The organism is Mesorhizobium sp. NPDC059025 (assembly GCF_042739655.1).
Lineage (GTDB): Bacteria > Pseudomonadota > Alphaproteobacteria > Rhizobiales > Rhizobiaceae > Mesorhizobium.
The window spans coordinates 57,672-113,847 of record NZ_JBHYIM010000002.1 but is presented as its reverse complement, the minus strand read 5'-3'; the positions used below and the strand labels follow the sequence as shown (position 1 = coordinate 113,847).

The 56,176-nt window shown below is 61.6% G+C and carries 53 protein-coding genes (2 of these 53 only partly in view); 24 read left to right on the top strand and 29 right to left on the bottom strand.

The features are described 5' to 3' along the window. The 9 genes from radC to ACFWYE_RS04600 all read right to left on the bottom strand — a co-directional run. Window positions 1–111 carry the 5' portion of a DNA repair protein RadC gene (gene radC / locus ACFWYE_RS04640; protein WP_379071958.1) on the bottom strand. The gene continues 642 nt to the left of window position 1, outside the view, so 111 of the gene's 753 nt are visible here — the first part of the coding sequence; it begins with the start codon at window positions 109–111; its stop codon lies beyond the left edge, outside the window. Window positions 112–273: 162 nt separating this feature from the next. Next, window positions 274–1,422: a porin gene (locus ACFWYE_RS04635; RefSeq protein WP_379071955.1), complete on the bottom strand. Its 1,149-nt coding sequence runs from the start codon at window positions 1,420–1,422 to the stop codon at window positions 274–276. A 106-nt stretch (window positions 1,423–1,528) separates the two neighbouring features. Continuing rightward, window positions 1,529–2,527: an ABC transporter ATP-binding protein gene (locus tag ACFWYE_RS04630; RefSeq protein WP_379071952.1), complete on the bottom strand. Its 999-nt coding sequence runs from the start codon at window positions 2,525–2,527 to the stop codon at window positions 1,529–1,531. Further along, window positions 2,499–3,473: an ABC transporter ATP-binding protein gene (locus ACFWYE_RS04625; protein WP_379071949.1), complete on the bottom strand. Its 975-nt coding sequence runs from the start codon at window positions 3,471–3,473 to the stop codon at window positions 2,499–2,501. Before ACFWYE_RS04625 ends, ACFWYE_RS04630 begins: the two co-directional genes overlap by 29 nt. Further along, window positions 3,470–4,402, bottom strand: coding sequence for an ABC transporter permease (locus ACFWYE_RS04620; RefSeq protein ID WP_379109888.1), 933 nt, complete (start codon window positions 4,400–4,402; stop codon window positions 3,470–3,472). The genes ACFWYE_RS04625 and ACFWYE_RS04620 overlap by 4 nt, the downstream gene beginning before the upstream one ends. After that, entirely contained in the window at window positions 4,395–5,384 is a 990-nt protein-coding gene (locus ACFWYE_RS04615) for an ABC transporter permease (RefSeq protein ID WP_379109886.1), read from the bottom strand. The genes ACFWYE_RS04620 and ACFWYE_RS04615 overlap by 8 nt, the downstream gene beginning before the upstream one ends. Before the next feature lie 10 nt (window positions 5,385–5,394). Continuing rightward, window positions 5,395–6,993 (bottom strand): ABC transporter substrate-binding protein, encoded by a 1,599-nt coding sequence (locus ACFWYE_RS04610; protein ID WP_379109884.1) that lies wholly within the window; start codon window positions 6,991–6,993, stop codon window positions 5,395–5,397. A 136-nt stretch (window positions 6,994–7,129) separates the two neighbouring features. Next, the gene (locus ACFWYE_RS04605; protein ID WP_379109882.1) at window positions 7,130–9,175 is read right to left on the bottom strand and encodes a prolyl oligopeptidase family serine peptidase; all 2,046 of its coding nucleotides are present in this window, start codon (window positions 9,173–9,175) and stop codon (window positions 7,130–7,132) included. A gap of 74 nt (window positions 9,176–9,249) precedes the next feature. After that, complete coding sequence (locus ACFWYE_RS04600; RefSeq protein WP_379110615.1) at window positions 9,250–10,437, bottom strand: M20 family metallopeptidase; 1,188 nt, start codon at window positions 10,435–10,437, stop codon at window positions 9,250–9,252. A 389-nt stretch (window positions 10,438–10,826) separates the two neighbouring features. On the opposite strand from ACFWYE_RS04600, the gene leuC reads away from it, so the two are divergent. The 3 genes from leuC to ACFWYE_RS04585 are packed head-to-tail and all read left to right on the top strand — an operon-like array spanning window position 10,827 to window position 13,773. Further along, window positions 10,827–12,245, top strand: a complete 1,419-nt coding sequence (leuC, locus tag ACFWYE_RS04595) for a 3-isopropylmalate dehydratase large subunit (protein WP_379109880.1) — start codon at window positions 10,827–10,829, stop codon at window positions 12,243–12,245. Between the two features lie 2 nt (window positions 12,246–12,247). Next, window positions 12,248–12,859, top strand: coding sequence for a 3-isopropylmalate dehydratase small subunit (gene leuD, locus ACFWYE_RS04590; protein ID WP_379109879.1), 612 nt, complete (start codon window positions 12,248–12,250; stop codon window positions 12,857–12,859). Continuing rightward, window positions 12,841–13,773 carry an alpha/beta fold hydrolase gene (locus tag ACFWYE_RS04585; RefSeq protein WP_379109878.1) on the top strand — a complete coding sequence of 311 codons (933 nt, stop codon included), beginning with the start codon at window positions 12,841–12,843 and terminating at the stop codon, window positions 13,771–13,773. The genes leuD and ACFWYE_RS04585 overlap by 19 nt, the downstream gene beginning before the upstream one ends. On the opposite strand, the gene ACFWYE_RS04580 is transcribed toward ACFWYE_RS04585, so the two are convergent. Beyond that, complete coding sequence (locus ACFWYE_RS04580; protein WP_379109876.1) at window positions 13,716–14,657, bottom strand: LysR family transcriptional regulator; 942 nt, start codon at window positions 14,655–14,657, stop codon at window positions 13,716–13,718. The genes ACFWYE_RS04585 and ACFWYE_RS04580 overlap by 58 nt on opposite strands. Window positions 14,658–14,789: 132 nt before the next feature. Then, window positions 14,790–15,620, bottom strand: a complete 831-nt coding sequence (map, locus tag ACFWYE_RS04575; RefSeq protein ID WP_379071922.1) for a type I methionyl aminopeptidase — start codon at window positions 15,618–15,620, stop codon at window positions 14,790–14,792. Window positions 15,621–15,778: 158 nt separating this feature from the next. Here map and ACFWYE_RS04570 point away from each other — a divergent pair, with 158 nt between their 5' ends. Both ACFWYE_RS04570 and ACFWYE_RS04565 read left to right on the top strand, forming a co-directional pair. Then, window positions 15,779–17,293 (top strand): ArnT family glycosyltransferase, encoded by a 1,515-nt coding sequence (locus ACFWYE_RS04570; protein ID WP_379109874.1) that lies wholly within the window; start codon window positions 15,779–15,781, stop codon window positions 17,291–17,293. Window positions 17,294–17,521: 228 nt separating this feature from the next. Beyond that, complete coding sequence (locus ACFWYE_RS04565) at window positions 17,522–17,785, top strand: DUF982 domain-containing protein (RefSeq protein ID WP_379110613.1); 264 nt, start codon at window positions 17,522–17,524, stop codon at window positions 17,783–17,785. A gap of 24 nt (window positions 17,786–17,809) precedes the next feature. Here the strand turns inward: ACFWYE_RS04565 and ACFWYE_RS04560 are convergent, their stop codons facing one another. Further along, window positions 17,810–19,258 carry an aromatic amino acid lyase gene (locus ACFWYE_RS04560; RefSeq protein WP_379109872.1) on the bottom strand — a complete coding sequence of 483 codons (1,449 nt, stop codon included), beginning with the start codon at window positions 19,256–19,258 and terminating at the stop codon, window positions 17,810–17,812. 33 nt (window positions 19,259–19,291) lie between these two features. Between ACFWYE_RS04560 and ACFWYE_RS04555 the strand changes: the two genes are divergently transcribed. From ACFWYE_RS04555 to recJ, 4 genes are all read left to right on the top strand, one after another. Beyond that, entirely contained in the window at window positions 19,292–19,465 is a 174-nt protein-coding gene (locus tag ACFWYE_RS04555) for a hypothetical protein (RefSeq protein ID WP_379071914.1), read from the top strand. 8 nt (window positions 19,466–19,473) lie between these two features. Beyond that, a complete protein-coding gene (locus tag ACFWYE_RS04550) occupies window positions 19,474–20,412 on the top strand; it encodes a Dyp-type peroxidase (RefSeq protein WP_379109870.1) in 939 nt (312 codons plus the stop codon). A 253-nt stretch (window positions 20,413–20,665) separates the two neighbouring features. Continuing rightward, window positions 20,666–21,649 (top strand): class II fructose-bisphosphatase, encoded by a 984-nt coding sequence (glpX, locus tag ACFWYE_RS04545; protein ID WP_144377426.1) that lies wholly within the window; start codon window positions 20,666–20,668, stop codon window positions 21,647–21,649. Between the two features lie 62 nt (window positions 21,650–21,711). After that, the gene (recJ, locus tag ACFWYE_RS04540) at window positions 21,712–23,496 is read left to right on the top strand and encodes a single-stranded-DNA-specific exonuclease RecJ (protein ID WP_379109868.1); all 1,785 of its coding nucleotides are present in this window, start codon (window positions 21,712–21,714) and stop codon (window positions 23,494–23,496) included. A 20-nt stretch (window positions 23,497–23,516) separates the two neighbouring features. Here recJ and ACFWYE_RS04535 read toward each other — a convergent pair whose 3' ends face one another. The 3 genes from ACFWYE_RS04535 to folE form a co-directional block, all read right to left on the bottom strand. Next, complete coding sequence (locus ACFWYE_RS04535; protein WP_379071906.1) at window positions 23,517–24,488, bottom strand: patatin-like phospholipase family protein; 972 nt, start codon at window positions 24,486–24,488, stop codon at window positions 23,517–23,519. Window positions 24,489–24,573: 85 nt separating this feature from the next. Next, window positions 24,574–25,032, bottom strand: coding sequence for a phosphoribosyl-AMP cyclohydrolase (gene hisI, locus ACFWYE_RS04530; protein ID WP_379071903.1), 459 nt, complete (start codon window positions 25,030–25,032; stop codon window positions 24,574–24,576). A gap of 36 nt (window positions 25,033–25,068) precedes the next feature. Further along, a complete protein-coding gene (gene folE / locus ACFWYE_RS04525) occupies window positions 25,069–25,707 on the bottom strand; it encodes a GTP cyclohydrolase I FolE (RefSeq protein WP_129415534.1) in 639 nt (212 codons plus the stop codon). A 242-nt stretch (window positions 25,708–25,949) separates the two neighbouring features. Here folE and ACFWYE_RS04520 point away from each other — a divergent pair, with 242 nt between their 5' ends. Next, window positions 25,950–26,396: an iron-sulfur cluster assembly scaffold protein gene (locus tag ACFWYE_RS04520; RefSeq protein WP_379071898.1), complete on the top strand. Its 447-nt coding sequence runs from the start codon at window positions 25,950–25,952 to the stop codon at window positions 26,394–26,396. 105 nt (window positions 26,397–26,501) lie between these two features. Here ACFWYE_RS04520 and ACFWYE_RS04515 read toward each other — a convergent pair whose 3' ends face one another. Together ACFWYE_RS04515 and ACFWYE_RS04510 are read right to left on the bottom strand one after the other, a co-directional pair. Beyond that, entirely contained in the window at window positions 26,502–27,614 is a 1,113-nt protein-coding gene (locus tag ACFWYE_RS04515) for a glycosyltransferase family 4 protein (protein ID WP_379110611.1), read from the bottom strand. 28 nt (window positions 27,615–27,642) lie between these two features. Further along, a complete protein-coding gene (locus ACFWYE_RS04510; RefSeq protein WP_129415531.1) occupies window positions 27,643–28,206 on the bottom strand; it encodes a polysaccharide biosynthesis/export family protein in 564 nt (187 codons plus the stop codon). A 272-nt stretch (window positions 28,207–28,478) separates the two neighbouring features. Here ACFWYE_RS04510 and ACFWYE_RS04505 point away from each other — a divergent pair, with 272 nt between their 5' ends. Then, complete coding sequence (locus tag ACFWYE_RS04505; protein WP_379071896.1) at window positions 28,479–30,770, top strand: GumC family protein; 2,292 nt, start codon at window positions 28,479–28,481, stop codon at window positions 30,768–30,770. Between the two features lie 207 nt (window positions 30,771–30,977). Here ACFWYE_RS04505 and ACFWYE_RS04500 read toward each other — a convergent pair whose 3' ends face one another. Together ACFWYE_RS04500 and ACFWYE_RS04495 are read right to left on the bottom strand one after the other, a co-directional pair. Then, the gene (locus tag ACFWYE_RS04500; protein ID WP_379109866.1) at window positions 30,978–32,204 is read right to left on the bottom strand and encodes a GNAT family N-acetyltransferase; all 1,227 of its coding nucleotides are present in this window, start codon (window positions 32,202–32,204) and stop codon (window positions 30,978–30,980) included. Between the two features lie 104 nt (window positions 32,205–32,308). Further along, the gene (locus ACFWYE_RS04495; RefSeq protein WP_326895139.1) at window positions 32,309–32,524 is read right to left on the bottom strand and encodes a DUF2842 domain-containing protein; all 216 of its coding nucleotides are present in this window, start codon (window positions 32,522–32,524) and stop codon (window positions 32,309–32,311) included. 151 nt (window positions 32,525–32,675) lie between these two features. Here ACFWYE_RS04495 and ACFWYE_RS04490 point away from each other — a divergent pair, with 151 nt between their 5' ends. Beyond that, a complete protein-coding gene (locus tag ACFWYE_RS04490; RefSeq protein ID WP_379109865.1) occupies window positions 32,676–33,770 on the top strand; it encodes a COX15/CtaA family protein in 1,095 nt (364 codons plus the stop codon). 29 nt (window positions 33,771–33,799) lie between these two features. Here ACFWYE_RS04490 and ACFWYE_RS04485 read toward each other — a convergent pair whose 3' ends face one another. From ACFWYE_RS04485 to speB, 3 genes are all read right to left on the bottom strand, one after another. Next, window positions 33,800–34,636 (bottom strand): aminoglycoside phosphotransferase family protein, encoded by an 837-nt coding sequence (locus ACFWYE_RS04485; protein WP_379109863.1) that lies wholly within the window; start codon window positions 34,634–34,636, stop codon window positions 33,800–33,802. Window positions 34,637–34,703: 67 nt separating this feature from the next. Further along, a complete protein-coding gene (argC, locus tag ACFWYE_RS04480) occupies window positions 34,704–35,636 on the bottom strand; it encodes an N-acetyl-gamma-glutamyl-phosphate reductase (protein ID WP_379071885.1) in 933 nt (310 codons plus the stop codon). Window positions 35,637–35,670: 34 nt separating this feature from the next. Next, the gene (speB, locus tag ACFWYE_RS04475) at window positions 35,671–36,660 is read right to left on the bottom strand and encodes an agmatinase (protein ID WP_379071882.1); all 990 of its coding nucleotides are present in this window, start codon (window positions 36,658–36,660) and stop codon (window positions 35,671–35,673) included. Window positions 36,661–36,992: 332 nt separating this feature from the next. On the opposite strand from speB, the gene ACFWYE_RS04470 reads away from it, so the two are divergent. Continuing rightward, entirely contained in the window at window positions 36,993–37,442 is a 450-nt protein-coding gene (locus ACFWYE_RS04470) for a universal stress protein (RefSeq protein WP_379071879.1), read from the top strand. Window positions 37,443–37,537: 95 nt separating this feature from the next. After that, window positions 37,538–37,795 (top strand): DUF1344 domain-containing protein, encoded by a 258-nt coding sequence (locus ACFWYE_RS04465; RefSeq protein WP_379071876.1) that lies wholly within the window; start codon window positions 37,538–37,540, stop codon window positions 37,793–37,795. A gap of 245 nt (window positions 37,796–38,040) precedes the next feature. Here the strand turns inward: ACFWYE_RS04465 and ACFWYE_RS04460 are convergent, their stop codons facing one another. Further along, a complete protein-coding gene (locus ACFWYE_RS04460; protein ID WP_379109861.1) occupies window positions 38,041–38,529 on the bottom strand; it encodes a phasin family protein in 489 nt (162 codons plus the stop codon). A 298-nt stretch (window positions 38,530–38,827) separates the two neighbouring features. Between ACFWYE_RS04460 and ACFWYE_RS04455 the strand changes: the two genes are divergently transcribed. The 5 genes from ACFWYE_RS04455 to ACFWYE_RS04435 all read left to right on the top strand — a co-directional run bounded on the left by ACFWYE_RS04455 (window position 38,828) and on the right by ACFWYE_RS04435 (window position 44,012). Beyond that, a complete protein-coding gene (locus ACFWYE_RS04455) occupies window positions 38,828–40,126 on the top strand; it encodes a DUF445 domain-containing protein (protein ID WP_379109859.1) in 1,299 nt (432 codons plus the stop codon). Window positions 40,127–40,189: 63 nt separating this feature from the next. Then, the gene (locus ACFWYE_RS04450; RefSeq protein ID WP_379071868.1) at window positions 40,190–40,618 is read left to right on the top strand and encodes a phasin family protein; all 429 of its coding nucleotides are present in this window, start codon (window positions 40,190–40,192) and stop codon (window positions 40,616–40,618) included. Then, window positions 40,619–40,990, top strand: a complete 372-nt coding sequence (locus ACFWYE_RS04445) for a VOC family protein (RefSeq protein ID WP_379109857.1) — start codon at window positions 40,619–40,621, stop codon at window positions 40,988–40,990. A gap of 54 nt (window positions 40,991–41,044) precedes the next feature. After that, window positions 41,045–42,307: an alpha-hydroxy-acid oxidizing protein gene (locus tag ACFWYE_RS04440; protein WP_379109855.1), complete on the top strand. Its 1,263-nt coding sequence runs from the start codon at window positions 41,045–41,047 to the stop codon at window positions 42,305–42,307. A gap of 199 nt (window positions 42,308–42,506) precedes the next feature. Next, window positions 42,507–44,012, top strand: coding sequence for a helicase HerA domain-containing protein (locus ACFWYE_RS04435; RefSeq protein ID WP_379109853.1), 1,506 nt, complete (start codon window positions 42,507–42,509; stop codon window positions 44,010–44,012). Window positions 44,013–44,045: 33 nt separating this feature from the next. On the opposite strand, the gene ACFWYE_RS04430 is transcribed toward ACFWYE_RS04435, so the two are convergent. Both ACFWYE_RS04430 and ACFWYE_RS04425 read right to left on the bottom strand, forming a co-directional pair. Continuing rightward, on the bottom strand, window positions 44,046–44,822 hold the full coding sequence (locus tag ACFWYE_RS04430) for an esterase/lipase family protein (protein ID WP_379109852.1): 777 nt from the start codon (window positions 44,820–44,822) through the stop codon (window positions 44,046–44,048). A 100-nt stretch (window positions 44,823–44,922) separates the two neighbouring features. Continuing rightward, window positions 44,923–46,434: a wax ester/triacylglycerol synthase family O-acyltransferase gene (locus ACFWYE_RS04425; RefSeq protein ID WP_379109850.1), complete on the bottom strand. Its 1,512-nt coding sequence runs from the start codon at window positions 46,432–46,434 to the stop codon at window positions 44,923–44,925. Between the two features lie 182 nt (window positions 46,435–46,616). On the opposite strand from ACFWYE_RS04425, the gene ACFWYE_RS04420 reads away from it, so the two are divergent. The 4 genes from ACFWYE_RS04420 to phaZ all read left to right on the top strand — a co-directional run bounded on the left by ACFWYE_RS04420 (window position 46,617) and on the right by phaZ (window position 51,505). Then, window positions 46,617–48,314, top strand: coding sequence for a long-chain-fatty-acid--CoA ligase (locus ACFWYE_RS04420; protein ID WP_379109848.1), 1,698 nt, complete (start codon window positions 46,617–46,619; stop codon window positions 48,312–48,314). A gap of 67 nt (window positions 48,315–48,381) precedes the next feature. Further along, complete coding sequence (locus ACFWYE_RS04415; RefSeq protein WP_379071850.1) at window positions 48,382–48,867, top strand: MaoC family dehydratase; 486 nt, start codon at window positions 48,382–48,384, stop codon at window positions 48,865–48,867. 3 nt (window positions 48,868–48,870) lie between these two features. Continuing rightward, on the top strand, window positions 48,871–50,625 hold the full coding sequence (locus ACFWYE_RS04410; RefSeq protein ID WP_379109846.1) for an alpha/beta fold hydrolase: 1,755 nt from the start codon (window positions 48,871–48,873) through the stop codon (window positions 50,623–50,625). Between the two features lie 49 nt (window positions 50,626–50,674). Beyond that, window positions 50,675–51,505 (top strand): poly(3-hydroxyalkanoate) depolymerase, encoded by an 831-nt coding sequence (gene phaZ / locus ACFWYE_RS04405; protein WP_379109844.1) that lies wholly within the window; start codon window positions 50,675–50,677, stop codon window positions 51,503–51,505. 15 nt (window positions 51,506–51,520) lie between these two features. Here phaZ and ACFWYE_RS04400 read toward each other — a convergent pair whose 3' ends face one another. The 3 genes from ACFWYE_RS04400 to ACFWYE_RS04390 are packed head-to-tail and all read right to left on the bottom strand — an operon-like array spanning window position 51,521 to window position 53,953. Beyond that, window positions 51,521–52,561, bottom strand: coding sequence for a zinc-dependent alcohol dehydrogenase family protein (locus ACFWYE_RS04400; protein ID WP_379071842.1), 1,041 nt, complete (start codon window positions 52,559–52,561; stop codon window positions 51,521–51,523). A gap of 46 nt (window positions 52,562–52,607) precedes the next feature. Then, entirely contained in the window at window positions 52,608–53,261 is a 654-nt protein-coding gene (maiA, locus tag ACFWYE_RS04395; protein WP_379109842.1) for a maleylacetoacetate isomerase, read from the bottom strand. Then, the gene (locus ACFWYE_RS04390) at window positions 53,258–53,953 is read right to left on the bottom strand and encodes a fumarylacetoacetate hydrolase family protein (RefSeq protein WP_379109840.1); all 696 of its coding nucleotides are present in this window, start codon (window positions 53,951–53,953) and stop codon (window positions 53,258–53,260) included. Before ACFWYE_RS04390 ends, maiA begins: the two co-directional genes overlap by 4 nt. Window positions 53,954–54,154: 201 nt before the next feature. Here ACFWYE_RS04390 and ACFWYE_RS04385 point away from each other — a divergent pair, with 201 nt between their 5' ends. After that, on the top strand, window positions 54,155–54,868 hold the full coding sequence (locus ACFWYE_RS04385; RefSeq protein ID WP_379071834.1) for a response regulator: 714 nt from the start codon (window positions 54,155–54,157) through the stop codon (window positions 54,866–54,868). A 71-nt stretch (window positions 54,869–54,939) separates the two neighbouring features. Here ACFWYE_RS04385 and ACFWYE_RS04380 read toward each other — a convergent pair whose 3' ends face one another. After that, window positions 54,940–56,176 carry the 3' portion of a hybrid sensor histidine kinase/response regulator gene (locus tag ACFWYE_RS04380; RefSeq protein WP_379071832.1) on the bottom strand. Its footprint extends 98 nt past the window's final position, so only the last 1,237 of its 1,335 coding nucleotides appear in the window; its start codon lies beyond the right edge, outside the window; its stop codon occupies window positions 54,940–54,942.

The window sequence follows — 56,176 nt, the reverse complement described above, 5'->3', positions numbered from 1 at the left end:
CCTTTCGCGGTGACCGAGATAGTGCGGCTGGTCCTCAGCGGTTTTCCGCTTCTCGAGCGGCGGGATTGGCTGTTCAGCCAGGAATTGACGCGCGCCGTCCCCCTTGCTCATCGAGCCCCCGCTTCGAGCCTGTCTGCCTTTTCGTCAGTGTAGAGGGAGTTCTTCGGCTGGTACAGGGACACCGTTGCAGACACCTGTCTGGCCGCGGCGGGGTTCACTCTGCCGGAAAGCAGAACCCGCCGTTGCTGACGGGTTCTGGAAGTGGTGACGGCACTAGAAGTCGCGCTGGAAGCGGAGCAGACCGCCAAGGTTGTTCTTCTTGTTCGCGTTGGTCCAGCTGCCGGTGTAGTCGGCAGTGCCGAAATTGCCTTCGTTGATATAGTCGACTTCGGCAGTAACGGTGAAACCCTGAACCAGCTGGTGAGCAACGTTGACGGCGACGCCGAGGTTCTCGGCGTCATCGTAGGAGAGCTGGGCGTTGAACGAGGTCTTCTCGTTGAACTTGTAGGTGCCGCCACCCCAGAATGCCCAGTTGCCGCCCCACAATTTGTAGAAGTTGCGGTCGATATGATCATTTGTGCCGTAACCGGCCATGATGAACAGGTCGATCTGGTCGGTCGCTTTCAGGTCGAGGCGAACCTTGCCGGCCCACTCCTCGAAATTGCTGTTATAGGCAACGACGCCGGTGATACCACCCCAGCCTTGGGCGTATTTCAGGCCGCCGACGACATGGGGCACATAGCTGTCGATGGTGTTGTCGGCACTGGTCCAGGTGTCGCCGGCGCGTTTCCATTTCGAAAACTTGCCCGCACCCTGCTCCAGCGAGACGATCGCCGAGAAGCCATTGCCGGCATCGAAGGTGTAGCTGATCAGGTTGGTATCGAGGGCGCTGTAAGGAACCAGCGTGTCATTGATGACGTTGCCGGCATAATCGATGAAGCTGGCGAAAGCCGTTTCACCCTTGCCGATACGCAGGCCACCGAGCTGAACCCAGGCGAAGGTCAGTGCGTAGCCATTGCTTGTCGAGTTCGAACCGTAGTCCTGAGGGTTGCCGAAGTCGAAGCGGGTCGAGGTGTAGGTTTTCAGGGTGCCAAGTTCAGTCTCCTGGCCGGTCCAGGTCCTGATGGCGAAGCGGGCGAGTTTCCACCAGGTGCCTTGCTCCTTGTTGTCGAGCCGGTCATTGGCACGGGCGCCGTTGTAGGCGCCGACGTCTCCCATGCCGATATCATAGCGGATGTAGCCGCCGACCCGCAGGCAGGTCTCTGTGCCTGGGATGTAGAAGTAGCCGGCGCCGTAGACGTCGCAGATCTTGACGTATTCAGCGGGTTCCGGCTCGGCGACGACGACAGCGTCGGCGGCGCGCGTAGCGGAAACTGCGAGCAGAGCCGCAGCTGAGCCGAGCAAAAGGCTCTTGATGTTCATTGTCTCCTCCAATGAAAAGTTCAGAAAAATGGGCGCGTTTTTTGCCGGGGACAGCGTTCCCAGCGCTGGCCCCCTTCCTGAAAAAGATGCGCGACGCGCTGCTTCTTCAGATTTCTCCCGCGCGATGGCAGGCAATCAGTGTGTTGGATGCGGATGGCCGTAATGCCGGCATGACTGTCCGACATGGGTCCCGGGCATGCGGACACCGGCCGGCATAGGCGCAGCCGCCCTCCGAAGTGGAACCTCCGGCCGGTATGGATGCTTCGTGACGCTTGCCCGATCCGGGGATCGCGGCCACCAGTGTGCGGGTGTAGGGATGGCCCGGCGCATTGAACAGCTCGCGGGTCGCTGCAATCTCCACCAGTCGGCCGTGGTAGAGAACGCCGACGCGGTCGCACAGATAAGCGACGACCGAAAGGTCATGCGAGATGAACAGCATCGACAGCCGGCGGCGCGCCTTGATGTCCTGCAGCAGCGTCAGAATCTGAGCTTGCACGGAGACATCGAGAGCGGACACTGGCTCATCCGCTACCAGCAGATCGGGTTCCAGCGCGATGGCGCGGGCGATGCCGATGCGTTGGCGCTGACCACCAGAGAACTGGTGGGGATGGCGGTCGGCTACAGCCGGGTCCAGCCCGACCGCCTGCAACAGACCCGCCACCCGGTCGCGCAGTTCGGCCGCTGGCAGGTCGAGATGCGTGCGCAGGGGTTCGGCGACGATGTCGGCGATGCGCCAGCGCGGATCCAGTGATGCATAGGGGCTCTGGAACACCATCTGCACCCGCTTCCGGGCACGCCGGAATTCGTTGCCGGACAGGGCAAGCCAGTCCTTGCCGTCGAACTGGATGCTGCCGGCCGTCGGCCGGATCAACCTGGCGATCATGCGGCCGATCGTGGATTTGCCGCTGCCGCTTTCGCCGACGAGGCCAAAGGTCTCCTGAGGCCCGATGGCGAAGCTGACATTATCGACGGCACGCATCACGCCCGCATGACCGAACCAGCGGCCGGGCAGGGCATAGTGCTTCTCAAGTCCCTCGATGGAGAGAAGAGCGGCGGCTGCCGCGGTTCGGGCCTGGTCAGGCGGCGAGGGGACAGGCGACAGCATGGCGCGGCTCCTCCCGGATTGGGGACAAGGTGGGAATGGCGTCGCGGCAGGTGGCGACAGCTTTGTGGCAACGCGGATGGAACGGGCAGCCAGCCGGCGGACGCGCCAGGTCGGGCACCGTGCCCGGGATTGGCCTGACCACCTGGTCTGGCGCACCAAAAGCAGGGCGCGAAGCGATCAGCCCGGCGGTGTAGGGATGTCGTGGCCGGGCCAGTACCTCGCCGGCCGGACCGCTCTCGACCACTCGCCCCGCATACATCACGGCGACGTCGTCACAGGTCTCGGCGATGACGCCGAGGTCATGGCTGACGAGGATCACGGCGGTGCCGTGCTCGGACTGCAGATCGCGGAGGAGGTCCAGGATCTGCGCCTGGACAGTGACGTCCAGTGCCGTTGTCGGTTCGTCGGCGACAATGAGGGCCGGTTCCAGCGCGAGAGCACAGGCAATGACCACACGCTGGCGCATGCCTCCTGACAATTCGTGCGGATAAGCCCGGCGTCGTCTGTCCGCGTCGACGATGCCGACACGTTCGAGAAGCGCCGTGACGCGGGCCTGTACCTCGCGCCGCCGCATCTGCGGCCGATGCCACCGGAACAACTCGGCGATCTGGTCGCCGACGGTAAGAACTGGATTGAGCGTCGAGGTGGGATCCTGGAAGATCATCGACATCCGGTTGCCGCGCAGGTTTCGCATGTCGCGCTCGGGCAGGCCGATCAGGCTTTTGTCCTCGAAGCGGATGTCGCCGCCGGCGATACGGCCCGGTGACTGGATCAATCCCATCAGCGCCTGGCCGACAGTCGACTTGCCACAGCCGCTTTCGCCGACCAGACCCAGGATGCGGTTGCGGTCGAGCGCCAGCGATACGCCGGCGACCGCCTGGACCGGTCCTCGCGGCGAGGCGTATTCGACGCGCAGGTTCTGGATTTGCAGCAGGGGCGCGCTCATCGCTCTGTCCTCGGGTCGATGAAGTCGCGCAGGAAGTCGCCGAACAGGTTGATGCCCACAGAAGTCATCAGGATCACCAGACCAGGGCCCAGCACCATCCAAGGCGCGTCGTAGAGGAAGTCGCGGCCTTCGCTGATCATCTTCCCCCAGGAAGGGGTTGGCGGTTGTACGCCGAGGCCAAGGAAACTGAGGGCTGCCTCGGCGATGATCACCAGCGCAACCTCAAGCGTGGCCAGGACCAGAACCGACGGGATCACGTTCGGCACGACGTGGCCCAGCACGATGCGCCAGCCCGGCACACCGATCGACCGCGCCGCTTCCACGAACTCCATCTGCTCGATGCGCAACGCCTCGCCCCGCACCACGCGAGCGTAGTTGACCCACAGGGCGATCGACAGCGCCAGCACCATGGTCCAGAAGCCGGGGCCCAGGATCGCCATGATCATCAGGGCGAGAAGCAGGAAGGGAAAGGCGAGCAGGAAGTCGGCCAGTCGCATGATGATGTTGTCGACGATGCCGCCGGCATAACCGGCCACGGCACCGAGGAGGGAACCGATCGTGGCGGCCAGCGTGACGACGACGACCGCGACAGCCATCGAGGTGCGGGCGCCGACAAGGATCCGGCTGAAGATGTCCCGACCCAGATTGTCGCCTCCCAGAATATGCTCCCAACTGCCGCCCGTCGCCCAGGCCGGCGGCAGGAAACGCCATCCCAGGACCTGCTGGGCAGGGTCATGCGGCGCGAGGACAGGGGCAGCGGTGGCGCAGGCCAGGATCAGGCCGACCAGCAGCAGCCCGGCAAGCCCTTTCGGGCTGCGGCGGAGCGCCTTGAAGAACCGTCCCCGGGAGACATCGGGTGCGGACTCGGCCGACGACCCGATTCCAATGGCTTGAGACCCCACGACTTGAGGCAGTGTGCTGTCAGCCATGGCGCATCCGTGGGTCTATGACATGGTAGAGAAGGTCGACGATCAGGTTCATTGCCACGAACAGCACCGCCGTGATCAGCACGGTAGCCTGCACCAGGGGATAGTCGCGGGTGGTGATGGCCTGTACCGACAGCCGGCCGATGCCTGGCCAGGCGAACACTGTTTCGGCCACGATGGCACCGGACAGCAGGTTGCCCAACTGCAGGCCGATCATCGTGATGACCGGGATGATGGCATTGCGCAACGCATGCCGCAGCACCACTGTGCGCGGTGGCACACCCTTGGCGCGGGCGAACTGGACATAGTCCTGGCGGATCGTCTCGATCATCGCCGAGCGGATCAGCCGGGCATTCACTGCCATCAGGCCGAACGCCAACGAGACCGAGGGCAGGAGGAAATAACGTGCCTTCTGCCACAGGAGGTCGAAGCGACCCTCAACGATCGCCTTTGGTAGCGCGGCGATCACCGATCCCTTGTAGCCCGAGGCCGGCAGCCAACCGAGCTGCACCGAAAACAGGAGGATCAGCAGGACTCCAAGCAGGAAGGAAGGGGTGGAGACACCGAGAACGGCGACGACGGTGCCGGCTGTATCGACCGCGCTGTCCCGGCGAAGCGCGGTCACCACGCCGATGGGGATCGCGACCAGCAGCGCCAGCACCATCGACCACAGCGTCAGTTCGGCCGTGGCCGGCAGGCGCTCCAGGATCAGTTGTGCGGTCGGCACGCGCTGGCGCAGCGAGATGCCCAGGTCACCCTGCAATGCGTTGCCAAGATAGGAAACATATTGATCCATCATCGACCGGTCGAGACCGAGTTGGCTTCGCAGCCGCGCCTTGTCGACCTCGGTCATGCCGGGGTTACCTGCCGCCATGACGTCGACCGGGTCGCCCGGCACCAGCTTGGTCATTGCCGACACCACAAACGCGATGCCTGCAATGATGATCAAGGCGTAGCCGACCCGCTTGATGATGAGAGGCAGCACCGTCCGTTCCTCAGCTCTCGATCCAGGCGGTGCTGATCGAGATGTCGCCGTCGCTGCGCAAGGCTGCGTCCTTAACTGCGGACGACAGGGCGGCAAAATTCAATGGTTCGAACAGCGGTGCCCAATAGGCCTGGCGCATGATCAGCGCCTGCGCATCGTCGAGGAGAGCCTGGCGCCCGGCCGGCTCGAACGCCACCCGTTGCGCCTCGAGCAGTTTGTCCAGCGCCGGGTCCTTGTGGAAGCTGCGGTTGTAGGACCCTTGGCTGTGCAGCGCGGCATAGAGGATATCGGCGTCATTGTATTCGTATGCCATGAAGAAGATGTGGTGCTCGCCCTTGCTCGACAGCGAGGCCCATTCGGCGACCGGAAGTGATTGAATCTCGAGCTCGATGCCGATGTCGCGCAGTTCGGTCTGCACGATCTCGGCCGTCCGACGGACCGGCGGCATGTCGGAGGTGATCATGCGCAGCTTCAGCCCTGCCTGCTGGCCGGCTTCGACCAGCAGCGCCTTGGCCTTGGCCGGATCGTAGGCACAGTCGAGTGTCTCGACCGCCTTTGAGTAACCCGGAATGGTCGTGGGCAGCGGGCCATGCGCGATCTGGCCGTTGCCGTCGAGAGCGAAGGCCAGCACCTTTTCGCGATCGATTGCGTGGCAGACGGCCTGGCGTACACGAATGTCGTCGAACGGCGCTTTGCTCATGTTGAAGACGAGGGCACGCAATCCCTGCCTCGCCCGCGACAGAAGCTGGATCTCGCCATTCTGGCGCAGCCGGCGGACAGCATCGACGGGCACCGCCTGACCGGTGGCCAGCACATCGATCTCACCCGTCTCAAGGGCCGCGATCCGGGTCGAATCCTCTGGGAAGTACAGGAATTGCACTTCATCCGGCGCCGCCACCGGACCGCATTTGTAGTCGTCGAACCGCACCAGCTTGATCCCGGTATCGGGTGCCCAGCCTGCGAAGCGGAAAGGCCCGCAGCCGACCGGGTTGCGGCCGAACTGGTCGCCTTGGGCTTCGATCGATTTGCGCGGCAGGATCGCGGTCGAGGGGCTCGAGAGACCGATCCACAGCGGTACGAAAGGTTCCTTGAACCGGTAGGCGACCGTCAGGCGGTCTATCACCTCTGCCTTGTCGAACGGACCAAGCAGATAGGCCGATGGCGATGCCGTGGCCGGGTCCATGATCCGTTGCGTGGTCCAGACGCAGGCTTCGGCATCGACGGGGCTGCCGTCGTGGAACGTCACGCCGTCGCGCAGGTGGAACACGATGGTCTTGTTGTTATCCGTTACGTCCCACCGTTCGGCCAGCCCGGGCACGACATTGCCGTCGGTGTCGAGACGTGCCAGCGGCTCGTAGATCCAGTTGTTGGTCTGGTCCGAGACGGCGACGAGCGTCTTTTGCGGATCCAGGCTGTCGGGCTCCTGGTCGCGGCCGATGCGCAGCGTTCCGCCACGCCCCTCGGCGAAAGCTTCACGGCCCGGCAGAACCATTGCCGTGGCCAGCGCGGCAAAGCCGCCGAGAACCGCTCTGCGGCTCAGTGCGGTCTGTCGTGCACGGGCATAGGTCAGCTCCAGGAATTCCTGCGGATCCATATGATCGAGTGACATGGCTTTTTCCCCTTTTTTCTACGGCCTTGTTTGAACCGATCCCCGCAGCGTAGCCGCGGACCTGGCTGGCCTGATTGTTAAACGCGACAATCAAAGGGAGCAGCTTCCTCTTGCTGCTCCCCGATTGAGGTGGTGATCATGCCGACTTGGCCAGGGTCACCTGTTCGTAGCGCTCGAACCAGTCTCCGATGCGCTCTGCGAAATCGAGATATTGGCTGGGATGGCGCTCGAGCCCGTGATTGTTGTCGGGGTAACTGACCAGAGCCGCCTCGACACCGCACATCTTCAAAGCAGTGAAATACATCTCCGATTGCGTGATGGGCGTGCGCCAGTCGCGCTCCCCGCACAGGACGATCGTCGGTGTCCGGACATTGCCGACCAGGGCCAGCGGCGAATGGCGCCAGTACACTTCCTGCTTGCCGGCATCCCAGGGTGGCCCCGAGCGCCAGCGATAGGCGAAGTAATCCGGCCGGTCCTGCAGCAGCGTCTGGCTGATCCACTCGACGACTCCGTAGACGACAGCGGCTGCAGCGAAGCGATGGGTGTGACCGATGAGCCAGGCCGTCAGCACGCCACCCGCGGATTCCCCAGCCACATAGACGCGTCGGGGGTCAATGCCTCCGCGCTTGACCACAAGGTCGACGGCATCGGCGATCATCAGATCATCGGCCCCGGGGAAGTCGTGCTCCAGATGATCGGTGAAGGTCTCACCGTAGCCGAGCGAACCGCGAGGGTTCATCATGAGCACGGCGTAGCCGCGTGCGGCCCATAGCTGCGGTATGGTCGCGAAATGTGGCCCCCAGCTCAGATAGGGTCCGCCATGGAGCCACAGGATCAGCGGCAGCGGCTTGTCGGCAGGAGCGTCGGCCGGCCGAACAAGCCAGGCCTGCATGGGCTGCCTGGTAGCGAGCCACATCGGCTCGATCGGTGCGACGGTTATGTCCGACATCCAGTCGGCTTCACGTGTCATCTCCTGGCAGCCGGTGCCGTCTGGGGAGAGAACTGCGACTTCGTCGGTCCGTGTCGAACTGCCGCGCAATATCGCGATTTCGCCCCCGCGCGAGACCGAAACGAATTTGCTCCACAGCACATATCCGGACGCCGCCGAGCCTCCCACCTCGCGCGACAGGACGGTCCATTGCCCTTCGAGGTTGACCTTTTGCAGGGATCCGGTCCCTTCGTGCGGCACTAGGGCCAGCAGTCCCGAACTATCGGGCAGCCACAGCAGTTCCTGATGGACTTCAAGTCCGTCGGGATGGTTCAAGGTGCGGAGATTGTCGCCCGATCGGCTCATGACGTGGACGACATTCGTACGGAAGCTCTTCTGCGGGCCACGGGAACCCACGAACGCAATCCACTCGCCGTCGGGTGAAACGGAAGCGTGAGCAATCGTTCCGCCGAAACGGGTCAGGCGGGTGACGGCCCCATCTGCGATCGAAAAGCTGTATACATCCGCCGCCACGGCATGGGCCGGGTCCACGGGTCCGGATGGTGTCGGGTCGCGCAGCATCGACATCACAAGGGTGCGGCTGTCAGCAGACCAGGAGATGTGTCCGGCGAGCTTCAGTTTTGTAACCAGCGCCAGCGGGCCGCCGTGTTCGAATGGATCGAAGGTCAACTGCCGGATCGTGGCGGTAGCGACATCGAGCAGGAAGATCTGGTGATGCCCTTCGGGCAGCAGTTCGGCATCGACGCCTTCTATCCGTCGCAGCAGCTTTTCCGTGTATTGACCCGGCCGCGCCCAATGTTCCGTACGAAGCGCATGCCAGGCCGGTGCCGTTTGGCTGTTCGCCTGGTCAGGCCGTACCAGCTGCGCTCGCATGACAAAGGCGATTGTTCGACCGTCGGGAGACCAGGCCAGGCCCTCGGGTGTCGACGGCAGGCTGGCGATTGCCGTGGTTTCACCCGTTGCCACGGACCAGAGGCGGATTGCATTCGCGTCGTCGCCGGCGTTCACAAATGCGAGACGGTCCGATTCCGGCGACCAGCGTGGCTGGAATCCATCGCCCAGATCCTGCACATTGCCGGACTTGCGGTCGATGACCTGTACAGCCGAAGACCAGGCGTCGCGGATGACGTCCGGCCAGTCGCGCACATAGGCGACATAACGCCCATCTGGCGAAATCTGCGGGTCTGACGGCAGACGCAGCCGGAAATAGTCCTGTGGCTCAAGAACCGACACGTGAGAGATCCTCCATTGGATTGGCTGGTGCGCTCGCGAAGGGAGTTTTGCTGAACCGCTGCACGAATGTGCAGTCATCCATCCCGGGAACGGGCACCAAGGCCGAGGCGCCGATGGGCAATTCCTGCGAACATGCCCGCGGCGACCGGTAGAATGTCGTCGTTGAAATCGTAGAGGGGGTGGTGGAGATAGGCGCTGTCTTCGCCATTGCCGACGAAGAAGAAGCAGCCGGGAACCTTCTCCAGGTAGAAGGCGAAGTCTTCGGCCCCCATTGTGGGAAGCTGATGGACATATCCGGCATTGTCGGGCCCGACGACATCGACGGCGACAGCCACGGTGAACTCGGTTTCGGCATCGTCGTTGACGACGGGTGGAATGCGCAGGATGCGCGTCAGTTCTGCCTCGGCGCCGTGGGCGTGGCAGACGCTCGTGATCAGGCGGTTGAGTTCGCGATCTATCATTGCCCCGGTTTCGGGACTGGCATCGCGCGTGTTGATCGTCATCGATGCGCGGCCGGGGATGATGTTGTGGGCGTTGCCCCCATGGAACTGCGTGACGCTGACCACTCCCGATTCCAGTGGAGAGAGACGTCTCGAAACCACGCTTTGCATGGAATGGATCAGGCTTGCGCCCACGAATATCGGGTCGACCGCCAGGTCAGGTCGGGACGAGTGGCCGCCATTGCCGATGATGGTGACCTCGTAGACCGAAGTGCCGCCCATGGCCGGGCCCGCCTTGGCGAAAACCCGGCCTTGCCGATAGCCCGGGCGGTTGTGAAAGCCGTAAATGGCGTCGACCCCGGCGAGTGCGCCTTCCTCGATCATGCGGGCAGCGCCTGTGCCGCCTTCCTCTGCAGGCTGGAACAGCAGCTTGATGCGCCCGCCCAGTTGTTCGCTTTCCGAGGCAAGCTTCGCAGCGGCCAGCAGCAGCGAAGCCGTATGTCCGTCATGGCCACACGCATGCATCTTGCCCGGGACGGTTGACGCGTAGCTCAGACCTGTCTCTTCCTGGATTGGCAGGGCGTCCATGTCGGCACGAAAACAGAGGGTAGGACCTGGCCGTCCGGTATCAAGCGCGCCGATGACGCCGGTGCCCGCGATACCCTGCCTCGTTTCATACCCATGCCTGACGAGGAAACTGGCGACGAGGTCGGACGTTTCCCTTTCCTCGAATTTCAACTCGGGTCTGCTGTGCAGGTGACGACGTATGGAAGTTGCTTCTTCCACGGCCGATGACTGGAATGAGGTCAAAGGTGCCCGCATCATTTCCCGTAACGCCGGCTGTATCCGGTCGCATTCTGATCGGCCTGGATGATACGGCCATCAAAGAAGCCCATATGCATGCTTGCCTCCCCGTTTGTTCGCTGCTTCGCCTCACAAGATCTTGCTTGATAGGCGAGAGTTTCCCCCAGCGTTGTTCGCGTCTCGGCTTTTTTGATCCGGCTGGATGCCGCCGATAGACTGTCGACAACGATGACACGTTTTTCTTCTGCTCGTTGGCCGACTGCACATCGGCTGACCGGCAAAGCCACCCTAGTAATTCGGTACGCTCGACGGCCAGCAGGATTTGCCGATCAATCGATGCAAGTTTTGCATGGGACCACCCGCGTTCGCCGACGCTAACCTTTGCTGCAACAGGCCGGAGGTTGAGGGTGCATAGGGCTCGAACGCTTTACGACAAACTCGTTGATCGTCACACGGTGAGGGGGCTCGACGAGCAGGGTCGGCAGGTCGTTCTCTATGTCGATCGCACCGTGCTGAACGAATACACTTCGCCGCAAGCATTCACCGCCCTTCGCCTGGCCAAGCGTTCTGTCTGGCGGCCAGGCGCGGCTCTCGGCGTTGTGGACCACGTCAATCCGACCGTCGTCGGCCGTATCACCATGCCGGGAGATGCGGCGAAACAGACCGCATATTTCGCCGAGAACTGCCGTGATTTCGGCATCGAGATTTTCGACATGAAGCATGCCATGCAAGGCATCGAGCATGTGGTGATGCCTGAGATCGGCCTGGTATTGCCGGGCATGGTGATTGCGGCAGGCGACAGCCACACCACCACCTACGGCGCGTTTGGCGCCCTCGGCTTCGGAATAGGAACATCCGATATCGAGCACTACCTGGCAACGCAGACGCTGATCTACAAGCGGCTGGCATCGATGCGTGTCACGCTGGAGGGGCATCTGCCGCCGGGCGTGCGTTCCAAGGATGTCGTGATGGCGTTGATCGAGAAGATCGGCGCTTCGGGCGCGACGGGCTATGCGATCGAATTTCAGGGAGCCGGCATCCGTGCGCTTAGCATCGAGGCGCGCATGACATTGTGCAACATGGCTGTCGAGTGCGGTGCACGCGGCGCACTGATCGCGCCTGACGAAAAGGTCATGGACTATCTCTCGCAAACGCCCCGGGCGCCGAAAGGCGAGCTTTGGCGACTGGCGGCTGAAAGCTGGGCATCCTTGCAGACGGATCAGGATGCGGCCTTTGACAGGGAAGTCGTTCTGGCCGCTGGCGAAATCGCACCGATGGTGACCTGGGGGACGAGCCCGGATCAAGCGGTCAAGATCACAGAGTGCGTACCCGATCCCTGTCTGCAACCAGACCCTGTCCGCCGCCAGGCGATCGAGCGTGCTTTGGTTTACATGGATCTCAGACCCGGTCAGCCCGTGGCTTCGATCGAAATCCAGGCGGCATTCATCGGCTCCTGCACCAACGCGCGCATCGAGGATCTGCGCGACGCGGCGCGAATTCTTGAAGGGCGGCAAATCGCGCCGGGTGTGAGGGCGATCGTTGTTCCGGGGTCCATGTCGGTAAGGCGCCAGGCAGAAGCCGAGGGCCTCGACCGCATTTTTACCTCGGCTGGTTTTGAATGGCGGCAATCGGGCTGTTCGATGTGTCTGGCGATGAACGACGACGTTCTCGCCCGTGCGGAGCGGTGTGCTTCCAGCACCAATCGAAATTTCGAAGATCGTCAGGGCGCCGGGGGACGTACGCATCTGATGAGTCCGGCAATGGTTGCGGCATCGGCCGTGGCTGGTCGCCTGGCGGATGTTCGTCAAATCGCGGGTGAACGCTAGAGATGGAAGCCTTCGTCAGAGTGAAGGGTGTTGCGGTACCGCTCGCGGCCAGCAACATCGATACCGATGTCATCATGCCCAAGCAGTTCCTGAAAGGAATAGATCGCAGCGGCCTCGACCGCGGACTTTTCTATCATCTTCGTTTCGACGAGCAGGGCAGGCCTCGCCCGGAATTCATCCTCAACCGACCGCAATGGCAGGATGCCGCCTTTCTGATCGCCGGGGCCAATTTTGGCTGCGGGTCCAGTCGGGAGCATGCTGTCTGGGGGCTTATGCAATACGGTATCCGCGCCATCATCGCGGAGAGCTTCGCTGGCATTTTCTTCGACAATTGCGCCCGCAACGGCCTGCTTGCAATCGAACTCGGTGAGCCTGACGTCCGGCGTTTGCAGGACCTAGCCGGTTTGCCCGGGGGCAATGTGCTCACCATCGATCTGGACAGCCAGACCGTCTGCGGCCGGGACCTGGAGATCGGTTTCGAGATCGAGGCAATACGCAAGAACGCCTTGCTCAAGGGGCTTGATGCCGTTGGCCAGACGCTTGAGTTGAGCGATGAGATCAGCGCCTTCGAACGCAGGCATCTGCGGGAAAATCCATGGTTGAACGCGAACTGACTGCTGAAAAACCGCTGGTGTCGATCGGACCGTCGGCATTCCTCGAAGGCTTCGATCTGTTCGATTTCAACGCTGCGGCGGAAACGAGGCTGCGTTTTGCAATCGCGGGCGAGGGAGCGCCGCTCCTGCTTCTTCACGGGCATCCGCAGACGCATGTGACCTGGCGAAAGGTCGCTCCTGTACTTGCCCGCCACTTTACGGTGATCGCGGCCGACCTGCGTGGATATGGCGACAGCGGCAAGCCATCGGGCGGAGATGACCATGTCAACTACTCCAAGCGGGCGATGGCCAGGGATCAGGTCGAGCTGATGCGGGCCCTGGGGTTCGACCGCTTTGTCGTGGCGGGACATGATCGGGGTGGACGTGTCGCCCACCGCATGGCGCTCGATCATCCCGATGCAGTCACCAGGCTTGCCGTGCTGGACATCGCGCCGACCGCGACGATGTATGCGCGCACCAACCGGGAATTCGCCACCCGGTACTTCTGGTGGTTCTTGCTAATCCAGCCTTACCCGTTGCCGGAGCGACTGATCGCTGCCGATCTGGAGTATTTTCTGCAGGCACATCTTGGCCGGCAAAACGGCTCTGCGCATGCAACCGAGCCCGAGGTCATGGCGGAATACCTGCGCTGCTATCGCGACCCGATGACACAGCATGCCGTTTGCGAAGATTACCGGGCGGCGGCCGGTATAGATCTTGTCCATGACGCCGCGGACGACGACAAGCGCATCGCCGTACCTTTGCTTGCCATGTGGGGCGCGCGCGGGACCGTCGGCACGCTTTATGACGTCGAACAGACCTGGCGGGAGAAGGCGCTGGACGTCAGGGGCAGGGCGCTGGACTGCGGCCACAATCTTCAGGAAGAATGCCCTGCTCTGGTGACGGAAGAGCTGTTGTCGTTCTTTGCAGCCTGATCCCGGTCGCGCAGCAAGCGCTGCCAGAAGCGTTCCGCTGTCTGGGTCTGCCGCGCCCTGGAGCGAAAAAGATGAATGTCGATCGAGACCTCGTCCTCCAGCAGCCCGATCTTCACCAACCGTCCTGACGCGATATCCTCGGCCACCAGGCTGAGAGGCGACCATGCCAGCCCGCGCCCGTCGCGTGCCATCGCCACCAGCATGGTGGCAAGATGCGATGAAAAGACGGGTTCCGGCGGCAGGCTCCTGCCGCTCTGTTCCCACGCGGCATTCAGGATGCGGCCCATGCCGGATTCCGCGGAATAAGCGAGATAGGGCCCATTCTCCATGAGCTCGTCCGATGCCAGGGATGGTGCGGCAACGGGTACGAGGATGTCCGTGCCAAGCGGTACGGACCGAAATCGATCCCCTGTCAGTCTGTTGAATGCAGCGGTGTGATGATGGCACAGGAGAAACTGGCTTCGTCCCTCGATCATGAGCTGTTCACAGCGCACCATTGAGTCCGCGATCAGCTGCACGGAAGCCATCAATGGTTCGTCACTTTCAAGCCTGCGCAGCCACGGTGGGAAGAAGGTCAACGACAGGGCGTGTGTCGATGCAAAGACCAGCGTTTCCGTCGCTGCCTGGGCGGCGCTCATCGCATCACGGCGCGCTGTCTCGAGTTGCCGAAGGATCTCCTCGGCGAATGGCTTGAGCCGCTCTCCGGCGTTGGTTAGCTCGATCGAATGCGAACTTCTGTCGAAAAGCGGCGTGCCGACCCATTCCTCCAGGCATTTGATCCTCCTGCTGAAGGCCGGTTGGCTGATGGCCCGCCGCTCGGCGGCGCGCGAAAATCCGCCCTCGCGGATCACCGCAAGAAAATCCAGGAGCCAGACTGTATCCATGCTTGATTCCCCAAGCAGCGAGGCGGGCTGTCAGGCCAGCGACCGGCGCATGCTTTCCCCGTGCCTGTCATAGACCGCTGCCCTTGAACGTGTCTCCGGCGCGGGAGCAGAGGCACCTTCACCCGGATCTGGTTACAGGGGCGGAAGGCCCGGCCGGTCGAGCCCCTTCGGCGACAGCGTGAAGATCTCGCAGCCGGTTTCGGTCACGCCGATCGTGTGTTCATACTGCGCTGAAAGCGAACGGTCCCGGGTTACCGCGGTCCAGCCGTCGGAAAGAACCTTCACATGCGGCCGGCCGAGATTGATCATCGGTTCCACCGTGAAGATCATGCCGGGACGCATTTCCACGCCTTCATTGGCATGGCCGTAGTGGAGGATGTTCGGAGCGTCATGAAACAAGCGGCCGACGCCATGACCGCAGAAGTCCCGCACGACCGAGCAGCGTTCACCCTCGGCATAAACCTGGATGGCCTGGCCGATGGCGCCGGTGCGCACGCCGGGACGGATGACGGCAAGGCCGCGCATCAGGCATTCATGCGTCACTTCCATCAGCCGTTCGGCCGCGCGCTTGACGGCACCAACCGGATACATACGGCTGGAATCGCCGTGCCATCCGTCGAGGATGTAGGTAACGTCTATGTTGACGATATCGCCGTCGCGCAACGGCTTGTCGTCGGGAATGCCATGGCAGACAACGTGGTTGATCGAGGTGCAGGACGATTTCGTATAGCCGCGGTAGTTGAGCGTGGCCGGCAGCGCGCCGTGGTCCATGCCGAATTCGAAGACAAAACGGTCTATCGTATTCGTGGTAACGCCGGGTTTTACGATGTCGACCAGTTCATCCAGGCATTGCGCAGTCAGCCGGCAAGCCTTGCGCATGCCGGCGAAGCTTTCCTCATTGTAGAGCCTGATCTGGCCGGTGTTGCGCAGCGGGGCCGTTTCGGCGTCTAGATAGGTAACCATGGATATCCGGAAGCAGTTTGTTTCGGGCAGGTTATCATGTGACACCGATGGTGTCGTTCTTCAACCTTTGCGTTGCATTGGGCGCGAGACAGGTGGCGTTTGACCATGCTAGATGCCGATTGCTGGGGGAGATAGGCATCTAGACGGGACGGTATTCCGTGTCGGGTATCCTCAGGCAACTGCTCGGCTGGCCGGGCTGGCGCGCATCTCCCGCGCAATGGCAGATCAACATGCTGGAAGGATGGGCCAGATATTGGCCCCTTTTCGTTCTCGGCGTGGGGCTGCTGTTCTATTTTCCGTATCTGGGGCTGCGTCCGCTGCGTTTCGAGGAAGGCCGGCGCGCGCTGCAGGTTCTGGAAATGCTGGATGGCGGCGCCTGGTGGCATCTCAAATTCATTGGCACGCCCTACATCAACAAGCCGCCTTTCACGCCCTGGCTGATGGCAGCGGTGACAGAGTTGCGCGGCGTGTTGGACGAGGTCTCCGTCCGCCTGCCGGGCGTGATCGCTGCATTGGCCGGCGCGCTTTCGGCCAGTGCCGCCGCCCTTGTTCTTGCCCCACGCGATCGCACTGTGGCGGCTCTCGCGGCCGGATTGGCCTTCCTCTGCTCGGTGCAGATCCTGCTGAAGGCGCGCATCGGCGAGACGGACGTCACCGCAACGGCTCTTTGTGGCATGGCGCTGGCACTCTGGCTGCATGGCCGCGCACGTCGGCGTTTCGGGCTTGCGCTCTGGCTTGGTATCACGGCTCTCCTTGCCTGCGCGGCGATGACCAAGGGGCCGATTCCCATCATGTTTTCGGCGCTGCCGATGATCGTCCTGCCCCTGCTCGAACGGAAGCCGCGCGATGCCGTTGCTGCCGTTGTTGTCATCGTGCTTGCGCATCTGCCGATGTTGGCGTGGGTCTGGTCGAACCGTCTTGACGCGGGCGCCGCGCATTGGGTCAACGAAATGCGGCTCGGTGGCGAGATCGGTGGCGACAACCAATTGAGCCGCCTGCTGCATCTCAGCGATCTGCCCTTAGCTGTCCTCTATCAGTTGCCGTTCCTGCCAGCAGCGGTTGCCTTGGCTGTGGCACGCGTTGACTTGCCGCGCGAGCGGCGCTGGATCGTCGATGCGCTGCTTCTTGCCGCCGTGCCGATGAGCGTGCTCACGACCATTCTGCCGATCGGGCGGACTCGCTATTCCATGCCGGCCACATGGCCGCTCGCCGTCATGGCCGGGCTGTGGATATCGATGAACTGGCGCCGGCTCTATTTCTCCCATTTCATCATCGGTGCCGGTTTGACCATCGCCGTCGTCGTGCAGCTTGTTCAGATTGTCGTCACCGATGGGCGAACGAGCGGACAGCGCCAACTGCGCGCGGACGTCGAGGCATTTTCTGTTGTGATGAAAAGCCTGCCGCCGGGGCCAATGCCGGTGGTCTGGGATCGCGATCACATGAACGAGAACATTCTGGTCTACGGTCACCGCAAGATGTTTGAGCTGCGCCGCGATGAGCTCGATTGTCAGGTGGCAAGCGACTACCTGGTCGCCGGCGCTTCGGATATCGCGGTGATGGAAGCCTCGCCGAATTGGGTCAAGGTTGAGCCGTTGTCGGATTGGGGTGCGCTCTACAGGCGGGTTCAGGAAACGCCAACGCGAGACTGCAGGCCGCGCTTCGCCCCCGCCTGATCGGTGCTGCAACCCTGGCGTTTGCTTCGTCGGCGTGGATTGTAACCGTAGGCGGCGCCGTGCGGACGGTTGTGTTGCAGATATGCAACCGGTGGTCGCGCTCTCGCCACAATTCACCATAAAAGGCCTTGGCAAGGAACTTCCGCCCAGAAAAGACGTTCACGCCCCGGGTGGAGGCAGTCGAGAGGCATTGTCATGCGCGAATTGCAGTTTGCCGTACCCGTTCGCATTGTTCCCACTCCAGACCAGCCGGTCGAGGAGATCTATGGCGTGGAACAGGCCATGGACTTCCTGTCCGAGTGGCCAACGGGCAAGCAGGGCAAGCTGTATCAGACAGCCTTCAATGCCTGTTTTGGCGCCAGCGTCGGCATCACGACCTCGGAGGAGGCATGTCGTGCGTTCGCGGCTTTCTGCCGTGCCAGCGGCATTATCGCCAAGGACATGATGCGGCCGCGCAAGCGCGGTGATGAAATGGAAATGCTGCCGATTTGATCGTCCGGAACGCTGAGCCCGCACCTAGGGCTTGAACGTTTCCGCGGTAAAGTGCCGTGCAAGCTGCCCCAGCTCTGGTCCAAGGATCCTGTCCTGCTGCACCGGCGGCACGAAAGAGCGCACCTCATCCATGAACTGTGCAAGCCGAGGCGGCGCGTTGCGCCTGGTGGCATGAAACGCCTGCGAGGCAACGACTGAAAGGCTCGCCAGGCAGGCATCGAGATACCGGCCAGCTTTCTCTTCCTTTGCCCAGGCGATGAAGGCCGTCGTTGCCACGTCATCCTGACCTGAGCCGGCCGACTCCGTGCCGGGTATGAAGGTCGTCTGCGCCGCCAGTTTCGCCTGTTCGAGATATCCCGTTGAAGCCATCGGCACATAACCGAGAGCCCCATGTCCATCGCTGTCGCTCGGATGCCGATCGACCATGAGCAGATTGGGTAGGTGCGATACCGTACCGTTCAGCAGCTTGGATCCATGGCGATCGCACAGCAGGCAAAGATCCGCCCAGATCGCCGCCAGGTCGTCGAGAGCGGGTGCTGCCATGGCATTGTGATAGCCGCCGGTACTGATGCAGCGGCCGTAGACATGTTTGTCGTCCGGCGGGACGAAGACGGGATTGTCGGAGGCCGAACGCAGCGAAATTGTCGCCGCGCGTTCGGCTGCGGAAAGGGCGCGGTGTGCCTGACCGAGAACCCGCGGCACGATACGGAAACTGACGGGTGCCTGGTAGTTGCGCCGCTCGTTTGTTCCGCCTTCGAGGAGATTGCGCAGGCCACTCAAAGCCGCGGCTTCGTGCTCGTCGCCCCAGAGGCTCTCAAGCACTGCGTCATAGTGCTCGAGCGGTGCCCGGAATGCCTCGATCGAAAGAGCGAAGACCTGTTCGGCCCGTTGCAATCGTCGCCTCGCGGCGATCGCGCTGTCGGCAACGAGTGCCGCCGCGCATGGCGAGCCGTTGATCAGCGAGCCACGTTCCTTGACTTCGAGATCGAGGCGCGATGTCAGTTCGGCGAACAGAGGGTAGAGGGCGAGGATTTCTCCGGCCCCGCCTTGGCCGGAAGAGGCAACCGTTGGCATTGGCCGGCCGTCGAGCATATCCGCCACCGCAAGCGCTATCCGGGGAGTGGTTGCCGCATGGCCCTCCAGGAAGTTGGCCAGCCGTGCAAACACCATGGCGCGCACGACACGCTCAGGGAAGGGGTCGCCAAAGGAGGTCGCGGCGGCGAAGGCCTTTATTCGGGCATGACGCTCGCGTTCGTCTCTCGAGAGACGCGTATGGGCAAGCTCGCCCATTGCCGTCGTCACGCCGTAGATGACGAGTGATGGATCTTTGTCGATAAGGTTGAGGAATGCGGTTCGGCAGCGGGCGATTTCGGAAAGGGCGGCGTCGCTGAGCGTTACCGGCTCGTTCTGCCAGGCGACACGCAATACGGTCTCGAGGTTGATATCCTGTCTGGTTGTAACGACGACTGTCATCGGAGCGTCCCCAATATGCTCAGGAGACACGAAGTGCTGCTGTTGCGCTTCGGTGGTCAAGGCCCCCGAGGAGGCATCCCGATGGGCCAGTTCCGATCAGCAGGCGGCATCGGAAATTCGGAAAACACCGCAATCATGGGTATCGAAACTTGTAGATCGACCTTCGCCGTTGCATCGTATCGGTTGCTGACGCTCGATGATGGTTGATGGACAAAATGGTCTCAAGTCTTCCCTCCCCAGTCTCACAATCGGTTGCCAGCAGGCTTACGCGCGCCGCCATTTTCCTGGTGGTGACGATCAATCCCGGGCCGGAGGCAGAGGAAACGGTTCGCGACCTTTGTGCGGATCTGTCGAGCTTGCTGCGCGGTGTCGGTTTCCGTGATCTCGAAGGGCAGCTCTCCTGTGTCATGGGGTTTGGTTCGCAGGCCTGGGACAGGCTGTTTGGTGTGCCAAGGCCAAGGGATCTGCATCCATTCCGTGAAATTCATGGCGTACACCGCGCGGTTTCAACTCCTGGCGACATACTTTTTCATCTGCGTGCTGCGAGCATGGATCTGTGCTTCGAGCTGGCCACGCACATCATGTCGCGGTTGAGCGGCGCCGTCGCCACCGTGGACGAAGTGCACGGCTTCAAGTTTTTCGACGATCGCGACCTGATCGGCTTCGTCGACGGCACTGAGAATCCAGTCGACCAGGCGGCTGTGGATGCCACCATCGTCGGCGAGGAAGATGCGCCTTTCGCCGGCGGCAGCTATGTGATCGTCCAGAAGTACCTGCATGACGTCGAGCGGTGGAACAAGGTTCCTGTCGAAGAGCAGGAGAACATCATCGGGCGCCACAAGCTCTCCGACATCGAGCAGCGCGACTCAGAAAAGAAACCCTATGCCCACAATGTCCTGACCTCGATCGAGGAAGACGGAAAGCAACTGCAGATCCTGCGTGACAACATGCCCTTCGGCGAGATCGGCAAGGGTGAGTTCGGCACCTATTTCATCGGTTACGCCCGCTCCCCGCATCGCATCGAGAAAATGCTCGAGAACATGTTCGTCGGCAATCCGCCAGGCACCTATGACCATCTGCTCGACTTCAGCCGTGCGGTCACGGGTTGCCTGTTCTTCGTGCCGACGGCAGACTTCCTGGATGACGTCGCGTGAAGGCCGGAGACATCGCGTCTTGCACGGCCCATCAGGTTGGATGATTGGCAAGGTTGCCATGGCGAACACTGCAACCTGATCAAGGACAAATAAGGCGCGCCGCCGCAGCAGAAAATGCCGGTATCTCTTTCAATCGATTGATATTGTTTCTTGGTCGGGAAAGCTTCTCTCCAGGTCTTGCTGTTGTCATGAGGCTTTGACACAAGAAGCGCGCCTGCGCCTTTGGCGCGTTGCAAATGAGGATTTCCACTTCATGAATGCTGTTTCGAACACGATCGCCGGTCTCGACCGAATTCTCACCATGGAACTGGTGCGCGTCACCGAGCGTGCCGCCGTTGCCGCAGCAAGGCTGCGCGGGCGCGGCGATGAGAAGGCGGCCGATCAGGTCGCGGTCGATGCCATGCGGTCTGAGTTGAACCGCCTCAACATCAAGGGCACCGTGGTGATCGGTGAGGGCGAACGCGATGAAGCGCCGATGCTCTACATCGGTGAAGAGGTGGGTACCGGCAAGGGACCGGCGGTGGATATCGCACTGGACCCGCTGGAAGGCACCACGATCTGCGCCAAGAACCTGCCGAATGCGCTGGCCGTCATCGCGATCGCCGAAAAGGGCAGCCTGCTGTTCGCTCCGGATGTCTACATGGACAAGATCGCCATCGGTCCCGGCTATCCGGAAGGCACCATCGACATCGACGCTTCCCCGGCCGACAACATTGCCAGCCTTGCCAAGGCGAAAGGTGTGCCGGTGAACGAGGTCACGGCTTGCATTCTCGACCGTCCGCGCCACGCCAAGCTGATCGAGGCGGTGCGCGCAACCGGTGCGGCCATCCGCCTGATCGGCGACGGCGATGTCGCCGGCGTCATCCACACCACCGATCCGGAAGAGACCGGTATCGACATCTATATCGGCTCGGGTGGTGCGCCTGAAGGTGTTCTTGCCGCTGCAGCCTTGCGCTGCACCGGCGGCCAGATGCAGGGCCGCCTGATCCTCGACACACCTGAGAAGGTGGCGCGCGCCGCCAAGATGGGCATCTCGGATCCGAACAAGGTCTATCGCGTCGACGAGATGGCGCGCGGCGATGTATTGTTCGCGGCTACAGGCGTCACCGACGGCAATATGCTCGCCGGCGTGAAGTTCGGCCGCAACTACATCACCACCGACACGATCGTGCTGCGTTCCTCTTCGCGTACGGTACGTGAGATCAAGGCTCGCCATCAGGACCTCGATAAGTTTTGATTTTTGTCGGTTTCACCGTATTGAGCCGTCATGTGGCTCAATACGGTGAATGGTAGCCCCGCATGACCGGTGAAAAGCGGTTCTTCCTCGACGTCCGGCGATCGGCTACCGGACTTGCATGGGTGCATCGGCTGTCCGAACGGCAGGACATGACCGCTCTGGCCATCGCCCAGGGCCATGGCGTGCCGGACATCGTTGCGCGCGTGCTGGCAGGGCGGGGCGTAACCGCCGTCGGCACCGAGCGTTTCCTGGATCCCACCATTCGCGATCTCTTGCCGGACCCCGCATCGCTGACTGACATGGACAAGGCGGCGGTGCGCCTTGCCGAGGCGGTCATCCGTGGCGAAAGGGTGGCCATCTTCGGTGACTATGACGTCGACGGTGCGGCCTCTTCGGCATTGCTCAAGCTCTTCCTGGCGCATTTCTCGGTGCCGTCGGAGATCTACATTCCGGATCGCATCTTCGAGGGCTACGGTCCCAACCCCGACGCAATGCGCGAGCTGGTCGGACGAGGAGCGAGCCTCATCGTCACCGTCGATTGCGGCACCAACAGCGCGGCTTCCATCGACGCCGCCAAGGAGGCCGGGGCCGATGTCGTGGTGCTGGACCATCATCAGGTTGGCGGCGCGCTGCCAGCAGCCACCGCCATCGTCAATCCCAACCGCGAGGATGATCTTTCCGGCCAGGGGCACCTGTGTGCGGCCGGCGTGGTTTTTCTGACATTGGTGCAGACTGCCAAGCTGCTGCGGGAACGAGTGCCTGATGCGCCGAAGCCCGATCTGCTCGGCATGCTCGATCTCGTCGCCCTGGCAACGGTCTGTGATGTCGTTCCCCTCGTCGGCGTCAACCGCGCCTTCGTTGTCAAAGGCTTGCAGGTCATACGCCAGCAAAGGAATGTCGGTCTGGCGGAACTGGCGCGTGTTTCGCGCATCGGCGAACCGGTGAACACCTTCCATCTCGCCTTCCTGATCGGCCCGCGTATCAATGCCGGTGGTCGTATTGGCGATGCTGCTCTGGGCAGCCGTCTTCTGGCGACGGATGATCCCGTGGAAGCTCGTACCATCGCTGAAACCCTCGACCGGCTGAATCAGGAGCGCCAGACCATGGAGCAGGAGATGCTTGCCCAGGCGCGCGCCGAGGCTGATGCCGAATTGGTTGGCGGGGAGGGCCCTGCGGTGATCGTCACGGCTTCCGATAGCTGGCATCCTGGCATTGTCGGGCTGATCGCATCGCGGCTGAAGGAGCATGCACGGCGACCATCCTTTGCCATCGCCTTCAATGCCAACGGTACCGGCACCGGTTCGGGTCGGTCGGTTGTCGGTTTCGACCTCGGCAGGCTGGTGCGTGAGGCCGCGGAGGCAGGTCTGATCGTCAAGGGCGGAGGTCATGCCATGGCGGCGGGCATCACCGTCGAACGCGAAAAGCTTGGTGCCTTGCGCGCCTTCTTCGAGGACCGCGCGGCCGCTGACGTGTTCCGCCTGCGCGACGAGGAAACCCTTCTGGTCGACGGCGCGCTGGCGGCGGAAGGAGCCACGCTTACGTTGCTGGACACGCTGGAAAAGGCAGGGCCATATGGTACGGGCCATGTGCCGCCGCTGTTCGTGCTGCCGCGCCATCGGCTGGCCGATGCGCGGGCTGTCGGCACCAACCACATCCGTGTGGACCTGACCTCCGAAAGCGGAGGACGCATCCAGGCGATGGCCTTCCGCGCAGTAGACACCACTTTGGGTGAATTCCTGTTCAAGAACAGGGGCAAGACCCTGCATGTCGCGGGGTCCGTTTCGGGCAACTACTGGAATGGCAATCGCAGCGTGCAGTTCCGCATCACCGATGCGGCAATAGCCTGATCCTTGCTTCGAAGAGCCGGCTAAGCGAGGACGGCCTGCAGTCGTTTCAACTCGTCGATGTGTGCCATCGTAGCTTCATAGCCAAGGCGGATCGCCTCATCGGCACGATGGAATTCGGCCAGGCCGATATGACCGAGCTTCGGCTGCAGTGACAGATCTGGCGGATCGCCGGCCATGCGGGCACGCGAAATGCGATCCTGGATGATGTTGAAGGCCTCCACCATCATGCCGGTAATGCCTAGCCGCGTTCCCTGCTCGGTGGCATTGGGGTCGAAGCGCGCTGGCCTTTTAGCGTCCTTCTGTATGACGAGTTCACCGGCATTGTGCTTGATGACTGCGGCGCGACCGAAGAGATCGTAGTGGAGGTTGACCGCCACCACCATAGGCTGCTCGTAGGCGCGGCACACGGAAACCGGAACCGGATTCACCAGCGCGCCGTCGGCCAGGATACGGCCGTTGCAGTTGACCGGTTCGAAGACCCCCGGCAGCGCATAGGACGCCCGCATCGCCGTGACCATCGACCCCTGGTTGATCCAGATTTCGTGGCCCGTCCGGACCTCTGTCGCGACGGCAACGAACGGCTTTGGTAGTCCTTCGATGCGGATCCCATCAAGATGCTCGCGCAGTCGCGCGTCCAGCTTCATGCCGCCGAACAGGCCATTGCCGCGCAGATTGATGTCGAGCAGGCCAAAGATGCGGCGCCGGGTCAGACCGCGCGCGAATTCTTCCAGTTCATCCAGCTTGCCGGCAAGATAGCAGCCGCCAACCAGCGCGCCGATCGAAGTTCCAGCGATCATGGAGATTTCGAGGCCGACCTCGTCGAGTGCCCGCAATACTCCGATATGAGCCCAGCCACGCGCTACGCCACCACCGAGGGCCAACGCTATGCCGCACTTGCTGGGATGCTTATGCGCCGGTGCTCCGTCGGACGCCGACGGGTCATTCGCTTCGCGAGCGATCCCCCTGCCACGCAATGACGCCCATTCGAGCATCACAGTCTCCCTTAACCCACGACCATCTTATACAACGGCCGTATCGAAATCGTGAATCGGGCAAAGTTGCGTCCCGGAGGGAGAATCAACGAGGCTTCCGATAGGTCTCATGCGCATCGAACAGCGGCACGCTACCGTCGCTGGCGAGTGTCCCCTTGCCATCGACAAGCGCTACTGTCCGATAGAAGCAAGAACGCCGGCCCGTATGACAGGTTGCATCGTGGCCTGTCACATTTACGCGAAGCCATATCGCGTCCTGGTCGCAATCTGTCCTGATCTCGGCGACTTGCTGGAAATTACCTGACGTTTCGCCCTTTTTCCAAAGTGCGTTGCGCGAGCGCGACCAGTAATGGGCAATCCCGGTTTCCAGCGTCAGGGCGAGCGCCTGTGCGTTCATATGCGCTACCATCAGGAGCATGCCGTCGCTGGCATCGGTAACGACCGCGGTAACCAGGCCGTTGGCGTCGAAGCGCGGGGTAAAAGCCTCGCCTTCCTCCAGTTGAAGCTTGTCGCTGGACGGTTCGGGAAATTGCAAAGCGGTCATCGCCGGATCCTGGAAGTCTGGAGCCGGCGAAGCGGATCAAATTCCGCTGCCGGCGCGCACCATGGTAACAAACCGGATCTGTTCCTCGGGATTGTCCCGGAAAGTGCCGGTAAATGTGGAAGTCAGGGTTGTCGACCCCTGCTTGCGGATGCCGCGCATGGCCATGCACATATGCTCGGCCTCGACCATCACCGCAACGCCACGCGGATTTAGCACGTCCTGGATGACACCGGCAATCTGCGCGGTCAGCGCTTCCTGGGTCTGCAGGCGGTGCGCGAAGATATCGACGACGCGGGCGATTTTCGAAAGCCCGACGACCTTGCCATCCGGCAGATAGCCGACATGTGCCTTGCCGATGATCGGCACCATGTGGTGCTCGCAATGCGAATGGAACTTGATGTCGCGCACGATGACGAGGTCGTCATAGCCCGCGACTTCCTCGAAGGTGCGTCCGAGTTCTTCGGCCGGGCACATGTCATAGCCGCCGAACATCTCGCGATAGGCCTTGGCTACGCGCTTGGGCGTGTCGACCAGCCCTTCACGGTCCGGATTGTCCCCGGTCCAGCGCAAAAGCGTGCGGACCGCCGCCTCGACTTCCTCCTGGCTGGGCCGGTCGGTGACCGGCTTATCCATATAGGCCGACTGCGGCATGATCTTCTTGATGGCGGCATCCATGAAAGGCATCTCCCGTAGTTCCCTTCATAGAGGGAACGAGTTGAACGGACCACTGCCTTTTGCGGTAGCGGAAACCCCACCCGGTTTCCCGCCCGAAAGCGGCGTGAAAAAAGGCCGGTTGAAGCGACTGCCCATCGCCTTGTCGTCACCGGACCCACGGCATTATATATGGTCGTGCTGAGCGAATGAAAGATACGCCAGCAGTATTCGATGATCGTGCCAGCATGGCGGGCTGAAACATTATGATCGACGACGTCTACAACGCGAAAATTCTTGGCTTTGCCGGAAATATCGGCCGTATCGGCCGTTTGGAGCATCCCGACGCGACGGCCAAGGCCCACTCCAAGCTGTGCGGCTCGACCGTGGTGGTCGATATTGCCATGCAGGACGGTATCGTTACCGATTTCGCGCATGACGTGAAGGCGTGCGCCCTTGGCCAGGCGTCCTCCTCCATCATGGCTGCCAACGTTGTCGGCGCGACCGCACAGGAGTTGCGCGCAGTGCGCGAGGCGATGTGGAAGATGCTGAAGGAAAATGGCGCACCGCCTGAAGGCCGTTTTGCCGATCTGAAGTATCTGGAGCCGGTGCGCGACTACAAGGCGCGTCACGCTTCCACGATGCTGACCTTCGACGCGGTCGTCGATGCGATTGGCCAGATCGAAGAGAAAAGCGCCGAAGCCGCCGCCTGATCCGGAGTATTTCCGTTTTCACGGGAACGCTGAAGCTGATTGTTTTGACGCAATCCCTGACGCAAAACCGCTACGCGCTTGTTCTGAGATTGCTCTTTGGGAGAGCTAGCCAGCCAAGGCCGCGAAATACGCTTTTTCGATTTCTGCTGCCATGACGTCGGCGCCGAATCGTGACTTCAGCACACTGGTTTGTGGCATTGCCTGGCGGTAGGCATCCAGATCCGTCAGTGCCTGGTCCATTTTCTCGCCGATTTCGATGGCATCCGGCTGCACGAGGGCAGGAGAACCTGGGCCGAAGATTTCCGGTATGCCGCCGACCGCGCTGGCGATCATCGGCTTTCCTGCCGCGAGTGTTTCGAGCACGATGTATGGCATCGCTTCGGCGCGCGAAGGCACCACGACGACATGAGCCAATGCGAAAGCCCTACGAGCCGGCATCGGTGGGAAAAAGCGAATGCGGTTGTCCAGGCCAAGCCGCTTCACCTGGGCATGATAGCGCGGCAGATCATCGCCGTCGCCGACCATCACGGCGCTGATGGGACGTTCGGTGCGAATCTCTGCCTGGGCGAGAGCGTCGATGAAGATGTCCGGGCCCTTCAAGTCACGCATCATGCCGATATAGAGAAGATCGGCGGCGTCCGTATTCGCGGCGACAGGCTCGAACTCGCCATCACGCAAGCCGTTGTATACCAGCACGTTCGGTACACGCGGTTCCCCGACCTTGCGCCGGTAAGCCTGCCTCTCATAGTCGGAAACGAACAGCAGGTAGTCGGTGAAGAAAGCCATCGTCCGCTCGATTGCGAAGAACAGCTTTCCTGTCGCCGTGCGCTCGTCATAGTGCAGGCTGCCGCCATGCGGCGAATAGAGGCGGGCCACGCGAGACCTTGAAACCCGCAACAGTGAGCCGAACAGGCGCGCGTAGGCACCGCCCTTGGCGCCATGGCCATGGAGCACATCCGGCTGCAATTCCTTGATGATCTTGAAGGTTCGCCAGGCTGAAGCGGCGTCCCCCGGACCGATGTGCCGTTGCATGGGAGTGCGATGCACGCCAAGCGCCAGCGTATCTTTCATGTCTTCAAACAGTGCTTCCTCGAAAGCTCCCCCGGTTGTCGAATCGCAGACGATGCCTACCTGGTGACCGGCAGCGGCCTGCGCATCGGCTAGATCGCGCACATGGCGGAAAATACCGCCGACCGGTGAGCGGAAGCAGTGAACGATACGGAGCGAAGAGGGGGATGCCACGTGATCAGAACAGGCGTTCGCGAACGTAGACAGTGTCACCTGGAAGCAACGGGTCGGATGTTACGACCTGCCCAGTCATCACCTTTCCGTTGATGTCGCGTGTAACATCGACATCCGATTGATTGGCGCGAGCCGAGAAGCCACCGGCAATGGCGACGGCTTTCTGCACGGTCAACCCGGGCACATAGGAATATTGGCCGGGAGCGCCCACTTCACCCATGACGAAGATCGGACGGTAGCGGTCGATCTCGACAGAGACATCGGGATCGCGCAGGTAGCCCTGCCGCAGCTTGACGGCGAGGGCCTTCTCGAGCTGCTGGGCCGTGCTGCCGCGTGCCGGCACCGGGCCAACGAGCGGGAAGGAAATAAAGCCAGACTGGTCGACATTATAGGTATTGGTCAGGCCGTCCTGCTCGAACACGGTTACCCGCACGCGATCACCGGCGCCGAGTCGATAGGGCTGTGTAAGCGCATCATGGAAAGCCGGCGGTGTCGGCCGGTAACTGGTGCAGCCCGCGAGCAGCGATACTGCAAGCAATGCGCGAAGGAGCGGGGCGGATTTTCTCATCACCAGATACATGCCTTCGACTGGTCGCCGGATGATCGGCAGACGTTCAGGATCGAGTCTCGTTATCGGTCTGTTAGGGTTAATGGCCGGTAAAATTTGGTGCCGCGAAATATGAGCAGATGCTGATTTTATGGTTTGGCGCGCTGTCGATTGCCTCTGTAACGACCGGCGGCATGGGATTCCGTTGTTCCCTTATTTGAGGCGCAGCTTTTTAACGGCTAAGTTACCATGCTTGTTTACCATGCCCGCAACCCAAGGCGGGAGCAGAATGCATGTCGAGCGTACAATCAAGCGCTGCAGATGTTGATGTTGACCTGAGGCAGCTCTTCGCGAGTCTTGGCCGAAACTGGCTGCGTATACTTCTGGGCTCTCTGGTCGTGGCCGGCCTTGCATTCGCCATCACGTCATTCGTTACGCCGCTCTATAAGTCCGAGACGCGACTGGAAATCGCGGACCGCGAGTCGCCTTATACTCGCCCCAACGCAGGCGCCGAGGCGAATCGTGAAAATCTGGACGAGGGAGCAATTGCCAGCCAGGTGGTGCTGATCTCTTCGACCGACGTTCTCCGGAAAGTGGCGGAAAAGCTGGATCTGGCGAAGCGGGCAGAGTTCGATGAGACGGTGAACATGTCTGCGGTCACCCAGTTTCTCATCCTGGTCGGCTTGAAAAGCGACCCGAATGAGATACCGGCGGAAGAGCGCGTGCTTAAGAAGATGCGCGAAAAACTCAATGTCTATCGCGTTGAGGGGACACGCGTCATCAGCATCGAATTTTCATCGCGGGATGCCAAGCTGGCAGTCGCTGTGCCCGATGAGATCGCGAACTTCTATATTGAGATGCTTCGGGGAACAAAGAAAGAATCGGGTATCGAAGCGACCGGTTACCTGGCGCCGGCTATCGAAAGGCTTTCCCAGCAGGTGAAGGAGGCTGAAGCCAAGGTTGCGGCCTATCGCGCGCAATCGGATCTGCTTCTCGGTCAGAACAATGCCGTGCTCGCCACCCAGCAACTTTCAGAAATGTCGAGCGAACTGTCACGTGTGCGCGCCAATCGTGCTTCCGCCGAAGCGACCGCCCAAGCCGTTCGCAAGGCGTTGCAGAGCAGCGGATCGCTGGATACCTTTCCGGAAGTGCAGGCATCTCCGGCAATCCAGCGTCTGCGTGATCGGGAAGGGCAGATCAAGAGCGACATCGCCGATCTCTCGACGACTCTCCTTGAAGGGCATCCACGCATCCGCTCACTGCGGTCGCAGCTTACCGACATAGATCGCCAGCTTCGCACGGAAGCGCAAAATGTGCTGGCGAGCCTCGTGACACAGGCGCAGACCGCGCAGGAACGCGAGAATCAGCTTGTCACCGACCTGAACCGCTTGAAGGCTGAAGCCGCCCGTGCCGGAGAAGAACAGGTTGAACTCAATGCCCTGGAGCTTGATGCCGCAACGAAACGCCAGACGCTTCAAGACAATTTGACCCGATTCCAGGAGGCTGACGCCAGGCAGGATCGCGGCTATCTCCCAGTAGTCGCGAATATCGTCTCGAAAGCGGCGATACCGACAGAGCCCTATTTCCCCAAGGTTATTCCGATCGTCAGTGCGGCGTTCGTCGCCTCGTTGCTGGTGATGTCGATTTTCACTTTGCTGAGCGAGCTGTTCTCAGGTCGTGCCATGCGACCGGCGCAGGGGCCGCACCCTGAACCTGTGAGACAGGTGCCGATGCCCGTGATGGTGGAGCCGACGCCGGTGGTGCAGGCCGATACGCTGCCCGATCCACAGGAGATTCGTTATCCTGCGGCAGAAGCCCCTGCGGCGGCGACGCGGCAACAGGGCGATGAGCGCGCTGCCGCGGTACGCAAGGCTGCAGCGCTGATTGAGAACATTTCAACAGGCCACTCTCCTGTGCCTGTGGACGAGCCATCGCCTGTGGAAGAGCCCGTGCCCGCACAAGAGCCTGTGCTGGAACAGTCCGCTCTGGGCCTTGGTGAGATCGATATCGAAAAGGCCGCCGAAAGGCTGATCACCAGCGGGGCGGCCCGCGCGCTCTTCATCTCGCCTGAGGGGGATGAGGCGGCGGCGAGCTCCATCATGGTCGCTCGCGAGGTCGCCGATGCAGGCTTGCGCGTGCTGTTGCTGGATCTTACCGCTTCCGGAGCCGCATCACGCCCGATGCTTGATGGAACCAATCAGGCTGGAATCACCAATCTGCTGGCTTCCGAAGCTCAGTTCAGCGATGTCATCCACGCCGATCACTATTCGGACTGCCATGTGATTCCGGCAGGCACCGCCGATCCGGTACGCGCGATGCGGGCAGCAGACCGTCTGCCGATCATCATGCAGTCGCTGACCACGGCCTACGACCTTGTGGTGGTGGAATGTGGACCGGCAGACGCCGATGGCATCCGTCGGCTCGTCGGTGAGGCGACGGAAGTATTCGTCAGCGCGCTGGAGCCGAGCGAGGCTGTCGCCGATGCAGCCGTCAAGCTGATCGAGGGTGGTTACCCGGACCTGGTTCTGGTGACGCCGGCGAGCCATGGCAGACCTGGCGCTCCGCTCGGTCGATCTGCCGCCTAGGAGCATTTTGTAGCCAAGTGGAATCACTTGGCGTTACAAAAATGCGACGAAAACAAAACTTAGAGCGTTTCCGCGTTTCCGTGAAAAACGGAACCGCTCTAGGAGTAATTCCACCAAACTTGCGCGCCCGTTCTAAGTCCGCGATGAGGTGAAACCAAAGCGCTGGAGTGTTTTCGCGAATAGCGGAAATCTCCAGGCTGACGTTTGTCAGTCGTCGTCAGTCCGTGAAGGTTGTTCCTGGCCCTGTGCCCTGCGTCGCAGGGCTTTGGTGATCTTCCAGATCATTGGACTGTTCTTGACGAAGGCCTTGGCCCGCGCGCCCTGGTGCAGCGCGCTGGCCAGCGCACGGCCTTTTGTCGTGAGCGGGACAAGCGCGTCGCTCTGCCTGATCTCGACATCGCACCACTGACGCTTGTACGGCTCATCCCCGACGGAAAAATCGTAAAGAAGATTGCCCTGCTGGCATGCTTCCTGAATGTTGTCGAAAAACAGGAAATCGCCGGGGCTGGCAAAAGAAAGCTCGTCCTCCAGGATCGCACCGAACTCGCAGACCAGTCGCTTTGGTGAACGGCTCGTGCCGGTCACAGCGCGTAGCTTGCCAGCGACTTCGAGACCATGCAGGACGAAGGTGGTGTTCTGGCTGTCGAGAGCGCCTGCGAACAGTGCCTGGAAAAAGCCGCGCACCCGTTCATCGCCAAAGACATTGACGATGCCCATCTTGCGGAAACGCTGTTCCTTCATGGCGAAGAAGGCGTCGAGCAAGCGTCTTGCTTCTTCTCTCGTCCCTGCTTCGATCCTGGAGAAACCTCCAGCAGCCTCGAATTTGCGCGCCTGCGAGCGGTGCTTCTTGCGTTTGCGTTTGCCACTGGCACGCTCCAGCACACTGTCGAAACCGCCGTCGAGGTCGACCGCCAGGGCGAGGTTTGGGCTGGGGAAGGACGGAAGCCCTGCCAATGGATTGTTGACGCCGTTGAGGTCGGGCTGAAGCCGCTGCAATGCGACGAGATCGATATCGGGGCGTGCCGACCGGATGGCTGCAAACAGGGCTGGCAGGTGCGATGATACGAAGTCTCTTTCAGAAATATCGGAAATTGCCGGGAAATTTCCGTTGGCGTGGCGCCCGCCAAGGAAGCGAGCTATGCGGAATGGTCCGGTGCGTTCGATTTCCAGCGCGAGTGCAAACACCGTATGACCATCAACCTTCAGCGCGGCGATGATGGCGTCGGGGCGCAGATGTTCGATCCAGTGGCGTACCCAGAGCGGGTCCTGCGGCGGCGCATGAAGGGCGGTTCGGGCGAATTCGGCATAACCGGCGAGCGCTTCATCGGTGGCTGCCTGCACGGAAGACACAAACCGCGCACTTGGCGGTGCCCGGTAAGGCACGGCCGTTGACGCGAAAGCCCTGTTTTCCCCCGACGCCGTCGCGTCCACCATGCCTGCATCGTCCTGTTGGTGCCATGCAGTGAACCTGCATCAGGCGGACACGTCATGGTGCAGCATATTAGACTAAAAAGATAAATGAATCTTGGTCTTGCTTGCTAGTTCTTCGGGCGAGGCTCGAGGATCAGCCACTTGATGATGCCCATGGCCGGCAGGATCCAGAGCAGGCCACTGAGCGCGAAGAAGACGAGATGGGCGAGCGGACCGGATTGCGACAGCTGCGCGACGGCGACAATGGTCGCGACAATCGCGTAGACGACGACAAGCGCCACCAGGAGCACAGTTCCGATCAGCTTCTTCAGACGCATGGGCATGGCTGCAATCCTTTGTGACGTTCGGATTATGCCGAATGGCAGACGTGTGCAACCGGCCAATGCTGGCGCGACGGCGTGCCGCGCCGCGTCGCCTTGCCAGTTTTGGTGCTATGGTTCACTTGAGACCGCAAGACCAATACTCGGACCAGCCATGGCAGCCACGACCGAAATTGCCGCACCCGTTGCCGAACAGAATCGCGAACTGCGCAATCGTGCACTGGTTCGCGGCTGGTTGTATGTCGTGCTGCTGGTGTTGTTTGCCATCGTCATGGTGGGTGGTGCCACCCGCATGACGGGCTCGGGCCTCTCGATCACCGAATGGAAGCCGATCCACGGTGTCGTTCCGCCGCTCAACCAGGCCGAATGGCAGGAAGAGTTCGAGAAGTATCAGCAGATCCCGCAGTACCAGCAGATCAACAAGGATATGACCCTGGATGAGTTCAAGGGCATCTTCTGGTGGGAATGGGCGCATCGGTTGCTGGCGCGCGGTGTCGGCTTCCTGGTTGCCGTTCCGCTCGTCTTCTTCTGGGCGACGCGTCGACTTGAAGGCCATCTGAAACCGCGTCTGGTCGGCCTCCTGGCACTCGGTGGATTGCAGGGGGCCATCGGATGGTGGATGGTTGCTTCCGGTCTGAGCGAGCGCGTTTCGGTCAGTCAGTACCGGCTGGCGACGCATCTGACGCTGGCCTGCATCATCATCACGGCGGTCGCGTACATAGCGCGTGGCCTGGCCTCGTACAGCGAGCCGCCAGCTGCGCGCGGCACCCAGCGGTTCGCCGGCATCATGGTGTTGCTGGTCCTCATCCAGATCTACCTCGGCGCATTGGTCGCCGGCCTGCATGCGGGCCTTACCTACAACACATGGCCATTGATGGATGGCGCCATCGTTCCTGGCGACCTGTTCATCCTCGATCCGGCTTGGCTCAATTTCTTCGAAAACCCGAAGACGGTGCAGTTCGTGCACCGCATGTTTGCCTACACAGTCCTGATGGTCGCCTTGTGGCATGCACTTTCGACAGCGCGCGCCGCGCCCGGCAGCACCCATTCACGGCGGGCCTGGGTTCTCTTCTGGCTTGTCGTTGTCCAGGCCGCCATCGGTATCGCCACGCTGCTGTTGCAGGCGCCGATCGACGTGGCATTGACCCACCAGGCTTTCGCGATGATCGTGCTGGTTTTCGCAACCGCTCACTGGCGCGCCACCAAGGGCGCCTACCGGCTCGAAACCGAGGTGGTCGTCAGAGGCTGACGACCGGTAGGGGCCTCTCGGCCGGATATCTAGAAGCTGCCGTCGCGCACCGAGCGTACGGCCTCGACGATAGACAACTCACGTGCCTCGTCGACTTCGTTCTTGTCCTGGTTGTGCCATGAAGCCGACAGGCAGCCATAGGCGATGGCATGATCGAGTAAACGGCGCGGATCCTGACCCATCGAGCGCGAGAAGATCGTTGCCATCGTCGCGATACGCTCCGTATCGGTGCACAACCGGTCCAGCGGGTTGAAGAACATGTTGGCAGCGTCGAAGCCCGGGTCGCCCAATATGCCCTTCGCATCGATCGCCAGCCAGCCGCGTGGCGACTGGATGATGTTGTCGTGATGAATGTCGCCGTGCAAAGGGCGCACATCCAACGGATCGGAGAGCAGGCGCTCGGCGATTTCGGCAGCATCGACATAAGAGCTTTCGAGACCGGTGTTCCTGTCCGCCTTCGCCTTGTCGAAGAGGCTGACGAAACGATCGCGAAGCGGTTGCAGGTCGCTTGGCACGGGGTGTCGCGACGGCGAGTGCAGCCGTGCCATCACCTCGGCGGAGATTTCGGTGGCGGCCGTATCGCTCGCGTCGTCCAGGACGGCACGCAGGTGACGTTCACCGGCATATTCGATCAACATCATCTTGTCTTCGCTGTCGAACAGGCGGACGAGGCCTTCACCGCGCCGCCAGGACAGCAGATGAACACCGCGCCATTCGTCTTCGACATCGTCGAAATCCTTCAACGCCTTGACGATTGCCGGCGTGCCATCGGCCTGGCGCACCTTCCAGATGCGGCTGGAGAAGGTCTCGGCAATAAGAACGGGCTCGCTGACGTTCCAGCGCGCCGGCATGGCAGGCGGGTGCATGATTTGCTTCCAGTTGTTGGAAAGCGGAGCCGCGCCATCGCGCGACCCCGCTTTGATATCGGATGGATCAGCCGTTGAGGCCGAGCATCAGGTCGAGGTTCTGGACCGCCGCTCCCGATGCGCCCTTGCCAAGATTGTCGTAGACGGCAACAAGCAGCGCCTGCGCCCGCGCATCGTTGGCAAAGACATAGACCTTCATGCGGTTGGTGTCGTTGTACTGCTCCGGATTGAGCTCCGGCACACGATCGATGGCCTCGTAAGGTGCCACCTCCACCACGCCGCCCTGGATGCCGGCGAAATGGTCCGCGATTGCCGCGTGCAGTTCGGCACCCGTCGGAATATGGTCGAGCTGGGCCAGCTGCAACGGCACCACCGTAATCATGCCCTGTGCGAAATTGCCGACTGCCGGCTGCATCAAGGCGTCGTGCTTGAGCTTCGCATAAGCCTTCAGTTCCGGCAGGTGCTTGTGCTTCAGGGAGAGCGCATAGGGCGTGAATTCCGAAGCGTTCTCGCCTTTGGCTTCATAGTCCTCGATCATGGTGCGGCCGCCGCCGGAATAACCGGAGATGCCGTTGAATGTCACCGGATAGTCAGCCGGAAGCAGGCCAGCTTCGACGAGCGGGCGCAGTGTCGCGATAGGGCCTTGCGGCCAGCAACCGGGATTGGCGACGCGCTTCGCACCTGCGATGCGCTTCATCTGCTCCTTGTCCATTTCAGGGAAACCGTACTCCCAGCCGGCTGCGACGCGATAGGCGGTGGAGGCGTCGATGACGCGGGTGGTGTCGTTCTTGATCAGCGACACGCTTTCCCTTGCCGCATCGTCCGGCAGGCACAGGATGGCGACATCGGCAGCGTTGAGGAACTCGGCACGGGCAGCGGTCTCCTTGCGGCGCTCTGCCGGCACGGAGATGATCTCGAGATCGCCGCGGTCCGCCAGCCGGGCCCTGATCTGCAGGCCGGTGGTGCCGTGTTCGCCGTCGATGAAGATTTTCGGTTTCATTGCCTTGTCTGGTCCGATCTTTCTGGCCGGGACGTCAGATGTCCTGACCGGTATGGGTCTGGTTGGTGTTTTCTTCGGCTCTCGCCTTTCGTTCCGCCAGCAGGCCAAGATAATGCATGGCGATGGTCGAGCCGGCGATGGCCGTTATATCGGCATGATCGTAGGCCGGCGCAACCTCCACGACATCGGCGCCGACCAGGTCGATCTGGCTGAGCAGCCGAAGCGTTGACAGTATCTTGGACGAGCTTGGACCCCCTGAAACAGGTGTACCGGTTCCGGGCGCAAAGGCAGGATCAAGGCAGTCGATGTCGAAAGTGAGGTAGGTCTTGCGGCCACCCGTGCGCTCGACAATGGCGTAAGCGATATCGGCGGCGCGCATCTCCTCGACTTCGTAGCCGTGCAGGATCTTGATGCCGAAGGTGTCCGGCGCGTGCGTGCGGATGCCGATCTGGATCGAACGATCTGGATCGATCAGGCCTTCCTTGACGGCGCGGCCGACGAACGAGCCATGGTCGATACGCTTGCCGTCATCCGGCCATGTGTCCTGATGTGCGTCGAATTGCACGAAGGCCAGCGGGCCGTGGACGGCGGCATGAGCCTTGAGCAGGGGGTAGGTGACGAAATGATCGCCGCCGAGCGAAAGCAGGAATGCACCGCTTTTCAGGATCTTGGCGGCTTCGCGTTCGATGATGCCAGGGGTCTTCTGATGGTTGCCGGTGTCCAGCAAGCAGTCGCCATAGTCGACCACGGCGAGGTGGTCGAAGAACTCCCGCGAGAACGGATATTGTGGATCATTGTCGAAGATGGCCGATGCACGCCGTATCGCCTGCGGGCCGAAACGCGCGCCGGGGCGGTTGGTGACGGCGGCATCGAACGGAATACCCCACACCACGGCATCCACACCCTTCACATCCTTGGTGTACTTGCGGCGCATGAACGACAAGGCACCGGCATAGGTCGGCTCATAAGAATGGCCGGTTTTGCCGCGGGCGGTAAAAGCGTGGTCGATGTTCTTGTTCGCCATCACATGTTCCTACGGTTGTTCGGGCAGCGACACATAACGGACCGTCAAGAGCTTTGCCAGTCACGAGACAGGAACGCTTGCGGCGCTTGCCATGCCGCCGCCCAGGAGCGGCTCGAGGCCAGACAAGTCCCACGCCTCGATTCGGCCAAGGGCTTGCGCGCCTGTCGGACGCTTCGATCACGGTTTCATTGCACGAACACGACAGGCGGTAACTACGCCCAATGGCGTGGATGCTCTCCTGGCCCATCCTGCCTTCGCGGCTGTCCGGTTGATCTTGGTCAACGCAAGCCCATTTTCTTTATGGGAGGTTTTACTGACCAATGGAGATTGCGATGTACAAGCATATTCTTGTTCCGACTGACGGTTCCGACCTGGCCGGCAAGGGGGTCAAGCAGGGGCTCGCTCTCGCCAAGGCCTTGGGTGCCAAGGTGACAGTAGTGACAGCGACGGAGCCGTTCCCGGTGTCCGGCTTTGCGCTCGGTGCCGGCTGGGTTCCATCCGGTGCGGACATGCAGGAGTTCAACGCCTCCCAGAAGGAGGATGCCGAGAAAATCCTGGCTGCCGTCAAGGCGGAAGCAACGAAGGCGGGGGTCGATGCCGATCTCGTCCATGTGCCTGACCAGCGTGCCGCCGATGCAATTTTGGAAGCAGCTAAGGCGCACAAGGCCGATCTTATCGTGATCGCATCGCACGGCCGGCGCGGCGTCGAGCGCGTGCTGCTCGGCAGCCAGACCGCCGAAGTGCTGGCGCACTCATCCATTCCAGTTCTCGTGGTGAAATAGGCCTCGGCCACCTTACCAATCCGTATGGTGGCGGCAATGTGCCCGTGAGATCGGGCCTTCAGGATGGCGGTGCCTCAACAAAAGGAGTTGCCCCCATGAGGAAGTACATTGCCGCTACCGCCATCGTGCTCGCATTTGCCGGCGTGAATGGCGCGGTCGCCAAGGACCTCAAGGCCACCGTGAAGAAGGTCGACGCGGTGACGAGCTCGGTGACGCTCGACAACGGTCAGACGGTCAAGCTGCCGGCAGGTGTCAAGGCTGCCAGCCTGAAGGCAGGCGACAAGGTGCTGGTCACCTATTCGACGGACGCCGCAGGCAAGACTACGGTGCAGAGCGTCAAGCCGTCGAAATAAGCAGCAGGGCGTCTACTTTCGGCGCCTCAAGCTGAAATTGTTATGGCAATTGCCGTGAACTGGCCGGGTCGATGACCCGGCCTTTTTGCTGGCCATAAATCCGAAAACCAAAAAGGCCCGCCGAAAAGCGGGCCTTGTTACGCGAACATCTTACTCGACACGCACTCGTACAGAAAATCAGAACCGTTTATGCGGGATCTCCGCGCGGATGGTTTTCAGTGCAGGCCGGTATGTTCGGCCTGGTGTCAGGCAGCCTTCTTGTCGAAGGTGTAGAGCTTGCCGATTTCGGCCTGAACGGTCTTGGCGCCTTCGACGACGGTGGTCTTGGCGGTCTCGGCGGCACCACGGACACGTTCGATGTTGGCCGAAGCGTTTTCACGCACGAAATCTGCCTGGATCTGGACTGCCTCGTTGAAGGACTGCGCACCAGCAATCTTCTCAACGGTGGTCAGGGTGTGCTGGACATTGGCCAGCGCCGCATCGAGCAGGCCGCGCGAGAAATTGGCATAGCCGGCAACGAAGGAAGCGGCGAACTTCTCGACACCGTCGGTCAACTTGGCAGCGCCACCGTGAACGGTCTCGGCGCGTTCCTTGGCGGTCGAGGCGCCACGCTTAACGAAATCGCGGGCGGCAGCAGGAACTTCAAGCTTCGACTGAACGCCATCGAAAACGTTCTTGATCGAGGAAAAATAGTTGGAAGCAGGCGCGGTGGTCTTTGCGGTCTTGGTGGTCATGGCGATTCTCCATCCTCATAAAGGAGCTATGGTTGCGCTCCGTTCAGGATCGACCCGGAGCATGGCGAGCATATAGGAGTGATATTTGTGCAATGCAACATAGATTTTTGTTGCGATGCAATAAATTCGCTAACCTATTGTCGTAAAAGCGTTTAAATTATCGCTGGCTAAGCGTTGCGGAGCCGATGCTGCGGCAGTTTGGCTCGGCCTGCGGTCGACGCGCCGCGGCAATCGGCATGCGTATTCCGAGTTTCCGATGTTAAGCTGATGTTTCCGGACACGCAGGAGCGGACCGTAGATGCCACAGCACGATGCCACCGCCAGAGGGTTCCTGGGCGCCGACAAGGATGCCGAGGCAAAGCTGGCCGCGCTACGGCGTACGAAATTTGTCGCGGCTGCAGCGCTTGCACTCTGCGTGGTGGTATTCGCCGTCTCGAAATCCTTCGAGGCGAGCTATCCTTGGCTGGCGTTCATTGCTGCTTTCGCCGAGGCTGCCACCATAGGCGGTCTGGCTGACTGGTATGCGGTGGTGGCACTGTTCAAGCGGCCGCTCGGCTTGCCGATCCCGCACACCGCGATCATTCCGGAGAACCAGACCCGTATCGCCGACAATCTCGGTCGTTTCATCGAGGTCAATTTCCTGGCGCCGGGCCCGGTTCGGGAAAAGCTGAACGAGGTCGACTTTGCCTCCCTGGTCGCCGATTGGCTGGCTGACGAAGAGCGTGCAGCCGGCCTGTCGCGATTTGTCGTGCGTCTGGTGCCGCAGACGCTCGGCGCCATCGAACAATCCGGCCTGCGTGGCTTTGTCACCCAACGCATGCTGGAACAGATGGAAAAAGTTCAGGTGGCTCCATTGGCGGCGGAACTGCTGGAGGCCTTCACCGAGGATCGTCGCCATCAGAAGCTGTTCGACGAATTCACCCGGGTCATCGGCCGCTTCCTCAATGACGAGCAGGCGCTGACCACCATGCGCGAGAAGATCCGCGAGGAATTGCCTTCGGTCTTCAATCTGTTTCGCGCCGATGCCTATCTTCTGAAGAAGATCGTGGCTTCTGCCGGATCGCTGCTGGAGGAGGTGAGGGCTGATCCCGATCACCCCATGCGCGAGGAGTTCGATCGTTTCGTCGTGAAGTTCATCGAACGGCTGCGGCAGTCGAAGGAATATGCCCGTCGTGCTGAACGACTGAAACGTGGTTTCCTGGCACGGCCCGAAATCCGCGAGCTGGCGCATGACATGTGGGACAGCCTGCGTCGTTTCATCGAGCAGGATGCCGCCGCCGAGAATTCGATGATCCGGCAACATCTGACCGGCATGTTCATCGAGGTAGGCCGGCATCTTGCGGGGGATCCGCAGATCAGAGCCGACATGAACCAGGGATTTGTCGTCGCCTTGGCCTCTTTCGTTGAAAGCCAGAAGAGCGGGGTTTCCAAATTCATCGCCGATCAGGTCAAGCGCTGGGATCTCGGGCAATTGACCCGCCTGATCGAGATGAACATCGGCCGCGACCTGCAATATATCCGTTTCAACGGCATGATCATCGGCGGTCTGGCCGGCTTGGTGCTTTACACAATGGAGCGGCTGTTTCTCGTCAATTGACGGTTGTGTTCCCTGGTCTATTCTCGCTCTTGCGGCAATGGCGCCAGCGAGGAGAAGACGACCATGGCAAAACAGCCCGAACCCGAATCCTTCATGGATATGTTCAGCAAGCTTGGCCGCGACCTGAAGATGCCGCAGGTGGATGTCGACGCCATCCTCAGCCACCATCGCAAGAATCTTGAAGCGCTGGAAAAGTCGGCAAGAGCAACGGCAACGGGTGCGTCATCGATCATGGCCAGACAGCGGGAAATCTTGCAGGACTCGCTGCGTGAAATCACCGAATTCGGCCAGAACTACCGTGCGCCCGGCAACCCGCAGGAGTTGATTGCCAAGCAGGCCGATTTCGCGCGCAAGTCCTTCGAGGCCGCGGTGAAGAACGCCGGCGAAGTGGCTGATATCGTCAAGAAGTCGGGCACGGAATCGGTCGATATCCTGCGGGCACGCATCAAGGATGCGATGGACGAAATCCGGCAGAGCTACGAGAAGAAATAGGTGGCCGCCGTCCGGTATTTTGTCGATGACGTTGATGCTTCGGTCTCCTTTTATACGAAGCACCTGGGGTTCGCCTTGCGACAGCAGTTCGGTCCCAACATGGCGATCCTTGATCGCGGCGATCTCACGCTGTGGCTGGCTGGACGCCAGGCTTCCGCTTCTCGGCCGATGCCGGACGGGATCGTTCCCGAGCCAGGTGGCTGGAACAGGTTCGTCCTCGAGGTGACGAATCTGCCTGCCTTTGTAAAAACCTTGCAGGACGACGGCGTGTCGTTTCGCAATACCATGGTTGAAGGTCCGGGCGGCCGGCAGATCCTGTGCCAGGACCCTTCGGGAAACGTGGTCGAATTGTTCGAAGCGGCAGGAAACTGATCTGCGGGGCGTTGTCGGCGCCCCAGCCCGCGAGAGAGTTGGTCGGAGAGAGGAATGACCGAAATACAGGCCGTCAATGCGCCCGGCCGCCTGCGCCAGATGCAGATTTATGTCACCGGCGCCGGCGGCAAGCGACCGACCGTCCCGGTCGCGCCGGATCAGCTGGAACAGGCGGCGATCCGCAAGATGACGCCGGAGGCGGCTGCCTACATTGTCGGTGGCGCTGGCAGCGAGGCGACGATGCGCGCCAACCGTAGCGCCTTCGAGCGTCATCGGATCGTGCCGCGGGTGTTGCGGGATGTTTCCCGGCGCGACCTTTCCGTCACATTGCTTGGCCGCCGCCACGTCGTACCGATCCTGCTCGATCCGGTCGGTGTGCTGGAGATGGTGCATCCCGAGGCCGATCTTGCTGTTGCCCGTGCTGCAGCTGCGGAAAATCTTGCCTACGTCTTCTCCAACCAGGCATCCGTTCCAATGGAACAATGCGCTGCGGCCATGGGCGATGCACCGCGCTGGTTTCAACTTTACTGGTCGAGCGACGATGATTTTGTCCGCTCCGTCGTTGCCCGAGCCGAGAAATGCGGCTGCGAAGCCATCGCCGTAACGCTCGACACCACACTGCTGGGGTGGCGTCCGCGCGATCTCGATGCTGCCTACCTGCCGTTCCTGCGCGGTTTGGGGCTCGGGCAATATCTGAGCGATCCTGTTTTCAAGTCCAGGATCCCGCCCAACCCTCCGGAAACCGGAGTGAAGCCACGTGGGTTCGATCTGATCTCGACCGCGCTCAGCCTGCGCCGCAAGGGCAAGCAGTTTGGCCTGTCGATGCAGCAGATGCGTGCTGCCGTTGCCCATTTCACCGCCACCTATTCGCGGCCGGACCTGAATTGGGCCGACATCAAGCGACTGCGCGGCATGACGAAGCTGCCGATCCTGCTCAAGGGTATCCGCCACGCCGACGACGCGCGGCTGGCGCGCGAGCATGGCGTCGATGGCATCATCGTTTCCAACCATGGTGGCCGCCAGGTCGACGGAGAAATCGCAACCCTGGATGCCTTGCCGGGTATCGTTTCCGCGGCCGGTGGCTTGCCCGTCCTGCTCGATTCCGGCATCCGTTCGGGCAGCGATGTCGCCAAGGCGCTGGCGCTCGGCGCAACGGCCACGCTCATCGGTCGGCCCTATGTCTACGGATTGGCGCTTGCCGGCGAAACAGGCGTACGCGAAGTCATCCGCAACATCGTCGCCGAATTCGACCTGACGCTCGCGCTGGCCGGGCTGACCAAGGCAGGTGATCTCGACGGCTCGATACTGGCGGGGTAGGGCACCTCTTCTGTGGGTTTCGCCAGTCGGCCACTGCATCCCGGCCGGCGAGATGCTAGACGTCGCCTCCAAATGTCTGGAGCGTGGCGCCGAAAAGTTGCAGACTTTTCGGACAAGAATCATACGCGCAACAAAAGATAGAGCGGGTTGCCGGTTCATCGTGATCGGGCTCCGCTCTGGAATTCGGCCGGGGTTTTGAATGAAGGTAGCCATCGAGATGGGGACGGCGTCTGGCGCGGCCGCCACGCTCGATCTTGAGGAGTTGCTGGCGACACGCTTGCTGGTGCAGGGCAATTCCGGATCCGGAAAATCGCATCTCCTGCGCCGTCTTCTCGAGCAGAGCGCGCCCTGGGTGCAGCAGGTGGTGATCGATCCCGAGGGTGATTTCGTCACGCTCGCCGACCGTTTTGGTCACGTCGTCGTCGACGCGCAGCGCACGGAGGCCGAACTCACCGGCATTGCCGGCCGCATTCGCCAGCACCGCGCCTCCGTCGTGCTCAATCTGGAGGGTCTCGACGTCGAACAGCAGATGCGTGGCGCCGCCGCGTTCCTGAACGGCATGTTCGATGCGGAGCGCGACTACTGGTATCCCGTCCTGGTGGTGGTGGACGAGGCGCAACTCTTTGCGCCGGCGGTAGCCGGTGAGGTTTCCGACGAAGCCCGCAAGGTCTCGCTCGGTGCCATGACCAATCTGATGTGCCGCGGCCGTAAGCGCGGCCTTGCCGGCGTCATCGCCACGCAGCGTCTGGCCAAGCTTGCCAAGAACGTGGCAGCGGAAGCCTCCAACTTCCTGATGGGCCGCACCTTCCTCGATATCGATATGGCGCGCGCTGCAGATCTGCTTGGCATGGAACGCCGCCAGGCGGAAATGTTCCGCGATCTGGCGCGCGGCAATTTCGTGGCACTTGGCCCGGCGATGTCGCGGCGGCCACTGCCGGTCGCCATCGGCACGGTCGAGACTTCGGCGCGTTCGGTCAGCCCGAAACTGACGCCGCTGCCGGAGGCGATCGAGGATGTCGAAAGCCTGATCCTGACGCCGAGCCCTGAGGAATTGCGGCAACCTGTGGTACGTCGCCCGCGTCCGCCAGCACCGACCCCGACCGCCGACATCCTGGAACAGCTGGCGCGCGCATTGCCCGAACAGGCCGCCGCCTCGGAACCGGCGCCGACCCTGTTCGACGAGGTCGAACGTGAGACACTGATCAAGGCGGTTCTGTCGGAAATAGTGGAAGATCCGGATGCTGCTTTTCGAGCAGATTCATTACTTTACCAGGATTTTCTGGTGCGGTGCCGCATCCGCCGCGTGCCAGGCGAACCGCTCGGCCTTTCCGTCTTTCGCCGACGGCTGGCCATCGCCAAGACCGGTATCGACGAGACGACCGCTGCAAGCGATGTCTGGCAACAGGCGCTGGCGCTATCCGCCGACGTTCCAGAAGATCTGCAGGCGGTATTCCTGATCGTTGCGCAGGCGGCTGTGACTGGATCGTCGTGCCCATCCGACGCTGCGCTGGCGCGGGCCTACGGCACCCAGTCGGCGCGGCGCGCACGGCGCCTGCTGTCCTTCTTCGAGGAGCGCGGCCTGGCAGTGCTGCGTACCGATTTTCATGGACGTCGTGTGGTGGCGTTCCCCGATCTCGGTTGCGAGACGGCGCCGGGCGATCCCAATCGACTGGACGACGTGCCGGAACAGCAGGCGGCTGAGTAGCAAGCCTGCGTCCGGTGCCAGGTGTGACTGATCCTAATCCCGTTTCGGATTCGGAAAAAACAGGCTCTTGAAGCCGCTGCGGTCGAACGGCTTCCACTCGCCTTCGCGCTGAGCCAGGCGGTCGGCAATTGCGTAGACAGCCGCCGGATGGTGACCGAGGCCGCAATGGCTCGCCTCTACTTCGATGCTCTCGGTGTGCGGCAGTTCGTTTTCCATGCAGGCCTGCCAGGCGCAGATGCCATCCGTGCGGCTGTAGATCGCTGTTGTCGGTACCGTGGGCGATTCCGAAATCGCACCACCCATATGGCCCTCGCGATCGTCGACCTTGTGCCCGGAGGTGAATTCGTAGAGTTTCCAGGCGTTGGTTGCCCGCGGGTCGCCGTTGAACGGGCTGCCCAACGTGATCACCAGGCGCACTTCGTCGGGCAGCATCTTGGCGAGTTGCCGCGCATAGATACCGCCAAGGCTCCAGCCGACAAGGCTGACCTTGCGACCGTGCGTGTCGGCCAGCGCCTTGAGGCGGTCGATCATCTTGCGTTCGACGCCGGGTAAAGGACCGTAGTTGCGGCCGAGATCCCAGCCATAGCTGGCATAGCCCTTTGACTTCAGGAAGCCGCGCAGCGCCACCGTGGAACGATCGCTGGTGACAAGGCCAGGCAAGACCAGCACGGGATGACCGTCACCGCGTGGCGCCAGTGCGGTCAGCAGTGGCAGCGAAGCGACGAAACCGCCGAGTTCGGGCAATGCCCTGAGTTCCAGCGCGAACAACAATCGCGAAGGCGGTTTCAGCGTATCAGCGTGGGCCATCATGGCTCCTGTCGGTTGATTCCGGCTGCACTCAACGCAGACTATGCCGCCTTTGTTCACAAAACTGCAATATTGCGCACGGTTTCCGCTGCGGAACCAAGGTTCACTGCTTTGCAGGCGACGGCATGAGGTTTTCGGCTGCGGCTTTGAGTTCAGCCATGGCCGTGACCAGCAGATCGCCGAGATGGTCGATGTCGGGTACCGCACGGCGGTCGGCGGTGATGCCGAAATCGAGCCGGTCCTGGTAGCTCTGCACAGTGATGTTAAGGGCAATGCCATGGATCGGGATCGAAACGGGGAACATCGCCAGCACTTTGGCACCGGCGCAGAAAACCGGTATCGGTGGCCCGGGAACATTCGAGATGGTCAGATTGGTGGTCGACGGCATCACATCGGCCAGACCCGTGCGCCCATAAAGCTGCGCGAGCCCGGGAAACAGGATCGGCGCGCCGAGCAGCGTGTAATCCTTCGGTGAAACGTCTTTCACCGTTCCGGCCAGGGTCTTGGAATCGCCGCTGTTTTTGCGGATAGCCTTCAATCGTTCCAGCGGATCGGCGAGCTCCGTCGCAATCGGACAGAACATGCCGAAGACCTGATTGGAAGCGTCCATGTCGCCGGGCTGACGCAGGGAAATCGGCACGAAGGCCACCAGCGGTTTCCTTGGCAGCGCTTCATGGTCTTCGAGATAGGTGCGGAGCGCCCCGGCACTCACTGCCATCACCACATCGTTGATCTTGGTGCCGGTTGCCTTGGCGATCATTTTGGCGTCGCCGAGCGACAAGGCGCGGGCGGCGAAAGACCGCTGTGCCGTGATGGTGACGTTGAACGGTGTCTTCGGAGCCAACAGATCAGGAATGCCGGGCAGGCCGCCACCATTGCCTTCGCTGCTGCTGCTTTTGGCGATGAGCAGATCCGTCAGCGTACCGAGCACCTGTGGCACGGCTTCCAGCGCCTTCAGCTGTTGGCGCACCACATTCTGCACCACATCGTTGATGCCGATGATGGCGCGTTCCTCGATCGTCGGTTTGCGCATGGCCGGCTTTGGCTCCGGCGGCTTCACCTTTCGCGGCTGGGGCGACAGGTCGTAGAGTGCTGCTGCGATTGCCATGCCCGCGCCGCCGTCGATGGCGGCATGGTGCATCTTGGAATAGATGGCGACATTGCCGTCGTCGAGCCCGTCGATGACGGTGAACTGCCAAAGCGGTCGCGAGCGGTCGAGCAGGGTCGAGTGCAGTTCGCCGACCATGTCCTCGAGCTGCTTCCAACTGCCGGGCGCCGCCAGCGTCGCGCGACGCAGATGATAGGCGATGTCGATCTCGCCTGCATCGACCCAGGCCGGATGGTCGAGTTCGAGCACTGTGCGGGCAAGCTTCTTTTCGAAGATCGGCGCGAGATGCATGCGGCTGAGGAAGAAGTCCTTGAAGTGGTCGTAGAAGGAGCCTGAAAGATCGGCCGGCGGCTCATAGAGCGTCAGGCCGGCGACATGCATCGGTGTTTCCGGCGTCTCCATGTAGAGAAAGGTGGCATCGATGCCGCCAAGCTGCTTCATGCGTCCCTCCTGGCCAATTGTATCGGTGGAGAGCCGCCCGGCCACGCGGCCTCTTTCTTCGATCATTTGCCGGATCGTTGTCAAAGGCAAGCTGCCGCACCGTAACGGAGCTTGCGAGAAGTTTCGTATATCACCTGCATCCATTGCCGCTGGGTAATCACTGTGAGCCGCCTAAGACGCAGGCTGCGGCTTCCCAAGCCTTTTCCACGCGTCTAGATTGCGGGAAACGCGGTCCAGGGGAGGAGCGCATGGAGCGTATCTGGGTAAGGAATTACCCGGCCGGCGTGCCGGCTGAGGTCAACATCAACCAGTATTCGTCTGTCGTTGCGCTGTTCGAGGAGAGCTTCGCAAAATACAGGAACGAAAAGGCCTATGTCTTCATGGACAAGGCCCTGACCTTTGGCGAGGTCGACAGGCTTTCGCGTGATTTCGCTGCCTATCTGCAGGGGCTCGGGCTGAAGCGTGGCGACCGTGTCGCCATCATGATGCCGAATGTACTGCAATACCCTATCGCCGTTGCCGCAGTCATGCGTGCCGGTTTCATCGTGGTGAATGTCAATCCGCTCTACACGCCGCGCGAACTGGAGCACCAGCTCAACGATTCCGGCGCACAGGCGATCATCATCCTGGAGAATTTCGCGGCGACGCTGCAGGAGGTCATCCGCAGCACGCTGGTCAAACATGTCGTTCTGGCCAGCGTCGGCGACCTTCTGGGCTTCCCGAAGGGCATTGTCGTCAACCTGGTGCTGCGCAGGGTCAAGAAGGCGATACCGTCCTTTTCGTTGCCGGGAGCTGTGCGCTTCAATACCGCGCTGGCAGCAGGCAGGGGCAAGAAGCTCGATCGGCCGGAAATCGGACCGAACGATCCTGCGGTGCTGCAATACACCGGTGGCACCACCGGCGTTTCCAAAGGCGCGACATTGCTCCACAGCACCATCATCGCCAATCTGCTGGCCTCGGAAGCGTGGACGCAGCCGGGCCTCAAGCGCAGGCCGATCAGCGGACAGCTCACTTTCATAACCGCGCTGCCGCTCTATCACGTCTACGCCTTCATAACCTGCGGCCTGCTCGCCATGCGCACTGGCGGTGTCAACGTGCTGATCCCCAATCCGCGCGACATTCCGGCGATGATAAAGGAAGTTGCGAAGTACAAGTTTCATGTGATGCCGGGCGTCAACACGCTGTTCAACGCGCTCGCCAACAACCCGGCATTCGCCAAGCTGGATTTTTCGCAGTTCCGCATCGCCAATGGTGGCGGCATGGCCGTGCAGGAAGCGGTGGCCAGGAAATGGCTGGAGGTGACCGGCTGTCCGATCGTCGAGGGTTATGGGCTTTCTGAAACCTCTTCCGGCATTGCCTGCAATCCTACCGATAACGATGCCTACACCGGCACGATCGGCCTGCCTCTGCCGAATGTCGAAATCAGGCTGCTCGACGATGACGGCAATGATGTGCCGCACGGCCAGCCTGGCGAGATCGCCATTCGCGGGCCGCAGGTCATGGCCGGCTATTGGAATCGGCCCGACGAGACCGAGAAGGTGATGACGCCGGACGGTTTCTTCAAATCCGGCGATATCGGCATCATGGATGACAACGGCTATGTGAAGATCGTTGACCGCAAGAAGGACATGATCCTGGTTTCCGGCTTCAACGTCTATCCGAACGAAGTCGAGGCGGTTGCCGTCCTGCATCCGGGCGTTCTGGAGGCCGCCGTTGTCGGCGTTCCGGACAAGAATTCCGGCGAAGCTGTGATGATGTTCGTGGTGCGGAAGGATCCGGCCCTCAGCAAGGAAGTGCTGGCGGAGTTCTGCGTCAAGCATCTGACTGGCTACAAGAAGCCGAAATATATCGAGTTCAGGAACGATCTGCCGCGGACCAATGTCGGCAAGATCCTGCGGCGCGAGCTGCGCGACGAGGTGATCAGGGAGATGGCGGCGCCACGATGAGTCCTGAATTGACAGGGCAGCGCGTTCATGGTCGGACGGGGCAGCTGAAACAATCAGGAATGATGGAATGAGCAAGACACCTCCGACCTACGAACAGCTCCGGGCCATGACCGGGCAGGAGCTCGGTTTTTCCGACTGGGTAGAGGTCGATCAGACGCGTATCGATCAGTTCGCCGATTGCACCGAGGATCGGCAGTGGATCCATACCGATCCGGAGCGCGCAAAGAAGGAGAGCCCGTTCCGCACGACGATCGCGCACGGCTATCTCAGCCTGTCGCTTATCGGCGGTCTCAGCCAGCAGATGAATGTGGTGCCCGAAAACACCCAGGCTGTCTTCAACTATGGCCTGGACAAGGTGCGCTTCCTGGCTCCGGTCAGGGTGGGTACTCGGGTCAGGCTGCGAGCCTCGTTGATCTCGGTGGAGGACAAGGCCCCGGGGCAGTACCTGATGAAATTCGCCAATACGATCGAGATCGAGGGCGAGGAGAAACCGGCGCTGATGGCCGAAACGCTGGCCATGTTCTACGAGCGGCGGAGAAAAGCGGGAGGATAATTCATGGCGAAGGCGCCGGCGAAGGACAGCAAGGACGGCGAGAAGCGCAGCGGTGAGGAGAGGGCGAGGGACACGCGCCCGCTTGCCGAGCAGATCGCCGACGAGGCGGCCGAAAACACGCTGGCGCTCAATCCGCTCGTCGGCCTGCGTACGCAGGACATCGCCGCTGCAACCGGCTCCGTGCTGAAGGCGCTGGCAAGCCACCCCCAGGCACTGGCCGAACAATGGCTCGCCTTCGCCAGCGAGTTCGGCAAGATCGTCACCGGCCAGTCCGAGATCGCTGCCGATCCCAAGGATCGTCGCTTCGCCGATCCGGCCTGGAAATCGAGCAGCCTGCACAAGGCGGTGATGCAGTCCTATGTCGCCTGGAGCAAGTCGGTGACCGAGCTGGTCGCCAAGACCGACCTGCCCGAGAAGGATGCGGCGCGTGCGCGGCTGATCACGTCCATCTTCGTCGACACGATGGCGCCTTCCAACAACCCGGCCCTGAACCCGACTGCCATCAAGACTTTGGTGGACACCGGGGGCAAAAGCGCGGTCAACGGACTGAAGAATTTCCTCGATGACATGACGCGCAATGGCGGCCTGCCGTCCTCGGTCGACGCTTCCAAGTTCAAGGTCGGCGAGAATCTAGCCAACAGCCCGGGCACGGTCGTGTTCAGGAACGAGGTGCTCGAGCTCGTCCACTATACAGCGACGACTGAAAAGATCTATCAGCGGCCATTGCTGGTCGTGCCGCCACAGATCAACAAGTACTATTCGGTCGATCTTTCGCCTGACAAGAGCATGATCAAGTTCCTGCTCAGCCACGGCATCCAGCCCTACTGCGTTTCGTGGCGCAACCCGACGCCGGAGCAACGCGACTGGGGCCTCGATACCTATATCGCGGCACTCGACGAGGCTTGCGATGCCGCGCGCGAGATCACCGGCTCCGATACCGTCAACATCATGGGCTCCTGCTCGGGGGGCATCACCCTGTCGACCTATGTCGCCTGGCTCGCCGCGCAGAAGAAGGAGAAGGTCAACGCCGTCATCCTGGCAGTCTGCGTGCTCAACACCCAGGCCGATACGGATTCCGATTTCGCGGCCTTGGTGACGCCAGAGACGATCATGGCTGCCAAGCAGATGTCGAAGGCGAGGGGCATCCTCGATGGCCACGAAATGGCAAAGATGTTTGCCTGGATGCGGCCGAACGACCTGATCTGGAACTATTGGGTCAACAACTATCTGCTCGGCAACGCGCCACCGGCCTTCGACGTGCTCTACTGGAACGCCGACACCACCCGCCTGCCGGCCAGGCTGCACGGCGATTTCCTGGACCTTATCTTCACCAACCCATTCATGAATCCGGGCAAGATGTCGATCCATGGCGTGCCCATCGACATGGGCAAGGTGAAACACGACACCTATGTCATCGGCGGCACAACCGACCACATCACGCCATGGAAGGCCGTCTACCAGACCGCGCGTCTTTATGGTGACAACACCACTTTCATCCTCTCCAATTCCGGCCATCTCCAAAGCCTGCTCAACCCGCCCGGCAATCCGAAGGCCTGGTACGTGAAGGGCAAGACCAAGGAAAAGGACGCTGATGCCTGGACGGCAAAGGCTGAAAAGCACGAAGGCAGCTGGTGGCTCGACTGGGCAGCATATCTCAAGGAACGTTCCGGCGACGAGATCACTGCGCCGACGACCCCGGGCAGTGCCAGACACAAGCCGATTGGAGCGGCACCGGGCACCTACGTGTTCGAGCCGTGATCGCCACGAACATTGTAAAAAACCATTGAAATGAACGGGGGCGGACTGAATGGCGATGGCTGCAGGCAAGGCCAAGGCGGACGGCGCGATGGACATCAAGATGTTCGATGTCGACGGGCAGCTGCTGCGCGTTGGTATCCGTCACGGCAGTTCCAGCCGCCCGCCATTGATGATGTTCAACGGCATCGGTGCCAATCTGGAGCTGGCGGCACCTTTCATGGCAGCGCTGGAGGACACCACCGGCATCATCTTCGACGTGCCGGGCGTTGGTGGTTCGCCCAATCCGATCTTTCCCTATCGTCCTTCGACGCTGGCTCGGCTCGGGAAACGCCTTGGCGAAATCCTTGGCCATGACCGGCTGGATATTTCCGGCGTCTCGTGGGGCGGCGGGCTCGCCCAGCAGTTCGCCTTCCAGTATCCTTCGGTATGCCGCAAGCTGATCCTCGCGGCCACTGCACCTGGGATCACCATGGTGCCTGGCGCTCCCAACGTGCTTTCAAAGATGGCAAGCCCGCGCCGCTATATCGACCCCGGCTACATGCGTTCGATCGCGGCGGATATCTATGGCGGCGATTTCCGCAAGGACCCGACACTGATCAACCGTCACGCATCGGCCATGAAGGGTGCCTCGCAATACGGCTACTTCCTGCAGCTCTTCGCGATGAGCGGCTGGACCAGCCTGCCCTGGCTGTGGATGCTGCGCCAACCGACCTTGATCATGGCCGGCACCGACGACCCACTGGTGCCGGTGATCAATGCCAGGATGCTCAACACCATGATCGCCCGCTCGCGGCTCGAGCTGCTCGACGACGGTCATCTGTTCCTGGTCACCAAGCCGAAGCAGTCGGCTCAGATGATCGAGGCCTTCCTGAGGGAATGACTTTGCCTGCCTGCACTAGAACCGCGTCACCACGCCGATGCCGGTTCCTTCGAAATTGCCCATGGCCATCAGCGCAGCCGGCGCTTCGTCGAGGCTGTAGGTCTTGCCGATCAGCAGATCGGGCCGCAGCTTGCCTGTCTTGATCATTTCCATCATCGCGCCGTAGCGAAATGCCTGCATGCCGTGGCTGCCGCGGATTTCGAGTTCATGGGCAATGATCTTGGCCATCGGAACGGCCGCCTTGGCATGATCGCCAAGCATCAAGCCGACTTGCACATGCCGGCCACGGCGGCGCAAATTGGAGATCGAGTTGTAGGATGTAGTCGGATGGCCGAGTGCATCCATCGACATGTGGGCGCCACCGTTGGTGATCTGCTTCACCGCCTTCACCACGTTGGACGTTTCCGACGCGTTGATCGTGGCGACGGCTCCCAGTTTCCTTGCCAGCTCGAGTTTCTCGGTGGTGAGGTCGATCGCCACGACGTTGGCGCCCATGGCATTGGCGATCATGACGGCTGACAGGCCGACGCCGCCGCAGCCATGCACGGCCACCCACTCGCCGGGCGTGACACGGCCCTGATCGACGACGGCACGAAAGGACGTCACGAACCGGCAGCCAAGGCTGGCGGCGGTGGCGAAATCCATTTCTTCTGGGATGGCTACCAGATTGGTGTCGGCGTGGTCGATGGCGACATACTCGGCATAGGAGCCCCAGGCCGAAAAGCCCGGCTGGAACTGGTGTTCACAGACCTGGTGATTGCCGGAGGCGCATTCGAAGCAATGTCCGCAGGCTGCCACGAACGGCACGGTGACGCGTGCACCAGCCTTCCAGTTATGCACCTGGCGGCCCGCGGCCACGACGATGCCGGCAAGTTCATGGCCCGGCACATGCGGCAGGCGGATGTCGGGATCATGTCCCATCCAGCCGTGCCAGTCGCTGCGACAGAGCCCGGTCGCGGCGACCTTGATCACCACGCCGTCGGGCGAGGGAACGGGATCCGGTACCGTTCGGATCACCGGTGTTTCTCCGAATTTTTCGAACACGACGGCCTTCATCGGCATTCTCCGTTCAAAGTCTTTTTCTTGGGCAATGCAGGGCGCGCTAGCGCTCCGCGTCGGGCTGGTTCTGTGGCGCAGCCTTCTGGAACGCAGGCAATTCCATGCAGGTGGCGTTGATACGAGAGATGACCGGATAAGGGCTCATGTCGACGCCGAAACGCGCGTTGTTGGCGACTTGAGCGACGAGGCAGATATCGGCCAGGCTCGGCATTTCACCGTGACAGAATGTTCCTGTTTGTGGTGACGAAGACAGCATCTTTTCAAGAGGTTGGAAGCCTTCATTGACCCAATGTCGGAACCAGTTGACGACGTCCTCGTCGCCAGCGCCGAAAACTGTGCGGAGGCTGGTCAGTACACGCAGGTTGTTCACCGGATGGATGTCGCATGCGATCATCTGGGAGAGCATGCGTACCCGGGCGCGACCGGCTGCTTCCTTGGGGAGCAGTGCCGGCTCCGGTCGGATCTCGTCCAGGAATTCGATGATAGCGAGCGATTGGGTGAGCAAGGTGCCGTCCTCCCAGATCAACGCCGGAACCAGCCCCTGCGGATTGACCGAGAGATAGGCTGGTTCGAGATGCTCGCCGTGGCGCAGGTGGTGCGGCACATAGGTATAGGCGATACCTTTCATCTCGAGCGCGATGCGGACGCGATAGGAGGTCGAGGAGCGATAGTAGTTGTGCAGGACGATTTCACTCATCGTGGTTGCCCTATGGTGAGTTCGATCGAGCCAATGCCGTCGACGCCGCCGCTAACGCGGTCACCGGCGACGAGCGGACCGACACCGGCCGGCGTTCCGGTGAAAATGAGATCGCCGGGCGCGAGTTCCACCGCTTCGCTGCAGATCGCCACGATGTCGGCGATCGGCCAGATCAGTTCCTCGAGATCGCCTTCCTGCCTGATCGCGCCGTTCACCGAGAGCCAGATCCGGCCCTTCTGGGGATGACTGGACTGCGCGGCCGGCACCAGCGGCCCGCAGGGTGCCGAGAGGTCGAAAGCTTTGGCCCAATCCCATGGCCTTGCGGCCTTCTTCGCTTCGTCCTGCAAGTCCCGGCGCGTCAGGTCGATGCCGACGCCATAGCCCCAGATATGATCCAGGGCCTGGGCTGCCGGGATGCGGAAACCACCCTTGCCGATGGCGGCTACCAGCTCGATCTCATGGTGCAGGTTCTTCGTCAGGGCAGGATAAGGGATCGTCTGCCCCGAATCGACCACGGCATCGGCAGGTTTGGTGAAGAAGAACGGCGGATCGCGCTCGTCATTTCCGAGCTCGCGTGCATGAGCGGCATAGTTGCGGCCGACGCAAAAGATGCGCCGCACCGGGAAACGCTCGGAAGAGCCGGCGATGGCGACCGACGGTGTTGATGGTGCCGCCAAGGCAAACGCGCTCATGTCTTATCCTTCCTTGCCGTCCCCGGCATCTCGATCGCGCGCACATTCAATTGTTTTGGATCGAGGGGCAAGGCATCACATTTTGCAAACCGAGTGCCTGCTGCGATCAACAATTGATTGTTTCTGGCAGACTGGCACGATGGCCTTGCCAATGTACTATTGGCTAATGAACGGATTGTCGGGGCAGGCGTATGTTGCCTCATGACGACCGAGATCGGGGCAAGTGCGGCCATGAGTGCAGCGAGCGAAGTCGCAAGATTTCTGATTATCGACGATCACCCGCTCTTTCGGGAGGCTCTGCACAGTGCCGTGCGCATGGCCTATCCCGAGGTCGATACCGTTGAGGCCCGTTCGATCGGCGAGGCGGTCGAATTGTTGACTGAGGTGCGGCCGTTCGACCTGGCGTTGCTCGACCTTTCCATGCCGGACGTCCACGGCTTTGAGGGGCTGCTGCAATTGCGTACGCGTTATCCTCATCTGCCGGTCGTGATCGTCTCCGGCTATGAGGATCCCAAGATCATTTCCGAGGCCCTGTCCTATGGCGCCGCCGGCTTCATCCCGAAATCGGTGCGCAAGGACGATCTCGCGGCAGCCATCCGCTCCGTCATGGAGGGCGCGATCTATGTGCCTGACACATACACGGCCGAACAGCCCGACACGGAAAGCAGCGATCGCGCCGACATGGTGCAGCGGCTGTCCCGCCTGACACCGCAGCAGTTGCGGGTTCTGCAGATGCTGCGCCAGGGCATGCTGAACAAGCAGATTGCGTATGAACTGCAGGTCGGCGAGACGACGGTAAAGGCGCATGTCTCGGAAATCCTGCGCAAGCTCAACGTCTACAGCCGCACGCAGGCGGTGATCGAGGTGTCGAAACTCGACAATGCCGAGTTATTCCGGGATCAGCAGGGATTTTGAAGCGGTCGGCAATAGCCAGTCGGCAGCCGGAGTTGACCTGTTACCGACTGCACTATTCGACTGCCGACTGCCTACGCCAACAAATGCGCCAGCAGCGCTCGAAGTTGCGCCGGTTTCAACGGTTTGCGCATGAATTCGATGCCGGCGGCGCGGGCGGCATTCATGACGCTTTCCGACGGATCGGCCGTCACGAGCAGGGCGGGAACGGCGCGGCCGAGATAATCGCGCACCTGTGACACCGTCATGGTGCCGAGGTCGCCGCCTTCGAGATGCTGGTCAGCGATGATGATGTCGGGAACCCAGTCGGTATCGCCCAGCGCGTCCAGTGCCTCGTCGGTCGACGTCGCCGCGCGTACGGTGCATTGCCAGCGCTCCAGCAACGAGGTCATGGCGGCCAGCACGTCCGCATCGTTCTCCACAAGCAGTACCTTGGTACCGAACAGGCCGTACCCTGGCTGGCGCTCGATTTCGACTGTCCCCGGTTCCGGGACAGAGTGCGTGGAAACGGGGACGTCGATGTGGAAGATGGTGCCGCGCCCGACGGTGGAGGAAAAGGTCACGGGATGACCGAGTGCGCCGGCCATCCGCCTGACGATGGCGAGCCCGAGTCCAAGGCCGCCACTGGCCAGTTCGGCATCCGGCATTCGTGTGCCGCGATGAAATTCCTCGAACACTGCTTCGCGTTGATCCTCGGGAATGCCGCAGCCGGTATCCGCGACATCGATGCGGATGATGTTTCCGCGCTGGCGTGTGCCGACAAGCACGCCGCCCTGCCGTGTATAGCGGAGCGCGTTGGACAGGATGTTCTGCAAGATGCGGCGCAGAAGCGTGCGGTCGGACCGGACCGCGATTGCCGCCGGACGGAACCGCAGTGAGAGCCCCTTGGTTTCAGCGATAGGCTGGAAGTCGGAGCGCAAGGCTGAAAACAGCGTTTCCAGGTTGACGTCGGTCGTCTCGGGCTCGACCACGCCGGCGTCAAGCTTGGAGATGTCGAGCAACGTATGCAGCAGGTCTTCCATGGTCTGCAGCGAACGCTCGACCTGACGAACCAGCTTGCGGCCTTCCTCTGAAGTCTGCAGTTCGGCCAGCGCCGATACCGACAGATGGGCGGCGTTCAACGGTTGCAGCACGTCGTGGCTGGCAGCGGCCAGGAACCGGGTCTTGGAGAGATTGGCGTGTTCGGCGCTTTCCTTGGCGACCGAAAGCGCCATGTTCGACTGTTCCAGCCGGCGCAAGGTGGAGTGCAGTTCCTCCGTGCGCATGCGCACGCGATTTTCGAGCGAGATCGCGGTCTGAAACAGTGAGAAC

What these genes read in the sequence shown, in the direction of transcription:
- hisI (WP_379071903.1), bottom strand. Translation starts at nt 25,032, where the DNA reads ATGACCGCTTTGCAATTTCCCGAACCGTCCAGCGACAAGCTTCAACTG.
- ACFWYE_RS04600 (WP_379110615.1), bottom strand. Translation starts at nt 10,437, where the DNA reads ATGCGGGCACCTTTGACCTCATTCCAGTCATCGGCCGTGGAAGAAGCA.
- ACFWYE_RS04580 (WP_379109876.1), bottom strand. Translation starts at nt 14,657, where the DNA reads ATGGATACAGTCTGGCTCCTGGATTTTCTTGCGGTGATCCGCGAGGGC.
- ACFWYE_RS04505 (WP_379071896.1), top strand. Translation starts at nt 28,479, where the DNA reads ATGTCGAGCGTACAATCAAGCGCTGCAGATGTTGATGTTGACCTGAGG.
- ACFWYE_RS04415 (WP_379071850.1), top strand. Translation starts at nt 48,382, where the DNA reads ATGAGCAAGACACCTCCGACCTACGAACAGCTCCGGGCCATGACCGGG.
- ACFWYE_RS04450 (WP_379071868.1), top strand. Translation starts at nt 40,190, where the DNA reads ATGGCAAAACAGCCCGAACCCGAATCCTTCATGGATATGTTCAGCAAG.
- ACFWYE_RS04435 (WP_379109853.1), top strand. Translation starts at nt 42,507, where the DNA reads ATGAAGGTAGCCATCGAGATGGGGACGGCGTCTGGCGCGGCCGCCACG.
- ACFWYE_RS04455 (WP_379109859.1), top strand. Translation starts at nt 38,828, where the DNA reads ATGCCACAGCACGATGCCACCGCCAGAGGGTTCCTGGGCGCCGACAAG.
- ACFWYE_RS04410 (WP_379109846.1), top strand. Translation starts at nt 48,871, where the DNA reads ATGGCGAAGGCGCCGGCGAAGGACAGCAAGGACGGCGAGAAGCGCAGC.
- ACFWYE_RS04635 (WP_379071955.1), bottom strand. Translation starts at nt 1,422, where the DNA reads ATGAACATCAAGAGCCTTTTGCTCGGCTCAGCTGCGGCTCTGCTCGCA.
- ACFWYE_RS04440 (WP_379109855.1), top strand. Translation starts at nt 41,045, where the DNA reads ATGACCGAAATACAGGCCGTCAATGCGCCCGGCCGCCTGCGCCAGATG.
- ACFWYE_RS04500 (WP_379109866.1), bottom strand. Translation starts at nt 32,204, where the DNA reads ATGGTGGACGCGACGGCGTCGGGGGAAAACAGGGCTTTCGCGTCAACG.
- ACFWYE_RS04610 (WP_379109884.1), bottom strand. Translation starts at nt 6,993, where the DNA reads ATGTCACTCGATCATATGGATCCGCAGGAATTCCTGGAGCTGACCTAT.
- argC (WP_379071885.1), bottom strand. Translation starts at nt 35,636, where the DNA reads ATGAAACCGAAAATCTTCATCGACGGCGAACACGGCACCACCGGCCTG.
- ACFWYE_RS04620 (WP_379109888.1), bottom strand. Translation starts at nt 4,402, where the DNA reads ATGGCTGACAGCACACTGCCTCAAGTCGTGGGGTCTCAAGCCATTGGA.
- ACFWYE_RS04490 (WP_379109865.1), top strand. Translation starts at nt 32,676, where the DNA reads ATGGCAGCCACGACCGAAATTGCCGCACCCGTTGCCGAACAGAATCGC.
- ACFWYE_RS04585 (WP_379109878.1), top strand. Translation starts at nt 12,841, where the DNA reads ATGGTTGAACGCGAACTGACTGCTGAAAAACCGCTGGTGTCGATCGGA.
- ACFWYE_RS04625 (WP_379071949.1), bottom strand. Translation starts at nt 3,473, where the DNA reads ATGAGCGCGCCCCTGCTGCAAATCCAGAACCTGCGCGTCGAATACGCC.
- ACFWYE_RS04630 (WP_379071952.1), bottom strand. Translation starts at nt 2,527, where the DNA reads ATGCTGTCGCCTGTCCCCTCGCCGCCTGACCAGGCCCGAACCGCGGCA.
- ACFWYE_RS04520 (WP_379071898.1), top strand. Translation starts at nt 25,950, where the DNA reads ATGATCGACGACGTCTACAACGCGAAAATTCTTGGCTTTGCCGGAAAT.
- ACFWYE_RS04400 (WP_379071842.1), bottom strand. Translation starts at nt 52,561, where the DNA reads ATGAAGGCCGTCGTGTTCGAAAAATTCGGAGAAACACCGGTGATCCGA.
- ACFWYE_RS04560 (WP_379109872.1), bottom strand. Translation starts at nt 19,258, where the DNA reads ATGACAGTCGTCGTTACAACCAGACAGGATATCAACCTCGAGACCGTA.
- ACFWYE_RS04550 (WP_379109870.1), top strand. Translation starts at nt 19,474, where the DNA reads ATGGTCTCAAGTCTTCCCTCCCCAGTCTCACAATCGGTTGCCAGCAGG.
- maiA (WP_379109842.1), bottom strand. Translation starts at nt 53,261, where the DNA reads ATGAGTGAAATCGTCCTGCACAACTACTATCGCTCCTCGACCTCCTAT.
- speB (WP_379071882.1), bottom strand. Translation starts at nt 36,660, where the DNA reads ATGGCGAACAAGAACATCGACCACGCTTTTACCGCCCGCGGCAAAACC.
- ACFWYE_RS04390 (WP_379109840.1), bottom strand. Translation starts at nt 53,953, where the DNA reads ATGAGCGCGTTTGCCTTGGCGGCACCATCAACACCGTCGGTCGCCATC.
- ACFWYE_RS04470 (WP_379071879.1), top strand. Translation starts at nt 36,993, where the DNA reads ATGTACAAGCATATTCTTGTTCCGACTGACGGTTCCGACCTGGCCGGC.
- ACFWYE_RS04385 (WP_379071834.1), top strand. Translation starts at nt 54,155, where the DNA reads ATGACGACCGAGATCGGGGCAAGTGCGGCCATGAGTGCAGCGAGCGAA.
- ACFWYE_RS04430 (WP_379109852.1), bottom strand. Translation starts at nt 44,822, where the DNA reads ATGATGGCCCACGCTGATACGCTGAAACCGCCTTCGCGATTGTTGTTC.
- ACFWYE_RS04510 (WP_129415531.1), bottom strand. Translation starts at nt 28,206, where the DNA reads ATGAGAAAATCCGCCCCGCTCCTTCGCGCATTGCTTGCAGTATCGCTG.
- ACFWYE_RS04465 (WP_379071876.1), top strand. Translation starts at nt 37,538, where the DNA reads ATGAGGAAGTACATTGCCGCTACCGCCATCGTGCTCGCATTTGCCGGC.
- ACFWYE_RS04535 (WP_379071906.1), bottom strand. Translation starts at nt 24,488, where the DNA reads ATGCTCGAATGGGCGTCATTGCGTGGCAGGGGGATCGCTCGCGAAGCG.
- ACFWYE_RS04495 (WP_326895139.1), bottom strand. Translation starts at nt 32,524, where the DNA reads ATGCCCATGCGTCTGAAGAAGCTGATCGGAACTGTGCTCCTGGTGGCG.
- ACFWYE_RS04420 (WP_379109848.1), top strand. Translation starts at nt 46,617, where the DNA reads ATGGAGCGTATCTGGGTAAGGAATTACCCGGCCGGCGTGCCGGCTGAG.
- glpX (WP_144377426.1), top strand. Translation starts at nt 20,666, where the DNA reads ATGAATGCTGTTTCGAACACGATCGCCGGTCTCGACCGAATTCTCACC.
- folE (WP_129415534.1), bottom strand. Translation starts at nt 25,707, where the DNA reads ATGGATGCCGCCATCAAGAAGATCATGCCGCAGTCGGCCTATATGGAT.
- ACFWYE_RS04425 (WP_379109850.1), bottom strand. Translation starts at nt 46,434, where the DNA reads ATGATCGAAGAAAGAGGCCGCGTGGCCGGGCGGCTCTCCACCGATACA.
- leuD (WP_379109879.1), top strand. Translation starts at nt 12,248, where the DNA reads ATGGAAGCCTTCGTCAGAGTGAAGGGTGTTGCGGTACCGCTCGCGGCC.
- phaZ (WP_379109844.1), top strand. Translation starts at nt 50,675, where the DNA reads ATGGCGATGGCTGCAGGCAAGGCCAAGGCGGACGGCGCGATGGACATC.
- map (WP_379071922.1), bottom strand. Translation starts at nt 15,620, where the DNA reads ATGGTTACCTATCTAGACGCCGAAACGGCCCCGCTGCGCAACACCGGC.
- ACFWYE_RS04485 (WP_379109863.1), bottom strand. Translation starts at nt 34,636, where the DNA reads ATGCACCCGCCTGCCATGCCGGCGCGCTGGAACGTCAGCGAGCCCGTT.
- recJ (WP_379109868.1), top strand. Translation starts at nt 21,712, where the DNA reads ATGACCGGTGAAAAGCGGTTCTTCCTCGACGTCCGGCGATCGGCTACC.
- ACFWYE_RS04460 (WP_379109861.1), bottom strand. Translation starts at nt 38,529, where the DNA reads ATGACCACCAAGACCGCAAAGACCACCGCGCCTGCTTCCAACTATTTT.